Genomic DNA, 57,671 nt, shown 5'->3' on the forward strand with positions numbered 1-57,671 from the left:
GAATATGCCGTAGTTTCTGCCCCTGTACCAGATGTAGTAGGAACGGCTACTATAGGAAGTCCTTTTTGAGGAAACGCTGCATTTGGTAGGTAGTCATTAACTTCACCACCTAAAGCTATTAGTTGGGCAATTACTTTAGCAGAGTCAATAACACTTCCTCCACCAAAAGCTACAACCGCTTCTGGCTTTGATTTACTTCCTTCAGAAGCACCTTTTTCCATAGATTCGCGAGTTGGTTCGGGTTCACAACCATCCCAAATTTCAAAATCTATATTTGCTTCTTCTAATGGATTAGTAACATTTTCAATCAATCCAGTATCTTCCATCCCTTTATCCGTAACCACAAGAACCTTATTTTTAACTCCTAATGATTTTACTACATCACCAGTCATACTTACTGTACCAACCCCAAAATGCGTAACTCCAGCAATTTTCCAAGCAAACTGTTCTGTTAAATTAAGATAACTCAAATTAATAACCTCCTATGATTTAATTTTATATACGTTCTAACATTTTTTCTTTTATAATAGGCCAAACATTTGTAATAGTTTGATAAGCAGGGCTTTTATCTGAAAGCTCATTAATAGTTTGACCGCTCAAATTAACTATCTGAAGTTGAGGATCTAAAGGTATATTACCTAAATAATTATACCCACTTTTGTTTGCAAATTCTTCAACCATAGACAATGCTTCATCAGCAAACCTGTTTCCAATAATAAATTTCGACGAATAGTTGTGGCTTAATTCTCTTGTTAAATTTTCTATCCGCCTTGCCGTTTCAAAACTCATACTACTAGGCTCAGCTACTACAATAAGTTGATCTGCATTAAAATCAGTTTTTCTACTAAAATGCTCTAGGCCAGCATCAAAATCTATTAAAACAAGATCGTAAAGTTTTACTGCACTATCTAGAACACGCGATAAGACTGTATTTAAAAGACAGTAGCAACCTTCGCCCGTTGTCCTCCCCATCACTAAATAATCAAATCCGTCCCCATGCTCAATGGCTTCCTGCACCTCATCTTTTAAAAGTTCAGCCTTATCTTGTTTACCTTCCTCTAAAACCATTTTTTTCTTGTCTAGTATTTCGCCAACAGTCTGACTTACTTGTAAACCCATAATATCGGGTATATTACTTGCAGGGTCAGCATCAACTAATAAAATCTCTTGAAACTCATTTTGCTTAAGAATATGTTTCATTAACAAGCCTACAAAAGAAGTCTTCCCAGCACCTCCTTTACCAGCCACTGAAACTACAAAAGGTGTGTGTCTCATTGTTTCCCCTCCAAACTCAAACTATATCTTCCATTCGTAACACGTAATTTTCAAATAGTACTCGTTCACAAAGAACTAACTGGGAACGTTTATCATGTATATCTTGATATTCGGATGGCAATATTTCTCGAAAATATCCGTTTCTAGGATAAAACAACAGAATACCAATTCCAGCATAAAAACATTCCTGAACGAAATCGTTATCCACTTCGTAGCTCAGTATTAAATATGATCTATTGCAGGTTTGACGAGTCTTTTTTAAAGTTTTAAGTGAAGTTATAGGCTCCTTATCTCCTGAAAGTGCCAGAAAAACTTCTCTTGCTGGAATGTTATAATCTTTTAGCCGCCAATAAACTACGTCTTCTGCTTCAATATGTTTTTCTACCCAACCTTTTCCTTCGCATTCCATGAGTACCCCCTTTGAAAAGGCAGGCTCCCCGCCTACAGCCTCAATTATATCTTCAGTTAAAACCCACTTATCTGTAGATAAAAGGTGTAAAACACCCGCAGGGGCAGGTCCTTTTTTTGACCTAGCCTTTATTTCTTTAAGTATAGGTTTCATCCCCACTACATCAATTTCAACGTCAAAACCTGCGGGCATTTCCATATTAGTTACAGTGTAGAAACCTGAAGCAGAAAAAAATGCTGCAGTTGACATCGTAAGGATTTTCCTGCTTAACATTTAACTTTCGCTCTCTTTGCCCCGAGTCGTTATTTTTGTGCCATCTTTTAATGTATAACAAAAGATTATATCCGATCTCTGGACTCTAGCAGCAGGTTCGCGGGACTCTGGCATCTCTAGTCTTAATGCATCATTAGGGCAGGCTTCTACACATTTATTACATCCCCAACAATTAGTCATAAAGCCCGTAACTATTTTCCAATCAATATCCTCGTATTTTTGCGGTTTACCACGCTCAGGAGTCTCAGTGTTCATCCAAGCAATACATAGACACCCCACTCTATTACTGGTTTCTACACACTTAAGACAGTGGTAAGCGTTACCACATTTTTCTTTATCATAAATAAGTTTTGGCCTGGGAGTGTGATATTCATAAGCCATTAAAATAATCCCCTTTCCTTTGATTTCAAAATATTTATATAATAAAAATGTACTCACATTTTTACCAGTTATCAACTAATGAAGGAATTGAGAGGCGCTCAAAAAATTCAACCGCACCATGAGGGCAGAAGTTTCGACAGTTACCACAGCCAAAACAGTCTTCTATTGCAACAAATACACATTCATGAGTAGGACTGTATCTTAAAGCACCAAAGTGACACTTAGAAAGACACTTTACGGTACTATTCCCGCAGCCTTGTTGGCATTTTTCTTTATTTATTTTAGCAACATATTCTCCTTTTCTCATACCATTCATCGCACCGTAAACTTGTCGTGCCCTAACTCCCATACAGTCGGGATATCCGCAAGTACAAATTGCAAGTACCGGAATGCCATCGGGATGGACTCCTCCATGCCAGATAGAATGAACATAGCCCTTTTTAGACATTTCACGAATATGCTTTTTAGTTTCTTCGGTTTCCAACAGTTCATGTTCCTTTTCCCACGGCCTTGCTTCAGAAGCCCCTTCAGAAACTGGTGCTGGATACAGACAAACATTCATATCCTTTTGCCCAAAATATTTTCGACAAGCACAGTGCATTCTTAAAAAAGGCTTATGAGAAAGGTCTACAACTTTCAGTGCATCCTCTACCGGAACCACCTGTCCTCCATGATTAAGCTGATTTTCCAGTACCTCGTTAACCTTATCCGGATAGTTGAGGTCTGGACAGACTTCATCCGCATTAGCAGCAATACTTAACTCAAAAGTGTTTTTTCCTTCACCTGCAAGATCAAGCACTGCAGAGGCATGAGGCTCCTCATCTAATACATCTTTACTGTAGTTCTTAGGATTTAAATACCACTTAGTTCCATCGCCATACTCAACACAGTATCGGCACATAAATTAATTCCTCCTATTCTTAATTTGATTATTTTAAAGTAACAAGTTATTACTTGCTACTTTACAACTTGATAAGTTTAAGAAGATAACTCTCTTCTCATTATCTTACCTGTGCTTGTCTTTGGAACATCGTCTACAAATGCAACAGATCTAGGAATTTTATAAGGTGCTAAATATTCACGACAATACGAAATTACTTCATCTTCTTCCATTTTTTCTCCCTGCTTTAGAACTATAAAAGCTTTTGGCAGCTCACCTTTTAATTCATCAGTCATTTTCCCAATAGCAGCTATTGCAACTTTAGGATGCTGACTTAATACTCTCTCAATCTCAGAAGGGTAAATATTATATCCTCCAGCTATAATCATATCTTTTTTTCTATCTACAATAAAAATATAACCTTCTTCATCAATGTAACCAACATCTCCGGTATGAAGCCACCCATCTTGATTTATAGTTTCACTAGTAGCTTTATTATTGCCCCAATACTCTTTCATGAGAATTGGACCTTTTATCATAAGTTCTCCAACTTCGCCACTAGAAAGAGTTTTCTGAGGGTTTTCAGCTGATACGATTTTACATTCACAATAAGGAAGAGGTATGCCTATAGAACCATGTTTATTATAGCCGTAGAGAGGATGAGTTGTACCAAGACCAGATATTTCAGTCATCCCCCATAATTCTAAAAGGGGACAATCAAATTTTTCTTCAACTTCTTTAGCTTTACTTTCGCCCATTATCTGACCACCCACTGTACATTTTTCTAATGAGCTAACATCATATTTATTAAACTCAGGATAGTTTAATAAATATAAATACATAGTGGGCACCCCTTCAAACATAGTAGCTTTATGTTTTTCAATATTCTCTAAAGCTCTTCTTTCTTCAAAACGATCTAACAATACTAATGTTCCTCCAACCATAAATGTACTGTTCATAACTACATTTCCATATACATGTGCCGTTGGTAAAGCACTCACTATACAGTCATGTTCTGTACGAACATGCATATTAGCTGTCATAGCAGAATTTAAAATAACACCTTTATGTGTTAAAGATGCGCCTTTAGGATGTCCGGTAGTCCCAGAAGTATAGCAAATAGTTGAAATATCTTCAGGGGCTATTTCCTCATATTGAAAATTTACATCTCCTTCTTCAAGAAGTTTGCTAAATGACAAAACATCACTATAAGAAGGATTGCCAGTAGATATAATTATCTCAACACTCCTGAACTGATTTTTAACGTTTAAAATCGACTCTTCTTTTTCCTCAGAAATAATCAAAACCTTTGCCTGATTATCATTTACTACAAATGCTACTTCTTCAGGTGTTAACATTACATTTATAGGATTAATAATAGCCCCAATTTTTGCAGCAGCATAGTAAGATATAATCCATTCAACACTATTTCCAAAGTAAATAGATACCCTATCACCTTTACTAATCCCTAAATCGACCAATTTGCTAGCCATACTATTAGATAACCGATCCAAGTCATTATAAGTATAAGCGGAATTATTAATGTAAAGAGCTGTTTTGTTTTCAAAATATTCAGAAGATTTAGGTAGTATTTCAGCTAGAGTTTTTACTGACTGTACTTTGTACACATTTATACCTCCCAATTACAATTTGTTATATCTGGTGTATGTTATATCTATGATAGGTATAAAAATATAATAACTGTTTTTTGAATTTTTATTGGAAAAAATTTTTGCTTGTATACTTCAAGGAAAGTAGGGATCACGGATTATTTGAAGCAAGAAATTTGTATCCAGAGGAGAGTGGGTATTTATTGATAGACGGAATACCTTGGCAGTATGCGGCAGCTGAAAGGATGCCAAATTATATCAACTATACTGGTCTCCGTTGATAACTTTTCAAATAAACATATAACCCTCTACTAAAGCCTTTATAATAGAATTTGTTGACTGTTGAGTAAAAAGTGAATGTAAAAGTAGAAGGTTATACAAACAACAATAAAAGCCAAGGAAGTCCCGGCAGCACTCATTTAAGAGTGCTGCCAAATAAACTTTCGCCAGTTAGAACTTACAGCATTTTTGCCTACTTAACAAAGCTATTAAAATGTTCAGCATTAACTATCCTCTTCCTGTATAATTTCGTTCAGTTTATCTATCACAGGTAGTATCACCTGGCTAAAACCTTTGGCCACATCATCAACATCTAATTCTGTATCAAGGTTTTTTAACCGATAGTAAGTGGATATACCTAAAAGCCCTATGCCTAGCTTAAACTTTTCTTTAATGACTTTTGCTTGAACCTCGTCATACTCTTTTTGTCTTAAATAGCTCTGTAAATAAACATTATCTTCGTTTACCAACACCATAAATTCGCTATCGTCTTCATGATGGATCTTTACTGCACTTTGATCTTCATAATCATCCGGCCACTCTTCGCTGTTAATAAGTCTAATTGGCGGGAGTTTAAAACCTGTTTGCTTTCTTGGTGTACCGGGATTATTTTTTCTTTTCTTTTGCGGTTTTGTCACCTTTAATTTAAATGTCTGAACAAGTTCACCTTCCACTACTGCAGGTGTGGTTACAGCTACTCGTATTTCTTTACTGTCGCCTTCTTTTAACCCCATAAGTGCAGGTTCTAAAGTTATAATCAACCTACCATCTACCAGCTCATTGCTTTTTTTAAGATCATCAGGGTTAACTTTTAATTCTCCTGGATAATCGGGTCTACCAAAATAGTTATTTACTGCGTTTAGCTTAAAAGTAACTTTACAGTAAGAATTTTGAGGGCATTTTTTCTTTCCGGAATCTAGATCTATAGGTTCAAGAAACGTAGGAAATCTTTTTAACTCAATATCATCATCATCGACTTTATCTCCTTTGCCACCTTTTATATGAGGTATAGTTACCCCGGGTTTAAATAAGCTTGTAATCTCAGGGTTTTCGTTTACCATTTTCTTTAATAAATCTTTTGCAATCTCTTCGTTTTCCGTTCGTTCCTGTAGTGCATTTTCTTTTCTGCTTTGATTCCATTTTTTAAGTGTTTCGTCTTTTTTAAGTTGTTTTTCTAGCTCTTTTTCAATCTTTTCTCTTAAATCTTTTCGCATACGATCACGCGATCCCATAAAAAGCGTATTTTGCACTTCTGGTGGTAGGTGTGAACAGTCTACATGTACTAACAAAGTTTTTGCCAACCAGGGTTTTCTTACTTCTTTTCTAGTAAAAAACCTCCGGTCAAAACTGCTGTGCATTACACCATTTACCGTAAGTATGATTGCTTCTGAAGGTTTCAAGAAGTGTCTTTCTTTATCTTTTTTAAAAAGCCACATCTTTAACTTTAGCTCACCTATATCTGGGACTTTAAAGCTACTAACTTGAGGGAAATCCCCTTTACCTTCAATATATTCTTCTCTATTTGTAAGTGATTCAAGCCTTGCGTTCATGCCAGTAAGTGTAGTCTCTTTTGTTTTACCACCATAGTCCCTGTTTTCTATTATCCTTATAGGCATAGGTATTTCAAACATAGCCCTGTTTAAACTGTAATACAAGTTTAAGGTTGCCACTGTAGTATCCGCTATGTCGTATTCATAGAGTTTTATAAAAGTCCCGTAATTTATTTCACGGTCGTAGCTACCAGCTTCAGTGCCGGGTAAGATTTTTAAATCTTCTTTGTAAAGCACGGGTATTTCCCCCTCAGGAGCAAAATATTCATAAGTGGGCTGTTCCCACCGATTTGGCGAAGGCTTTTTTCTTACCAGAGTAAAACCCCAGGGGTTATCTGTAGGCGAAGAAACAAGCTCCGGTGCTTTCTTGGAAAGTACCAGTTGATAGTTCTTTTTACCGCAAAACGGTAGTGCCCCTGTGGCCCCCATGTTAAATTTGCCCATTGTAAAGCGGATTTTCTTTTTATTATCTTTAAACAGGCTAAGAAGTGTATCAGAAAAATCTTCAGGTCTTTGGCCTTCGCCTTTGTCGTATATAATATAACACGGCTTACTTTTTTTACCCGTAGCTATTAGTTGGATATTATGTGCCAGTTTGTTCTGTGTTTTTATGTCCAGCATAGCTGGGTCCCCATTTGGGATATTAAAATAGTTTTCTGTCACATCTGTCATTTCTATTGGTGCGGTATCGCTTTTTGGATCTATACCGTCTTTTTTTACTTCTTTTAGCATTACTGCATCAATACTGTTTGTCAGTTTTTCTACAAGTGCCCTTGTAGAATCTTCCTGCTGGTTATTAAACCCGCCAGCATTATTAGGTAAATCGCCATAATAACGCCAGTTATCAGGATTTTGGAATATTTCATGTTCGTTTAAAACTTTATCTACCTCTTTCTCAGTTTCTGCTGTCACGAGTTGTTCTAAAATCTTTTCATACTTGATAAAAGATCACACCCCTCTCCCTTTTGTTACTAAAAATTATTAACTTTATTAGTTTTTAATGAATTATAGTTTTTTTTAATGGGTGCACCCTTGCTCTTGGCTAATGGTTGGTGACTACAAACCCCCATAGCGGACTTTCACCGCCTAGCTAATCGCCATGCATGGCGCACAACACAAAGATTGGTGCTTGTCACAGCACCAATCTTAAGCCTTTTTGTGAGAGTTCCAAATTTAGTTTTTGTAATTTGCCCTAAATAATCTTTAATATTTTTCATTTATTATTTTCATTTATTTTTATAACTTTATTATTATACCTTATTCTGTTAGAATATTTTAAAAGAGTTACAATTTTCCCTTCGAAATAACCTTAATATATTTTATCATAAAACTTTATTGTTTATGTAAAAATTAGACAAGCCTTTACTGTGGATAAACGAATAATTGCTATAGAGTTACTAAACTGGTTCAATTTGAAAAGAGGCGATAATTTGGAAATGACGCTGCCTGTTTTATTTTTTCTTTCTATACCTGAAATGATAGCTTTATCTTTGTTTGTTCTAGCCTTAAACAAAAGTTTAAATTATTGGAAAAAAGGGGTAATAGTCGGTGTTTTTCTTGCGTTAACCGTTTATTGCTTACGTCTCATTCCTATCACATTTGGTGTTCATACTTTAATCTTGATTTCATTATCGGTAACTATATTTTTCATTGTTTTTAATTTAAACCTTATTAAAACTATCCTCTCAGTATTATTAGGACAGCTAATTATTATTATAGGAGAGTTTTTTTCTATAGTAATTATTCCAAATAGACTTGGGATTTCTAATGAAGACATCTTTGAAAATTCTGTTTTATGGATAACATTTGGCTGGTTTTCAGTTATTCTAGTTATAATTGTTACTTTTATTATCTATAAATTTACATTGAGGTGAGGAGATAAATAGTCCGATAATTTGTATTTTAGCTTCAACAATTAGTTTTCCTCTTCTTGGTAAGCTTGCCTATTTTATTTCATCCACATTAGAAGAAGTTATTTTACCTTTATTATTACCAGCCCAAAATGCCTGAATCTCTAAGAGAAGTATAATATTACAACTTTTTTGGGGGGGGTATATTTCCCTTCTCTCTTTTTGTTGAAGGAGTGAATCTTCATGGGATGGAAAAAAAATCGACTTGAAAAAATAAAAGAAATTATTATTTTGACTCAGTTTTTTGCTATTACTCTCATTTCAATTTCGCTAATTCATTACTTGAATCCAAGTGATTTTAAAGAAGCTGTTATGCTTCATAGAACTTTTATACCTTTTTTTATTTTATTACTTATATTTGGAATAACATATTTTAAAGAAACTTTTTTAAATAAAAGTGAAGATAGAATCTACAAATATAGTTTTTTGTTAAATATTTTTTTGTTAATAATAGTCACTTTTGTTGTAAATATAATAGGTCAGGATAGAACTTTAATAAAAGCCCTATATATACTTCCTTTGCTTACAATGTCCATAACTCACGGGCTTTATCCTGGCCTTGTTTTTGCAAGTTTGACAAGTATAAACATTATTTTTTTTCATTCTGAGTTTTTAGGTATACAAACCTTCCTTGATTTTAATTTTGATATTAATGTTATTTTTGTAGGAATTTTGTTCTTAATTGCCTGGTTAGCAGGTCGCTTCACCAATCTCGAAAACAAAATCAGGAATGATTTGATAAATTCAAATTATGCATTAAAGGAAAGCGAGAGAAAATATGATCTCCTTTTAAATGGCACATCAGATATAACCATACTCTGCAAAGTTGAAAATAATTTAAAGCTCAAAATTGTCAAAGCAAATAACTACTTCATTGATGCTGTGAAATCAACTTGTGAAAACACAACCGGAAAATTTCTTCATGAAATTCTCTCCGAGAGAACATTTGACATTTGGAATGATAAAATATATCAAGCTTTGAAAAAAAGAAAAGAAATCCGTTTTGAGGATTATTATTTTGACAATCATTTTGATACCAAAATAATACCTACCATAGATGATAAAGGAAAATGTACACATGTTATTATAACTGCTTCTAATATAACCTACAAAAAAGAAATAGAAAAATACAGACTAAAGATGGAGAAAATGGAGTCAATCGGTCTCCTTGCAGCAGGTATTTCCCATGATTTTAATAATCTCCTCATGGTCTCCATGGGAAATATCTCTTTAGTCAAGCAAAAACTTAATCTAGCAAAAGAACATGATGAAAACGTTATAGACCTATTAGAAAACGCAGAAAAGGGGCTTGAAAAATCAAAAAATCTTACAAGTCAATTGCTAACCTTCACAAAAGGTGGAACTCCCATCAAAAATGCAACTTCTATTAAATCGGTAATTGAGGAGGCCTGTTTCTTTGCTTTAACAGGTTCTAACGTTAACTGTCAACTAAATATTCCTAAAAACATCCCCGCTGTTGAAGCCGATGAGGGACAGATTTATCAAGTTTTTAATAATATCATAATTAATGCTGATCAGGCTATGCCTGAAGGCGGCACCGTGAATGTTTCTGCAGAGAAGATTATTATTGATGAAGAAAAAACTTCCTTCCCATTAGAAAGTGGAGAATATGTCAAAATTTCAATAGAAGATAAGGGGATAGGCATCCCACAAAAATATATTGACAAAATTTTTGACCCTTATTTTTCTACCAAAAACCAGGGTAGTGGACTTGGGCTTGCTACATGCCATTCTATAATACTTAAACACGGTGGATATATAACAGTAGATTCTGAAGTAGGTATTGGATCTACTTTTACAATCTATCTTAAAGCAGCAAAAACCGAGGAGGTAGAAAAACCAAATACTAAAACAATAGCCGAGGAAAAAGATAAGTTTAAAGAAAAAGGCAGAGTACTTATTATGGATGATGAGGAGATGATTAGAGAAGTATTATATCAAACCCTTGAAACTATTGGCTATGAAGTAGCTTGTGCTAAAGATGGTAATGAAGCAGTTGGGTTAGTTGAGAATTCAAAAGAATCCTTTGACATAGCCATGTTAGATTTAACAATCCCCGGTGGTAAAGGTGGAAAAGAAACTATTAAAGAACTAAAAGAACTTGATCCAAATATTAAAGCATTTGTTATGAGCGGTTATATCGAAGATAAAATTATTGCTAATCTTAAAGATTACGGTTTTGAAGGCGTAATAACTAAACCTTTTACTGTTGAGAAAATAAAAGAAGTGCTTAAAGCTCAACAATGAAATAAAAAATAGTTAACAAAGAAGGCCTCAGTAGATTTAAAAAACAGCATATATTGACAAGTCAACCTTTGTATAATAAGATAATAGTTATAATTATCAGAAAATAAGATTAGTTATTAATATGAGATGGGTCAAGTAAACAGAAATATATCCCTCTCAAAGTTACTTAATCAGCTTCAAGGCTATATTAAAACGTATATTAAAAAGGTGTTTGTACAAAATACCTTTTTAATATAAATTACAAGGATGAAAAGGGGCGAAATTTATGAGTGAAGAAAGCAAATGCCCAGTAACGGGTAGAACTAAAAAAAATCCCACTGTAGTAGGTGGCTCTTCTATTAGAGATTGGTGGCCTCATCTGTTGAACCTAAATTTGCTCCATCAGAACTCAGAATTAAGTGATCCTATGGATAAAGACTTCAACTATGCTGAAGAATTTAAAAAGCTTGATTTAGAGGCCGTAAAAAAGGATCTATATGATCTGATGACTGATTCTCAGGATTGGTGGCCTGCCGATTACGGTCACTACGGGGGCCTTATCATCAGGATGGCCTGGCACAGTGCAGGTACTTACCGCCAAGCTGACGGACGCGGAGGTTCAGGGGCTGGGAACCTACGTTTTCCACCTTTAAGCAGCTGGCCAGACAATGCTAACTTAGATAAGGCACGCCGTCTACTATGGCCAATTAAGCAAAAATATGGCAAAAAAATCTCCTGGGCTGACCTTATGATCCTTGCTGGCAACTGCGCTCTAGAATCGATGGGATTAAAGACCTTTGGTTTTGCTGGCGGACGCGAAGATACGTGGGAACCAGAAGAAGATGTCTACTGGGGACCAGAGAGCGAGTGGCTCGGAGATGAGCGTCGTACCAGTGATGGCAAGCTAGAAGGTCCCCTAGCTGCTGTACAGATGGGGCTTATATATGTAAATCCAGAAGGACCCGGTGGTGAGCCCGATGCTGTCGCTTCAGGGCGTAATATTCGAGAAGCCTTCGCCAACATGGGTATGAACACTGAAGAGACGGTTGCACTAATTGCCGGTGGTCATACATTCGGAAAATGTCACGGTGCCGCCGACGATTCATATTTGGGTCCTGAACCTGAGGCAGCAAGTATTGAAGAGCAAGGCCTTGGCTGGAAAAATAGTTACGGCAGCGGCAAAGGCCGTGATACAATCACCAGTGGCATTGAAGGTGCCTGGACACCAACTCCTACAAAATGGGATAACAGCTATTTTGACACCCTATTTAAATATGACTGGAATCTTGTTAAGAGTCCTGCCGGTGCCTACCAGTGGGTCCCTACAGATCCAGAAGCCAAAGAAAAGGTGCCGGATGCCGAAGATCCATCCATAAGGCACGCACCGATGATGACAACAGCAGATCTAGCTTTAAGGATGGATCCCATCCTTAAGCCAATTGCAAAGAGATTCCATGAGAATCCAAAAGAATTTGAGGACGCCTTTGCCCGTGCATGGTTCAAATTGACCCACCGTGACATGGGGCCACGTTCTCGCTATCTTGGACCGGAGGTACCTGAAGAAGAACTGATATGGCAAGACCCTGTACCAGAAGTAGATCATGAATTGATTGACGAAAAAGATATCCAGGACCTTAAGGATAAAATCATGGCTTCTGATTTGTCAATCTCCCAGTTAGTTAAGACTGCTTGGGCTTCAGCATCTACTTTTAGAGGTTCTGACAAACGCGGAGGGGCAAACGGTGCACGCATACGTCTTGAACCACAGAAGGATTGGGAAGTCAATGAACCAAATCAGTTAAATTCTGTGCTTAAAACACTTGAAAAAATCCAAAAAGAGTTCAACGATGCACAGTCAGGCCAAAAGAAAGTGTCGCTTGCTGACTTGATTGTCTTAGGTGGATGTGGGGCTATAGAGCAAGCTGCTAAGAAGGCCGGTCACAAAGTGTCCGTTCCTTTTACACCTGGACGCACGGATGCATCACAGGAACAGACCGACGTGGAGTCATTCAAAGTATTAGAACCTACTGCAGATGGTTTTCGTAACTACCTCAAAACCGAGCCTTCTATTACACCAGAGGAATTTCTAATAGATCGGGCACAACTTTTAACATTGACCGCCCCTGAAATGACGGTTTTAATCGGCGGCATGCGCGTCTTAAACGCTAACTACAAAGAATCACAGCACGGTGTATTCACAAAGAATAAAGAAACACTCACTAATGACTTCTTCGTGAACCTTCTAGATAATAACACAACATGGAAAGCAAAATCTGAAGACAAAGACTTGTTCGAGGGTCGTGACTACACAACAGGCGAGCTCAAATGGACCGGTACCCGTGTAGACCTCATTTTTGGATCAAACGCCCAACTTCGGGCCATCGCAGAAATTTATGCATGTGATGACTCACAGGATAAGTTCATAAGTGACTTCATATCTGCCTGGAACAAGGTAATGAACGCAGACCGTTTCGACCTTGCATAGCATAGATTAGTAACATAAATAAGGCCAGAAGAATAACACTCCTGGCCTTGCAAAAACGCTGGCCTTTAAAATCAAATTAAGGCCAGCGTTTATTAGTTAATTTGGTTATTGGAGAGCTACAAATATTCCTTTAAGAATGAAACTAAATTTAGAGGTTTACAACTTATTTTGTAGAAGCTATCAATAGAGATAATATGATTAACACAAACCAACAAACTTGGTGCAAAGGTGGAGTTTTATATGAAAGACATAAAAATAGAACTAAGAGAAAAACTTAAAAGTTTACCAGATATTTCATATGCTGCAGCCGCAGATTATGAAAAAAATAAAGAGGCAATTGTAGCAGAAGTAAATGAAATTATGAATAGTCAAGATGATGTCAATCAACTCACTGGTAATAATCCTATTAATTTGATGGAAGAAAATCATCAAAACCACGCCGAATTTATGACTAACTTATTCAAAATGAATAAGTTAGAGCTATTATTAACTGTAGTTCCATGGGTCTATCGTACTTACCATAATCAAGGATTTAATTTTGAGTATTTTCTCCGGACTTTTAAAGCTTGGAAAGAAGCAGTAAATAAATATTTGGAGCCTGAAAATACCTACTCTATTTTAGAGATCTATCAGTGGTATGAAGAAAGCCATGAGAAAATGATAGAACTTGCTAGGTTGGATGAAAAGCCTCCCATTGAGATATCTCCTAATTGGAAAAAGACAAATCAAGACTTTTATTTAGCCCTTATGGAAGGAGATCATAAAAAGTGTATGGACATAGGTGATAAAGCTGTAAATTCCCCTGAAGACTTACAAAACTTTTATCTCCAGGTAGTACAACCCAGCATGTACAACATCGGCTTCAGATGGGAAAAGGGAGAGATATCAGCTGCCCACGAGCATTTGGCTACTGCCATTGTTTCTAGAGTTATGGCAAATCTATACCCTAAATTTATACTCATTGAGCACACAAAGGAAAAAGCAGTGATTACAGCTAGCCCTAATGAATACCACGAACTTGGAGCCAGAATGATAGCAGACCTTTTAGAAGTAGAAGGATGGGATGTAGATTATTTAGGTGCTAATGTCCCCGGCGAGGAATTAATTGAACTACTACTTGAAGAACCTCCTTTCCTACTAGGAATTTCTGTAGCTATGCCCTTTAATATCGATAAAACATCAGAATTAATACAAAAAATCAAAACCAATGAAAAATTAAAGGACATCAAAGTCATGGTAGGAGGAAAAATCTTTGCAGAACATACTGAACTTTGGAAAGCAACAGGTGCCGACGGTTATGCAACAAATGGCAAAGAAGCCATCGCTCTAGCAGCAAAATGGTGGGAAGATTGGAGGTAAAATACAGTGATAGTGGACTTTTTAATAAATCAATACACTGAAAGTTTAAGAAAATATCTGCAGGAAATTAGTACTACTTTTATAGTTACCACGGATAAAGACTTTAATATTTTGGACTGCAATGAAGAATTTTTACGGCTGTTAAACCTAAAAGAAAAACCTACCTCCATCCCTTTAAGTAACTATCTTAAAAAAGAAAAGGGAAATATTCTAAAAGAATTAAAGGAAGAAATTCAGGAAAGTCCACATAAAACTAGACTTAACTTTTACGATGAACAGGAAAACATTTATCTGATAGACTGCGCTATATTTGAAGATAAGAAATATTATATAATATTTGGTGAAAAACACTTCTTTACAGGAGAGGAAATCATAGCTAAAATGTCGACATTAAATTACGAGCTCTCCAACATGACCAGGGATTTGAATAAAAAGAATATTGAACTAAAAAAAGCTAATAACACTATTAATAATTTATTAAGAACTGACCCTCTTACTAACATTTCCAACAGAAGATGTTTCATAGAAGCATTAGAAAAATCTTTATCCTCTCTACGCCGTCACAAGACGCCGTGTTCCCTTGTAATGATAGACATCGACAAATTCAAGTATATCAATGACCACTGGGGACACAGCATAGGAGATCAGGTTCTCATTGATCTTGGTAAAATATTAGAAGAGCATTCCAGAAAAGAAGATCTCCCAGCCAGGCTGGGTGGGGAAGAATTTGTAATTCTTTTACCCCATACCGGCTGTAAAGATGGGATAGCCTATGCTGAAAAAATCAGGCAGGCCCTAGAGAAGCACAAATTTAGTTCACTAGATAAGACCATAACCGCCAGTTTTGGAGTCACAGAACTCAAAGAAAATGATTCATCAGACTCCGCACTTAATAGAGCTGATACTGCCATGTACATAGCAAAAGAAAAAGGACGCAATAGAGTAGAAAAAAACTGCTAAGTTTAATTTTCTAAATACAGGATACATACAGATCGAAACGCTGTACAATATCCAACTTTGACACTCCACACGCATAAATGCGTGGGATTCTTGGGTAGCTTTCCGTCCTCAATCCATTTCTGCTTTGGACAGCTCCCAAGCTAAGGGTATGCCAGTACCCTTCCCATACCAGTGCATATAGCAGTATGGGCTGATAGACTGCAGCTTAAGCTGCTCCATCTATCACAGGTGCATGGATGATATTCATCCCTGCTACCCGGTCTCGGTGCGAACTAAAACCGCAGGTGCATTGATATTTTCTATCTTTTGCTTGGTTTAGTATTTTACATACAGGACATGTTTGACTGGTGTATTTAGGGTTTACAAATTCTACTGCTATGCCTGCTAATTTTGCTTTGTACTCAATGTATGATGCTAGACGATAGAATGACCATGCATGAAGGTTCTTTTCGTTTTTACGGCTTGTTCTTGCCGTGGTTCTGATATTAGATAGTTTTTCTAATCTAATGGTGGAAACTTTATTATCTATTGCAAAGTCAACCACTTTACGGCTGATTTTATGGTCCTGGTCTTTCATCCAGCGCTGTTCTTTGTCGTTGAGGTTTTTGATGGCATTTAATTTTTTTGCTTTTCCTAATTTACGTCGTTTTGTTTTGAATTTTCTGCGGATATATTTGTTTTGTCTGCCGTTACCGGTGAATTTTGTTTTGCCGGTACTTGTTACTGCGACTGCTGGAGATTTTAGGCCTAAGTCTACGCCCATTATTATATCTGTTTCTTTAGGTTTAGGGTCTGGTAGTGTTACACATATTTGGGCTATCCACTTGTTTGATTTCTTTGTGATGCGCAGTGTGCCCAGTTTGTTTTTAAGTAGCTCTTTTTGATATTCGGTTAATACGGCTTTTATGGCTATACGCTTTGATTTAGTATTGATACATACTGGAAATTCAATGATGTTGTCTTTGATTTTGTAGTTTTGATTGTTCCATATACAGATTGGTTTTTTAAGGATAGGCACTCTTTTTATCTTCTTTGATCTACGATAAACACTTTTTGCATCACGGATTGCTTGATTTTTGACGGCACTTGGCATTGATACATTAACATCTTTTGATGATAGTTTTAATGATTTTTTAGCTTGGACCATTTCAGAAACTAGTGTGTTAATGGTTTTTATGTATTCTTTTGATATATCTATCAGGTGTTTTTCTTGTTCTTTTGTTGGTAGTAGTTTGATCTTCGCTGTTTTTTCCATGAGTTCACCCTCTTGTTTTTTGTTCTTCGACATACTTTTTGATAGTATCGCTTGATACATTACCTGCTGTTGATACGAAGAAAGAACGTGTCCATAAGCTTGGTAGATGTTTTAAATGTTTGAACTCTTGACGAAGTTTTCTTGAACTCACCCCTTTTATTTTCGCCATAATTTGAGATGGACTTATTTGTGGTAGAGCATTTAGAAATAAATGCGTATGGTCTTTGTCACACTCAATTGCCAGTACTTCTATTTCCTGTTCGATACATACTTCATGGACAATTTCTTTAAATCGCTCTTCTACCTTTTGATTTGAAAATATCTTTCTTCGATATCTTGGGCAGAAAACAAAATGATAGTTGATTAATGATACGGTTGTTTTAGTTCTTCTATATTCTTGTTTCATAACTCTAGTGTATATGTTTTTTATTTGTGCTGCAACGATAATTTATAAAAAAATGGGCTTTCATCCCACGATTTAAAACCGTGGGCTTTTCGCCCTTGTACTGTAATAATGGATATAGGGAGTTTTCGTATATGGGATATTAATTCCGGCAAGTGATATCCCAAAAAAATTACTACAGCTAATAGAAAAGTACTTTTTACGTTTTATTTTTTTACTACATATTTAGCAATTTTAAAGCAGGAATAAAGTGAATAAGCTAGAATTATTTATAAACACATAAATTTTTTAATCCTTTTAGGTCTTTTATAAATTTAATATCGAAGAGTTAGGTGCCTTTATTAATAAGGTTAAAAGGGAATCAGGTGAGAATCCTGAGCGGTCCCGCCACTGTAAGGGTAAGGTTATTTTCAGTATGCCACTGGAGTATCACTCTGGGAAGGCCGAATCTAACCAATGATCCCAAGCCAGGAGACCTGCCTAACTAGCGTTCACCGCAGAACTACGAAGGATGGGGAGGTGACTATATTCTATTTTACTTGCTATATTATAAAATAGATAATACTAACTCCCTGTCAGGGGAGTTTTTTTCTTGACAAATTCTTTTAAGATAGAATACAATTGAAATAGTAACTGTTTGAGAACGATTTTCAATCTCATGTGGTTTTTAGCATATATACATCTCTAATAGTTTAAATTCATTAGTTATTTACTTAACAATTATTGTATATAAAAAGAAATACATATTAAATATTTTGGTGGGTGATTAAAATTAAAAAGCTAACACTACACGATGCGAAAAATATTATAGTAAGAAATATCCCCTCGGTTATTACTTTAAGCAATCTAGTATTAGGCTTTTTCTCTATAATATTTACAATAAATTCTCAATATAAAGTTACATTGACATTAATTATTATATGTATGTTCTTAGACTTTCTAGATGGCAAAGTAGCAAGGATTCTTGGAGTATCTAGCTCTTTTGGCAAAGAATTAGACTCTTTAAGTGATGTTGTTTCATTTGGTGTAGCACCAGCTGTATTTACATACACTATCCTCCCTTATAATGCGTATTGGGTTTCTTTAATACTAGCGATTTATTTAATATGTGGCGTATGTAGATTAGCTAGATTTAATGTAAGCAGCAACAACAATTCTAATTTTAGTGGTTTTCCAATCACCACAGCCGGAGGATTATTAGCTTTATTAAGTTTTTATTATGCGGTTTTCCCTCCATCTATTTTCTTTATGATAGTAATAGCCTTGTCTATATCAATGGTAAGCAGAATACCTTTTTTTAGTGTAAAAAAAAGTAAAAGTCATAATGCAAACTTAAGATATTCAAAATGGTTTAGCTTGCTTTTAGTGAGTTTATTTGGAGTTATTGTACTAATCTATCCTTTTGTTATGGCAATAACTTTAATCTTATACTACTTAAGCGGTCTAACATTGATATTAAATCATTTTCAACCTACAAATCTAAACTCTCAAATTAAATTTAAGCGGTAAATAACAGGTATATTAATAGCCATCTAATAGCCTTTATTACTAAAAAATAGGCCTCCCTTTAACTAACAAAGAGAGGCCTTAACTTAATTGAAATCCCTATTTTGCAATATTTAATCTCTACCAGTTGTAATCTCTCATCTCAAAGAACTTTTGTGGGTGATCACAAGCAGGGCATACTTGTGGAGCCTTCTTCCCTGTAATGTTAAAACCACAATTTCTACATCTCCATGTTACTTCTTCAGGCTTTTCATACACTTTATTCTCTTTCAAGTTATTAAGCAAACCTAAAAACCTTTCTTCATGGTACTTTTCAGCAATTGCTATATTTTCAAACACTGAAGCAATCTCTTTAAACCCTTCTTCTTTGGCAACTTCTGCAAATTCAGGGTACATTTCGGCGTGCTCGTGGTTTTCACCATTAGCTGATTCTTTCAAGTTCTCTTCTGTAGTGCCAATAATTCCGGCAGGGAAGTAAGCTTGTATCTCTGCTTCGCCACCTTCTAAAAACTTAAATAATCGCTTAGCATGTGCTCTTTCATGTTTTGCTGTTTCTTCAAAAACAGCTGCAATCTGCTCGTATCCTTCTTTACTTGCTTGACTGGCATAATAATCATAACGATTTCTCGCTTGAGATTCTCCAGCAAAAGCGGTTAACAAATTCTTTTCTGTTTTTGTACCTTTAATAGACATAAGTTTTCACCTCTCCCTTTCACGTACTAGTATTTTCACTTAATATATATTTGATATTTTTAATATAAAATCCTTGTTCACTCCATCACTTTTTTGAATTAAATTTTAAAATTTTGTTTTAATTTATTAAATCTTAATTTTCTCTTAACATTTTTGTGAGATAATAAATAAAAACCGGTATTTCAAATTAAATAACTAATTTTAAGAAAGAGTGATAAAAATTGTCAGAAAAAATTCTTTTAGTCGAAGATGATAAGCACATAGCAAGGCTAGTCACCTATAATTTAGAAAAAGAAGGCTATCAAGTAACTCATGAGATCCGTGGAGACAAAGCTATAGAACTATTATATCAAAATGACTTTGATCTTGTAGTTTTAGATATAATGCTCCCCGGGATAAGTGGTCTTGACTTTTGCCGTAAGGCAAGAGAGTATAAAAAAGAACCATACCTGCCAATTATTATGCTTACAGCCAAAAATGAAGAAACTGATAAAATAGTCGGGCTTGAGATGGGTGCAAATGATTATGTCACAAAACCCTTTAGTCCAAAAGAATTAACAGCACGCGTCAAAGCTCAACTAAGAAGCAAATTTCATATTAATGCTATAGAAAACGAGACATCATCCAAGGCAAAAACAGGCAAAGAAAAAAGTGAAAATGAATCTAGTTCAGAAATCAATAATGATGAAATAATCGTTGGCTCACTAATATTAAACCCCAAAAAATACAGGGCCAAAATTGCTAATATCCTTTTAAACTTAACTCCAAAAGAATTTGAGCTGCTAATGTTGTTAGCAACTAGCCCTGGACAGGTATTCACAAGAGATCTATTGTTAGAAAAAATATGGGGTTTTGATTATGAAGGTGATACTAGAACAGTCGATGTTCATATACGACATATACGTCAAAAGATACAAGAAACCGGATATAATAAGGTGATCATTGAAACAGTAAGAGGTGTGGGATATAGACTAAAAGAACCAGAATAATGAAATGGAGTTTCAATGAATTGGAGTTTTTATAATGAAGATATTTAATTCGATTAAAGGTAAAATAAACACTGCATTTATTTTTTTACTTGTACTTTCTTTAGTTTTTGTTGCAGCTTATTTGTTTTATTATTTTAATAATTTTTATATGGACAATCTAGAGCACCAGTTGACACAAAAAGCTCGTATGATAACTGTAAGTATTAAAGATGATTTGGAAAATAAAGAAGGTTTGCAGCAGTACGTGCTTGACTTAAAAGATAAAACTGATGATTTTAGGTTTACTATAATTAGAAATGATGGTTTGGTACTTGCCGAATCCGAAACTGCCCCAGAATTAACTGACAACCATATAGATAGACCAGAAGTAAAAGACGTCTTAGATGGTAAAATTGGTGTTAATATAAGATATTCTAATACATTAAATAAAGATTTGTTGTATGTGGCCCATCCTGTCTCCTCCCCTGATAGTGACGAGATAGACGCTATATCTAGAGTCGCAATTCCTCTAGAACAGATCCAAGAAGCAAGGTTTAACATGGCTTTGTTTATTACATCTTCAGTTCTTTTCACATTATTTGTCGCCTGGATCTTTGGAACTCTTATTTCCCGTAATATAACACATCCTCTTGATAGCTTGACCAAATGGAGCAAACAGCTTGCAAAAGGTGATTTTTCCCATGAGTTCCCTGTCAAATCTAAGGATGAAGTGGGACAACTAGCACATCATTTTCATGAAATGAAAGTTAATCTTTCAGAATTAATGGACTCTTTGACAGAAGAAAAAAATAAATTAGCAGTATTGTTAAATTACATGCCAGATGGTGTTATAGGTGTAGATACTGACAAAAATATAACTTTGATTAATCCGGCTGCTAAAAATCTTTTTAGAATTAAAGGTGATTTGTTAAATAGACCTTTGATATCTGTAACTAGAAACTACACTTTATATAATAACCTTCAAAAAGTCTTAACAGAAAACATTCAAGTTAGTCAGAAAATCATTTTAGATAATAAAGTGTTAAGAGTATACATTACTCCTTTTCATCCAAAAAGTAATACACCTGGCGGTGCAGTAATTATACTACAAAACATCACTGATCTTACAAAATTAGAACAGGTCAGAAAAGAGTTTATAAGTAATATCAGCCATGAATTGAAAACTCCACTTACTTCAGTTCAGGGATTTATAGAAACACTGCATGAAGAATTCCCAGAAGATAACCATCAGCATAAGGAGTTTTTGGATATTATTAAAGAAGAAACCAGAAGAATGAAGAGACTAATAGATGACTTGACAATTTTGTCAAAATTAGAAACCAAACCAGGCTTTGTTCAGCCTGCCAAAGAAGAACTAAATTCTTTGATTAAACGCATAATCTCTCTAGCAAAAGAAAGATGGACAAAACACAATTACAAAATCAAAAGCACTTTGCCATCTAAAGAAGTAACTGTATTAATGGATAAGGATAAAATCCAACAAGCATTGACTAATTTGATTGATAATGCAGCCAAGCATAACCCTTCAGACACTACCGTTACTTTAAAAACTGAGTTAAATAAAAACCGAACTCATGTAAAAATCTCTGTTGAAGATGATGGAATGGGCATTCCAGAAGAAGAACTTCCTAGGATCTTCGAACGTTTTTACAGATTGGAAAAATCCCGTTATAAAGATGACCTATTTGGAGATATAGAAAGAAGTCACAGCGGGACTGGTCTTGGGTTATCAATTGCAAAACATATAATTGAAGCACACAATTCTTCTTTGGAAGTTAAAAGCCAGATTGGCAAAGGGACAGAGTTTTATTTTTATTTGGAAATTAGTTAATAAAAAACATTGATTCTGGAGCAATAAGTCATATGAACAAAGTTTTGTTTTTAATTGCAATACATCTTGATGAAAAAGCAGGAGAAATAAGGCCTAATGACAGGAAGTCATTAGCTAATTGAACTCAGGATGAGTTCCTTAATTAGGGAGCCTTATTTCGACTGTTGACGAATCTTAGATGTATCAATTAAAAACACTTTTCTTATGTGAATAGACTTTTTGCTCCAGAATCAATATTTTGTTCTTAACACAAACTTAACAAAAGCTTAATTCTTCCATAACAACCCTCCTTTATTATATAGACAAACAATAAAGAGGAGGGTTTTTTGATGAAAAAAATTTTAGCAGCGCTTATAGGTGTTTTCATTTTAGTTATTGGTGGAGTTACAGCCGGATGTGGTGGTAGCGGCGATGCAGGTAGTGGTGACAAAAGAGATACTATGGTCGAAATCCAGGGTTCAGACACAATGGTTAACCTAAATCAAAACTGGGCAGAAAATTACATGGACGAAAATCCAGAAAAATATATCTCAGTTACAGGAGGAGGCTCAGGAACTGGGATAGCTTCTCTAATAAACGATGATGTTGATATCGCTGGTTCTTCAAGAGATATGACAGAAGAAGAGATTGGTGATGCAAGAGAAAATGATGTAGATGTATATGAATTTTTGGTAGCACAGGACGGCCTTGCCGTAGGAGTACATGAAGATAATCCTGTAGAAGACTTAACCTTTGCAGAGTTAAAAGAAATATTTACCGGTACAGTAACTGACTGGTCAGATTTTGGATGGGATGAAGGTGGAGAGATTACTGTTTATAGTCGTCAGAGCAATTCAGGTACCTACGTTTATTTTAACGAAAACGTTATGGACGGGGAAGACTGGGCAGATGATGCACAATTCATGTCAGGTTCCTCAGCCATAAATGATGCTCTAAATGAGGATAAATCTGGTATTGGTTATTATGGGGTAGGTTATGTAGATGGTGTAAAAGCAATTAACGTAGCTTATGATGAGGACTCTGATTACTACACACCTTTAGATGCAGAAAACATAAATGAAGGTAATTATCCAATAGCAAGACCCCTCTACTTCTACACCAATGGAGTTCCTGAAGGTAGTGTGAAAGAATTTCTTGATTTTGTATTATCAGATAGAGGCCAGGAGTTAGTTGTTGATGCTGGTTTTTATCAGATGACTCCAGAGATGCATGAGGTTAACGAAGAACTTTTCGATGAAATATATTAGGCTGCTCAATATTAACTAACAATAACGGCTATTGTATTAAAGCTACTATTGTATTAACAAAACCATATTACATTAATTTCAACAGAGCAATAATTTATTTTAATATTGCTCTGTTGAAGCTGTGTGATCTCTTATGGAGGTGAAAGTGTTTGAAAAGCACAAAAACATTAAGGATTAAAAATTCATTGATAAGATTATATTTTACAATAAATGGTGCGCTGGCAATCATTATACTCTTAATGATATTTTTCTTTCTGCTAAACGAAGGATACCCAGCAATTAAAGAAATAGGTCTTGGAGAATTTTTGTTCAAATCTAGGTGGATGCCAAGTTCAGGGGACCCCGGGTATGGAACCCTTGCTTTAATATTAAGTACATTAATTGTTGCATTTGGAGCAATGGTTATAAGTATCCCCTGGGGGATAGTAACTGCAGGATATATCTCTGAAATAGCCCCCAAAAAAATACAGGAAATTCTAAAAACCACTATTGAGACATTAGCTGTTTTTCCTTCAGTTGTTCTAGGTTTTATCGCTTTGACTACCGTTGCGCCTTTAGTTGCCAGGATATTTGGTCTATCAAATGGTTTGACTGCTCTTACTGGCTCTATAATGTTAAGCGTTATGGCCCTTCCCACAATAATTAGTATCTCTGAAGATGCACTAAACTCAGTCCCTAAAGAGTATAAAGAAGCAGCAATAGCAATGGGGGCAACAAGATGGGAAGTTCTAAAAAAAGTAACTTATCCTTCTGCATCATCAGGGATACTTGCAGCAGTAATGCTCGGTTTTGGCAGGGCTATTGGGGAAACCATGACCGTACTAATGGCAACAGGTAACTCTTTAGCTATGCCTATGACAGATATTCATGGCATACCATTTCCTGACTTTTTGACTTCTGTACGAACTCTGACAGCTACAATAGCTATAGAAGGTTCCGATGTTCCCTGGGGAAGCATTCATTACCACTCACTTTTTGTTGTAGGGGCAATTTTATTTGTTTTAACATTTATAATCAACCTGATAGCTGATTTAGCTATAAATAGATTCAAAGGAGGGAATGGCTAAATGGCTAATCTATCAAAAAAGAAATATTCAAAAAATATTTCACAAATCACCCATTCCCTTGAGACTCACAGGCAATTTGCCAAAAAAAATATCAAAGAAAAAATAAACTTTGGCATTTTTGCTTTTGTTGCCTCTTCGGCTGTATTAACAGTTTTAGTTTTGCTTGGCATCCTCGTTAAAGGTGGCTCCGGAGTTATATCTATCGAATTTATAACACAAATGCCTATGTCACAAATGACTGAGGGTGGAATCTACTCAGCAATAATGGGCACTGTTTATCTATCTTTGTTGACATTATTATTTTCACTTCCTCTAGGTGTTGGTGCTGCAATTTATCTACATGAATGGGCTGGCAAAGGTTTTTTTGTTAGACTTATCAGGCTTAGCATTAGAAACTTAGCCGGAGTTCCTTCTATTGTATACGGACTTTTTGGCCTTGGAATTTTTGCTGCAACTATTGGCTTTGGCACTTCACTATTATCAGCTTCTTTAACTCTTGCTTTGATGTCCCTTCCAATAATCATAACTGCAAGTGAAGAAGCCTTAAAAGCCGTACCTCAAGAATTCAGAGAGGCATCTATAGCTCTTGGAGCTACCAGATGGGAAACTATTAGATATCAGGTTTTGCCTTATGCACTACCAGGGATAGCTACAGGCAGTATTTTGAGCATTGCAAGGGCTGCAGGCGAAACAGCTCCTATTATTTTGACAGGTGCCGCTTATTTTCTGCCATATTTGCCGGGTAGTTTGTTTGATCGGTTTATGGCGCTTCCCTATCATTTGTATATTCTTTCGACCCAGCACAGTCAAACAGCTGTTGTAAGACCTCTTGCATATGGCACAGCACTGGTTCTAATAGCTATAGTACTTTTAGTTAACGCTGTCGCAATATACATCAGATACAGATCAAGAAAAAATAAACTCTGGTAAGGAGTGAAATGTAATGACTAAACAAAATATAAAACAAAATGAAAAAAAAGTTTTTGAAATAGAAAATTTAAACTTATGGTATGGAAACACCCAGGCCCTAGAAGATATTAACCTAAATGTGTACCAAAACGAAGTCTTAGCATTAATAGGCCCATCAGGATGTGGGAAGTCAAGTTTTCTAAAAATATTAAATAGAATGATTGATTTAGTAGAAATCTCAAAAACACAAGGGAAGGTAACTTACCTTGGTAAAAATATTTTTCACGATGAGATAAATTTGATTGAACTTAGAAAACAAGTAGGTATGGTCTTTCAAAAACCTAATCCCTTCCCTATATCTATCTACGACAACATCGCCTTTGGTCCAAGACTTCACGATTCTAATAAAAATTTAGACGAACTAATAAAAAAATGTCTTCAGGAAGCATACCTGTGGGATGAAGTTAAGGACAGGCTTAAAAGCCCTGCCATGTCATTATCCGGAGGACAGCAGCAGAGATTATGTATCGCAAGAGCCCTCGCATGTAAGCCGGAAGTTATTTTGATGGATGAACCATGTTCTGCTCTTGACCCGGTCTCTACTACCAGGATTGAAGGGCTTATATCTGAGCTAAAGAAACATTACACTGTAATTATTGTAACCCATAATATGCAGCAGGCCGCTAGAATTTCCGATAGAACAGCATTTTTGTTGGAGGGGAAGTTGGTAGAAGTAGGAGACACCGGAAATATTTTTACTCATCCACAGGATAGCAAAACCGAAGATTATATTACCGGCCGTTTTGGCTAAAAGGGGGAAATAAAATGGCAAGAGCTAACTTTGATAAGGAATTAAACGAAATGAAATCAAAAGTTTTGTCCATGGGAGGTGCTGTAGAAGAAGCTATAGACGATTCAATCAAAGCATTAAAAAACCAGGACAAAGAACTAGCCCAAAAAGTAATAGAAAAAGATGATATTATCGATGATTTAGAGCTAGAGATTGAACAAATGTGTCTACGAATTATAGCACAGCACCAGCCAATGGCAAATGATTTAAGAAGAATAGGAACTGCCCTAAAAATAATCACCGAATTAGAGAGAATGGGAGATCATGCTTCTTCAATCTGTAAGAAAACACTGTATATGCTAAACGAGCCTTTAATAAAGCCTTTAATAGACCTACCAAGAATGGCCGGACTTACACAGCAAATGGTTGAAAAAGCACTTGATGCATATGTTAATGAAAATGTAGACGCTGCTTATCAAATCCCAGAAGACGATGATGAGATTGATTCCCTTCACCGTCAGATATTTTCTGAATTGATAACATATATGATATCTGATCCGAAAACCATCAATCAAGCCACCCAATTGCTATTTATCAGCAGTGGCCTTGAACGTATAGGAGATCATTCTACCAACCTTGCAGAATGGATAATTTTTATGGTATCAGGAGAGAGGAAAAAGTTTTGACCATTACTTTTCAAGCATTTCACATTCTTCAAGCACTTCACAATTTTGAAGTGCTTTTTTTACTAATATAGGGCCGACTAATTCAAAGAATATAACAGTGGATAAGATAATTGTAATTATTACACCATCCTCAACAGGCAGCTTATCTTCTGCAAGTACAGCCAACCCAATTGCGACCCCAGCCTGAGGAGTCAAAGCAATACCTATATTTTTGCGATATGAAGGTTCCATATCTTTACTAAAAATTGCCCCTATCCTAGAGCCAAATATTTTTCCTATTAATCTAGCAATAATATAACCAAGAGCCATTACACCAACTTGATCAATAATTCCTAAATTTAGCTTTGCCCCGGCCAAAGTCAAAAAGACAATCAAAATAGGTATCTCAACTCTTTGAAATAGTTTAAAAAATAACTGAGGGTTTGGTAAAAAATTCGTAACAGTAATACCCATAAGCATAGCAATTAATAAAGATGGTAGATCAAAAACCTCTGCAAATCCAACAGCCAGAAGAACTGTCCCCAAATTAACACTTAATAATTTATCTTCGGTAAAAGAAAATCTGTTTACAAAAACCAACATAAAGCCAAGACCAACACCTATTAGCAGCGAAAGTAAAAACTCCCCAAATATCGCTATTAATACGTGACTTTCAGGTTCTATTGATTGATAAAAAAGTACCCTAAGCATTGAAACCACTATACCAAAGCCCACTATACATAATAAATTATCCAGGGCAACAAGAGAGATTAGTAATCTAGAAAACTCTCCTTTTGCTTTGTACTCTTTAAGAATTGACATAATAGCAGCAGGAGCAGTAGCTAGTGAGAGAACACCCAATACTATAGCCAAAGGAACAGACCCAGATAACACATACATTACAATAGTTACTAGAGCAAAAGTTATAAAAATTTCAGCAAAGAAAATTGGAGGAATTTTCTTTTTTATCATCCTGAATCTATCTACTGTCAACTCCCCACCAATAGTGATGGCAATAACACCCAAGGCCATAGTATTTACTGGTTCTAGACTATTTAACAAATCCTCTGAGAGAATATTAAAAACTGATGGTCCAACAATCAAACCCGCTACTATGTAGCCGGTAACAGAGGGAAGTTTTATATAATTTACTAACCTCCCTCCAATAATTCCCACTATTAGTACAATACCTGCTGCAAGGACAGTACTTTCCCCAATCATACTAACTCCCCTCACCTAAATATTTAATTCATTATATATCAAAATTCATCATTTTAAGCTTATGATTTAAACTTTTCTATAACAGAAATCGTTTCTCCTTTATTTTATGTATAACTTACTTTCAATTTTACTTTATTACATTTAGTATACCCTCTTTTGGATACACTAAAAATGGAGGTGAAATCATGACAACATCTACAACACAAAAAGTAGCTACAATGAAAACATTCGTCATGAAACAGATCGGTGAAACAGCTTGGATAGACAAAGAAAAGCCAGAAGCAGGACCAAGAGATGCCATTCTTCGCCCCATAGCTATAGCTCCATGCACCTCAGACATTCATACCGTCTATGAAGGTGGTATAGGCGAAAGACAAAACTTAGTATTAGGACATGAAGCAGTGGGAGAAGTCATAGAAGTCGGAAGCAAAGTTGAAGATTTTAGATCAGGAGACAGAGTTATAGTTCCGGCCATCACACCGGATTGGTACAATACTGATATTCAGGATAACTATCATCAACACTCCAATGGCATGCTATTTGGCTTTCAATTTGCCAACTTGAAGGATGGTGTTTTTTCTGAGTATTTTCACGTTAACGATGCAGATCTTAACCTGGCTCACCTTCCAGATGAGATCAGTCCTGAAGCCGCTGTAATGTTAACAGATATGGTTACCACAGGCTTACACGGTGCAGAGTTGGCTGATATAGAATTTGGTGACAGTGTTGCAGTAATAGGAATTGGTCCAGTAGGACTAATGGCAATAGCTGGAGCCAAATTACGTGGTGCATCTAGACTATTTGGAGCTGGCAGTAGAGAGGTTTGTGCTGAGGTTGCTAGCGATTTTGGGATGACTGACCAAATTAATTACAAAGAAGTCCCAATAAGCGAACAAATTGACAGTTTAACTTATGGTAAAGGCGTTGATGCTACTATCATTGCCGGTGGCGACAGCGATGTACTAACAACTGCAGTTGAAATAACAAAACCCGGAGGCAATATTTCAAATATTAATTACTTCAGCATTGGAGAATCACTTCCCATACCACGTTTAGCATGGGGAAATGGAATGGCCCACAAAACAATCAAGGGCGGACTATGTCCCGGGGGACGCATTAGAATGGAAAGATTAGCAAATCTAGTTACAACAGGCAGGTTAAATCCAGAAAAGCTTATCACTCATCATTACAATAAGTTTGAAGATATTGAAGAAGCATTTAAGTTAATGAAAGATAAACCACGAGACTTAATCAAACCAGTAGTAACTATAGACTAGTTAATTGTCAAATGTCAAATTTCAGAATTATAATGTTAAGGGTGCTGGTAACTCCAGCACCTGCTTAGCTTACCACCACCGATTGATTATTATTATTGCTTACAAAAGTTACTTTACCTTCATAAGCTTTTTCAAGATAGTCAGGTTTAAAAACTTCCTCACTACTTCCATATTTGATAACACATTTGTTCAATAAAACAACACTATCGAAAAAATTATCCGCTTTACTTAAGTCATGATGTACTACCAAAATAGTCTTTCCGCTATTTCGTAATTCTTTTAATAGCCCAGTTATAATCTCTTCAGAAGTAATATCAATACCTACAAATGGCTCATCAAGAAATAATAAGTTAGAATCCTGAGCAAGAGCTCTCGCAAGAAAGACCCTCTGCGTCTGTCCTCCTGATAGCTCACCTATCTGTTTGTCTTTTATGTTAACTAACCCTACCATTTCTAAGGATTTGTTAACAGCTTCATAATCCTTTTTATCAGGTCTTTTCATCAGCGACAGATAAGGATACCTTCCCATCATAACAACATTTTGAACTGTCACCGGAAAACTATGATCAATATCACTATGCTGAGGAACATAAGCAACTCTTTTGTAACTTTTACTAGCCGGCTGCCCAAAAAACCTGACTTTTCCTTCTTCTATAGGTATAAGACCCATCGCTGCCTTAATTAGTGTTGATTTTCCCGCTCCATTAGGGCCAACTATTCCTACAATTTGTTTTAACGGTATATCTAAATTTATTTTATCTAATACTCTATTTCCATAATAAGAAACACACAAGTCCTGAACTTCTACTGCAGTTTGAACTGTCATTTCAACTCCACCCCCAAGAAAAGTTGCTCGCGATTAAATTTCACTTCAATACATCTTATTAGAATAAATATCCTTAAGTGCTTGTCCAGGTTTAAAAGAAACTTATACCCAATCGTATATTTAATAATTACACCATAGTTAAAACTTTAATCATTCCCCTTGTTTTTTTTGTATCTTTCAAACCTCTCCAAAACATCGTGATTGTCTTCTAAAAACTTTAAAAAAAGAGACAAAACTTCAAAGTTATCCGGATCTATGTGGTGTTCAATCCTTTCAACCTGTCTTTGCAGGTCATTGTTTGCGCCAAGAGTTTCTAATAGCTTTTCTAATTCACTATGTCTTTTAAGAAGATATTCTCCTAGCGCTTTTCCTTTTTCAGTAAGTTCTATGATTCCGTATTTTTCATAGTTCAGTAGATCCTTTTCATATAATCTTTGCATCATTCTAGTAACAGACGATGGTTTAACATTTAGATTATCTGCAACAATATTCACCCTTGTAAAACCATCTTCCTTGCTCAGTCGAAAAACCATTTCCAGGTAATCTTCCATACTAGGTGATAGACTATCTTTCCCCTTCAAACTCTCATATCCACGATCTGTAAAAAATTCATTATACTCACTCATCTAACAATTTTCCTCCATGCTTTTTTACTACTTTATGCTCTTAAAACAATTGCAATTCTTATCTTTTAAAATTTGCTCTTGTTTTATTGGTTCATCTATGTATTCATTTTGAACTTCTTCACCCTGGGCAAGATTTTCATCTAAAGGTGAATTATGATTATATCCTCTCTTGGACATTTCCAAAACAAGGGTTTCGTGTCGTTTATATAAGGCAGATAATTTTCCCACCCATCTGCAGGTTTCAGGGTGATTCCTATACCCTTTCTTATCTTGAGTTAATATATTCCAGAGTGCATGAAGCTCTCTGTGTTCACCCAATAGATGTTTTCTACAAAGTTTATCTGGCTCAATATCCCATATCCTCATTTTAACCACCTCTCATTAAAATTCACCTATTACCTAGCTTATAAATTAAACAAATCAAATCCCCACAAGGTCAACAGCCCTACAAGAGTACCATAAAAATAAATACTGCAAAGAGAAAAAACTATTAGATTAGATTTAGAATACCCGACGGATTTAGCAATTACAGCAGTAACCCATATCCCAACTAAAGGAGTCATAACCAGAACAAATAAGTTTCCGTATTTTTCTATCTTTTTTTTATGTTTGTTGTCAGATAGTTTGTTAAGCCAGTTCCTAACCTTAGGAAAACCACTCAAAAAATTATAAAAAAATACAATCAAAGGTACAGCCATAAAATTGCCAAAGCCCGCCCAAATTACAGCCGATACAATATCTAGACCCATTGCCATTGCTGCCGGTACAGCTACATAAATTTCAAAATATGGTACAAAACCCATTAAAAATGCAGTTATTGCATATAACAAATAATCTAGCATTTTCTTTTATCCTCTTTTTCTAATTCTTGGGCTTTGGCTTTAAGAACAGATTTTACTTTTTCCTTTTCCTCTTCTTTCATATAATTTATTCCAAGTAACTCACTCAACCAAAAACCATCTACTGCCAATCTGATAATTTCGGCTTCAATATAATCAGTGCTATTTTTTTCGTCATTATTATTAAATCCATCATTGTTGTCATATTCGTCATCATTTTGTTTTTCATCTGTATTATCATTTATCATGTCTTTCATTTGTTTTACTAACCTTTTTGACCTATCTTTGATTGGCTCTAATAGGTCAGGATTTAGCAATACAGCTGCCAAAAGTCCTTTGCTTGTTTCATTAAACAAATTCTCAGAATCAAAAGTTACATCTACATATGATTCGAGGATATTTTTTTCTGAATTTACTTTATTTGATTTTGCTTTTTCTGAGTTTAAATTTTTTGAACTTTTCATCTGGTTTTCAAAAGTAATCTCATTATATTCTACAAGGGCTTTAATAAGTTCGTCCTTACTTGGAAAATGATACAACAATCCCCCTTTGCTTATTTTGGCCCTTTTGCAAACTTCATTTAACGTTAAATTATTAACACCTTTTTCTGAAATAGTATCTGTTGCAGCTTTAAAAATTTTCTCTTTAGTCTCCATTACCTTCACCTCTGTTTTTATTTTTGTACACCGTCCAGACGGTATAGTCTTGTCAAAAAAAAGAGAACCCTTTTATTTTATTCTACTTCATCTACTGCAAAAAGACAATATGAACAAGTTTTTTGCTTATATATAAATTGACTTTTTGCAGTAGGTCAATTTCATTTACTAAATCTCTTTCGCTTTGAAGACGAAGGAATATTAAGTTCTTTTCGATATTTTGCTACTGTTCTCCTGGACACTTCTACACTCTCATTTTCTTTAAGGATCGAGGCAATCTTTTCATCACTCAAAGGATTGTTTTGGTCCTCGTTCTCAATTAGCTGCTTTATGATGTGTTTAACTTTGGTAGAGGAGGATGAATCAAAGAAGAACCTCAATGAATAAATTCCCCTTGGCGTTTGTACATACTTATTAGCAGTAGCTCTGCTAACAGTAGACTCGTGCACATCAATTCTCTCTGCTACATCATTCAATGTTAACATCTTAAGCCCTGATACCCCTTCTTCAAAAAAAGCCCTCTGTATATCAACAATACACTCTATAACTCTATAGATAGTCCTTCTGCGCTGCTCTATTGCTTTTATAAGCCACATGGCCGAGTCCATCCTAGAACTAATAAATTCTTTCGTCTCAGAGCATCTATTATTATTCATTATACTCCTGTAGGAGGGACTTATTCTAAGATTAGGAGCTAGGTTATCATTCATAATAATTATATACTCGTCATCCACCTTTTCAATAAATGCTTCTGGAACTACATAGGCTGTCTTTTCTCCCGTAAAGTAAGAAGCAGCGGGTTTTGGGTTTAGAGTTTTGATAAAATCCACCATAGATTGAACTTCATCGGTTGATATCTCAAGGCTAGATGCAATATTCTTTATTTTGTTTTCTGCAATATCTGAAAGATGGTTTTCAATAAGAGGAATAACTTTCTTGGATATATTTTCTGATTCAATTTTGTCATAGACCTGTATAAGCAAACATTCTTTAAGATCTCTTGCCGCAACTCCAGGAGGATCAAGGGTTTGTACCAGCTCTAATGCTTCCTGCAGCTTATCTATGGAATATTCAGTAAACTTTGATAGTTCAGTAAGATATATAGAAAGATAACCGTTTGAATCAAGGCTGCCAACTATAAATTCACAAACTTCTCTAATTTCAGTATCGATATCCAATAAACTAAGCTGAAAATTCAAATACTCAATAAAAGTAGTCTCACTTGAGGTAAACACTTCAAAACTATCCTGATTTTGAGGAGTATAGCTACTATTTTGAAATGCACCTCCAGTCACATCACTTGAATCGGCAAAATAATCCTGCCAGTCTAGATCATACTTATCATTATTATCAATGCCTTCATTCTCTGAGGCTTCATTTTCGGTTCTATCAGCTGTATCCTTAGTTTGTGCTTCTTCATTAGAGCTTTCTTTCTCCAAAACTGGATTAGATTTTAACTCCTGTTCAACATAAGTTTCAAGCTCGGTTTTTGACATTTGTAAAAGTTTAATCGCCTGCTTTAGTTCTGGAGTAATTATTAATTTTTGCGATTGTTCTAACTTAAGATTATGATCAATCTTCATATCTTTTTCAACTCCCGAAACAATTTTGTTTCTTTAATATATATTCAACAAAAAGTTTTAAAGACCTCCCCCGTAAACTAGCAAGTTTTATGCCAATTATTCTTAAATTTTATAGTTTATGTGAATAGACTTTTTGACAGGAAATCAACTTTCTAAGAGGAAAAAAATAAATCGAAATAGAAAATAATAGCCGGAGGTGACAATATTGAAAAAAGTAAAGCTAGGTAATAGTAACCTTGAAGTATCAGAGTTTTGTCTAGGGGTGCTTCCTATGGGACCTCTTCAAGCTGATTTGCCTGAAGAGAAGTGTGTAGATATAATCAGAGCTGCACTTGATAGAGGGGTTAATTTTTTGGATACAGCAGAAATGTATAGCACTCAAACTTATGTCGCAAAAGCCGTTAAGGAAAGAAGAGATGAAGTGGTTATTGCAACAAAATCAAATGCCAAAACCTACGACAATATGGCCAAGTCTGTTAAAAAATCTTTGGAAGAGCTTAATACAGACTATATAGACATATATCATCTTCATGCAGCAAGAGCCACTGAAGAGGTCTTTGAAGAAAGAAAGGGAGCTCTAAAATACTTAACGGAAATGAAGGAAAAAGGGATAATTAAAGCTGTTGGAATCTCCACTCATGGGGTACGTGCTGTTGAGAAAGCTGCAGAAATAGATGAAATAGATATAGTCTATCCTTTGATTAACAAAAAAGGACTTGGCTTACTGCAGGGAAATGTAAGTAACATGATAGAGGCAATCAAAAAATGTCACAGTGCAGGCAAAGGCACTTATGCCATGAAAATACTTGGAGGCGGAAATCTTGTGCATGACATAGAAGATAGCATAAATTTTGTTAGAGATATAGAGGGAATGGACGCTGTTTCTATGGGAGTTACAAAGGTAGAGGAACTAGATTATAACCTTTATTTATTTGGGGCAGACAATATCAAGTTAGACAAACTGCCCGATACAACAAGCAGCAAAAAACTTTATATATTTAAAAAGATCTGCAAAAGTTGTGGAAAATGCATCGAAAACTGCCCTAACGAAGCACTTTCCTTTGATGAAAACGAAAAAGCTGTAGTGGACCATGACAAGTGCTTACTTTGTGGTTACTGTAGCCCGGAGTGTCCTGCTTTTGCAATAAGGCTAGTTTAAGACAGTAAAACATTATCATTTTAGACTTATTTTAGAAAGTGTCTAATAACAAAGCCGCAGTATTATGTGACCTATTATGGTCACTATAAACTGCGGCTAATGATTTATATTATTTTTTGCACCAAAATCCCAGAATCAAAGTTTATTCAACTTTCACTTTTATCTTCACTAGTTATATGCTCATGATTTTTCAGGTGGTCCATACAGTATTCATAATCACCCTCACATGTGGAACAATACCTAAAGTCCATATCAGGATCATCTTCTTCAGTTATACCACATACAGTACATCTGTGCATGGGCCCACTTCTAGCCATGTTTGTCTTTTTAACAAATTCTTTTCTTTTATCATTAGCCCATTTTCTAGTCCTAAAGCCTCTAACAGCATCTTCTCCAAAAAACAATAGATAGTTTAACAATGCTACTCCTATTGCTACTCTTGCCGCTAAAGTTCCAGTAACAAATGTCATTAATAAAAAGAAAACGTTTAAATATGCAAGATATTTGATCTTAATAGGAAGAAGTAAAAATAACCTCAACTGAAAATCGGGAAAGAGCGTAGCAAAAGCCAAAAACAACGAAAGATTAAGATAGGTTGAGTCTACTGCTGCTCCTGATACAAAGGCTGCAATAATAGTACCTATTACTCCAACAAAATAATACAAATTAAACTTAAAAGTTCCCCAGACAGATTCCAAAGTAGTACCTATCATATAATATAAATACAGTACAAAGACAAAAAATATAAGTGAAAACGTTGGAGGTATAAACAAAAAGGTCACAATTCTCCATACTTCCCCCTGCATAATACTAGCCGGGTGAAAGGTCAGGCTTCGCAAAAACTGGCCGGTAGGGTCCATCATTGAAAGCACAAAAACTAGAGCATGCCCTCCGACTATATACCCCATCAAATTCCTTATCCCAAATCTCCTGAATCTTCTCTCGAGTCCATTAATCCATTTATTAATCATAGTAATTCTCCTTTTAAAGTAAATACTATTATATATTTATAGCATGCGAAGTTATTTTAGCACGGTTTTGAAATTTAGGCAAAAGGCTTTAATTGTTCATTACTGATGGCTCACTTCGTTCACGCTTTAATGGTCTAGCTTTTCTTTGAACACATTCAATGTTTTTTCTTGTTTTGATTTATCTAATACTGCAAAAATAATATTCTTAAATGAGTTTTTATAATATTCATTGTTCAAAAGAATCTCACTAAAATACCCCGCTACATCTTCTGGACTATTCTTAAACACCCCACAGCCAAAAGCACCTAAAATCATGTTTTCATATCCTTTAAATATAGAAATAGCAATAATCTTTTCTATTCTTTTTTCCATTGTAGGCTTTATAAGTTCAATATTTTCTTTTTCTTTAGAATAAACCGCACCGGCATTAACTGCAGGAGCAGTTAAAAAAGAAACATAACACGGCTCATCCAAAAGCTCTTCATTACAATCTCTAAAAACAGGAACCTTTGGAGAATAAATCATATAATCCGTATAAAGAGCAGACTTTAGCTTTTTATTCACACTGTACATCTTTTTCATTTGAGAGATACAGGGATAAAGAGCAGACGCTCTAGCTAAGCTTTCTTCCTGTGCCCCGCTGCCTTTCATAAAGCCGCCTCCTGGATTTTTGGCAGAGGCAAAATTTAGGCATAATACATCTCTTTCTCCACAATCCAAAAGGTCTCTAGCCGCCTTAAAAGTTGTTTTATTTTTCACTTCAATATTTGTCTTATGTTTTTTAGCATTATGATGAGCATTACTAGAACTATTTCTAACTCTTTTTTTTATTTCCTCCCCATCTTCCGGAGAATATAGAACAGAATTATTCATGGAATAGATTATACTATTTTTAACATCTACTTTCTCTCCCCGGCTGTTTTCGTAATAGCCTTTTTCAATAATATCGAGGGTTTGTCTTGCAATACTAGCTCTTTTTTCACGAACAGTTTTAGCCATACTAACACCTCCAAAAAGCCTAAAACCTGAAATATTTTCCTGCTATAAAAAAACTTTTAATTAAAATATTAAATAATAAGGGTTAAATTAATTTTATATTGGATGAATTCTAGCTAAATTATATATTGTAACGGGGGTTAACCAATTGTCACTTAAAAAATCTTGGAACAAGTATAGATCTATTCCTTTAATATACCGTATGGGTGTAGCTTTTATATTAGGTGTTATGGCAGGTCTTTTCGTCGGTGAACCTATTATGATTATTGAACCTTTAGGCACTTTATTTTTGAACCTGCTGCAGATGATTGTAATTCCAATTATAATATTTACTCTTATCATGGCGATGAGAAAACTCGACCCATCTACACTGGGACAGGTAGGTATTCAGACAGTTCTGGTCTATATGATAACCACAACCATCGCCATTACAATCGGTCTAACCTCTGCAAATTTTCTAAATCCCGGAGTAGGTCTTAGCCTTCCTGAGGAAGCCGAGATTCAAACAGAAGAGGCTCCTGGACTTGTTGAAGTATTAATTGATATTGTCCCTACTAATATTTTTGAAGCTCTATCAGAGGCCGATATTTTATCTATTTTGTTTTTTGTTATTATTTTTGGCTTAGCTTTAACTTTTTTGCGTAGCTCCTCAAATAATGAGGTCAAAAAAGGCGTCGAAGTAATATTTAATTTTGCAGAAGCAGGAGCATACGCAATGTTTAAGATTGTCTGGGGTATTATGGAATACGGTGTGATTGGTGTCTTTGCACTTCTTGCAACAACCTTTGCTGAAACAGGTTTTGAAGCTTTAACTTCTTTTGCATTATTAGTTTTGACCCTGGCAATTGCTGTAATAGTCCATATAACTTTTATATATCTTTTTGTCATTACAAGAATTTTGGCTAACAAGTCCCCCCTTGCCTTTTTAAGGGGATCAAAGGATGCTATACTAACGGCCTTTGCGACAAGGTCAAGTGGCGGCACATTACCAATCTCCATGAAAAATGCCGGTGATGATCTAAAAATAGACGAAAGTATCTACGGTTTCACTCTTCCCCTTGGTTCAACTATTAACATGGATGGCTCGGCTATGTACTTAGGTGTTACAGCTATATTTGCCGCTAATCTAATCGGCCAAACTCTTTCTTTGTCAGAACAGCTTACAATAGTGATAACCACAGTCCTTGCAAGTATAGGTACTGCCGGTGTACCTGGTGCAGGAGTTATTATGTTAACAATGATACTTACTCAACTAGGGCTTCCTTTAGGGGTTGTAGCCTTTGTTGCTGGTGTAGATCCAATACTAGACGGGCTAAGAACTCTAAATAATGTTACGGGAGATCTTTCAGTCACCACTTTAATTGCCAAATGGCACGGCGGCATTGATTTTGATCAGGGTGTTTGGAAATATAAATAGTCACCAATCAACCAATAACAATCTTTTTAATTTTCTCCTGGCATTTCTGGTGGCTCTGGCTTTTCTGGCATTTCAATACCAGGTGCTACTTCACCATCATCAGTGTCTTCTTCTTTTGTGTTAGGCCAGTCAAATTCAATTCCCGGCTCAAACCCAGGTTCAGGCTGGGTCCTCTCCCCAAAGTCAAAGTCTGGTAGCATCTCTTCAACCCTTCTTTGAAACTCATCCTCATCTAATTCCTTTTCGGATCTTTCTTTCTCTGGCTCTTTGTCTTCATCTACTTCTTCTTTGTATATCTCTTTTTCGGACTCTTCTCCTACTGAATAACCTCCCCCTTGTCCACCTTCTGTGGAATTTTCTTTTTGCCCTGGTTCTTTTTGACCTGGTTCTTTTTGACCTGGTTCTTCGAAACCTTTCTCATCAATAAGCTCCTTATCGTCAATATCAATACTACTCTGGTTATTACTACCACCAAAAGAATATATACTCCAGCCAATAACTAACAAAATCAAAAAAACCACCGGAAATATTTTGTTGGCATTTATACCTTTATTTTTGTCATACAATAATGACCCCTCCGAAAGACAAACTTATATTTTATAATTTAGTGCACCGGAGCTTTTTTCTCACAAGGAACGCCTACCTGACAGAGTCCACACCCTGGCATTTTGACACCGTACTTTTCATTAACAGCAGCCATTACCTGTTCACGAATATAATCATGACATATATCCTTGTCATGTCCGTCTTTGGTAATTGCCCCGGCGGGACACTTTTTCATACATGCTCCGCATTTATCTTGACTGTGAAAAAGACAGTTCTCATAAGGACTTTCATAACCTCTAGTATTTGGCTCTAGTTTAAGCTCTGTTACAACACTTCCGCACCTGTGAGCTATCCCTTTTTCGGTAATAAATCCATCACTAAGCCCAAAAGTTCCAAGACCACAAGCATAAGCCCCGTGCCTTTCAGACCAGCTAGAAGCATATCCTACAGAGTCTGATTTAATCCTTTCCCATTTTTCACTTAACATAGGAGAAATAGTCTTATAACCTTTATCTCTCAAGAATTCCTGCATATGTTCTCTAAGACTTTTATTAAATTGTTCCCCAAAATTTCTCCCATGAGCCCATTCTTTTGAGGGCATCAAGTCCTGTGTTCTATTTGTGTCCCTAACACTTTCCTTAATGGGCAAAATCCACGATATAACGGTACCTTCCGTAAGATCCTCCCCCGGATAGCTTGTCCTAAAAAACTCCTCAGGTGTCAAATGAAAGTCTCCTATAATCTCTTTATACTTAGTAAACAAAGGGTCCTTGACATCGGCATAACCAACCAGGGGAGTATCAGCAAAAAACTTGTTCTCCTCATTTTCACTTAAAAACCTTTTAATCTCATTTTCGATAATATCTTTCATCTTTTAAAACCTCCCTTAATTAAATTCTGTCTCAGATTTAATTTTGATTTCTGGTGCGCACCCTTACCATTCATACTTAAAAAAATTAGCTTCATATTCATAATGCCCGGTTAACTCTTCTAACTCTTTAAGTTTTTCGTCTGATAGCTTTTCGAATTTTCTTGTAATTTGAACATTTTCTTCTAATTGGGTCAAGTTAGACACCCCAACAATTGCTGTGCTTATTGGAAAGGAGTAAACATAACTTAGGGCATCTTCAATAGATGTCACCCCATCTTCTCGAAGAAGCCTACCATACGCAACAACTTTCATAGCTATTATTCCCATTTCTTTTTCTAATGCTTTGTCAAGCAAATCTTGTTGAAAAGGTTTGGAATGAATATCCCCTGTATTAAGGGGCATAAGCAAAGTATCAAAGTCATATTTACTAATAGCTCTTAAAAGTACTTCTGGATCATTATGACCCGTAACACCAGTATATCTAATAACGCCCTGTTCTTTTAACTCTTCTAAAGCCCTAACAGCACCATCATTGACAAATAGCTCGGCCACATCATCATGGTTTGATAATCCATGAAGTTGATAGATGTCAATCACATCTGTATTTAATCTATCGAGACTTCCTTCCATATCCTGCATAACCCCATCATAGCTACGACTCATAGTTTTTGTCGCAAGGATGACCTCTTCTCTTCTACCCTTCATCACTTCACCTATATTTTCTTCACAGAGTCCATCTGCATAGCTTGGTGCTGTGTCAATATAATTAATACCTTCATCTATAGATTTGTTTATCACATCGTATGCATCTTCTCTTGTAGCACCATTTTCAAGAGCTATAGCGCCAGCACCGCTGCCAAGGCCAAATAGACTAACCTTTTCACCTGTTTTACCAAGATTTCTATATGGGATCCCATTTACCTTTTGCTCTTTTGCTTTTTCCTGTTCTTTTTTGTTTTTTTCACTATCCTTATCATCTTTGTTTTCGTCCTCTATTTTCTTTTCATCCTTTTCGTTTTTACTACCAATCTTATCATCTAGTTCGCCTTTTTTCATGCCATTATCTTCTTTTAGAAGTTCACTTATCCCAAAAATACTTAAACCACCCAGCGTTCCAATACCAAGCTTGATAAAGTTTCTCCTGTTTAAAAAGTTTTTCATAAATCATTAACCCTCCCGGGCAGTTAGAATCCATAGTCTAATTCTAACATTACTCTATCTAATATGCTATACCGTCCAAGTATAGAGTACATCGCACCAAAGAAGAACGCTGGCTACACTGCGCTCCTTACTCATTCGAAAATGCACTTAGGTTGGAATCTGTTCAAATCCATATGGCCCGAGCCTGTAAAATCAGATGTAGTTGAATTTTAGATAAATCATTCTAGAGGTAAAAAAATATTATATGAAGAAATATAATTTAGAGGTAATAGCAGTTAAACTTACTATGTTAACATTGCTTCTAAATTTTTTAATGAAAGGAGTATGAATAAATGACAAAAATATTTTTTCATGATGACTTCTTACAATCTTATACTTGGGACCCAGCAGCTTCATCTGATAGGCTTGATCATGCCATAAAGCAGGTCGAAGAAGAATTCCCAATAATCACTTCTTCTCCCACAATAGACGAAAACGTTTTGCTAGTACATACAGATTCTCACCTTCAAAATGTAAAAACAGAAAGAGCAGTATATGATATGGCACTCTTGTCTGCAGGTGCGACTATCGAAGCCTCGGACGAAGCTATGTCTGGTCAGCCTTCATTTGCACTATGTAGGCCCCCTGGTCACCATGCGAGTCCGTCTCACAGCTGGGGCTTTTGCTATTTTAATAACGTAGCAGTTGCAGTAAGTAGACTTTTAGAAAATGGTGAAATAGATAACGCAGTAATAGTGGATTTTGATTTGCACTTTGGTGACGGTACGGCCAATATATTCTCTGATGTCCCTGAGGTAGACTTTGTTTATCTAGAAGATACACTGGGAGATTCTGTAGAAGAAACATTAAAAGATCAACTTGAAGACATCAAAGTAAAACCTGATATAGTTGCAGTCTCGGCAGGTTTTGATCGCCATGCAAACTGCTGGGGAGGTATGCTTGAGACAGAGGATTACAACACTATAGGCAGGGTCCTTCGAGAATTTGCCAGCCAAAAATGTAACAACCGTATCTTTGCAGCTTTAGAAGGTGGGTACAATCCCCGGGCACTAGGAGATAGCGTCTTAGCATTTTGCCAAGGATTATCAGGTTAATTTCACTATTATCACGCTGCTTTATCTTTTTGCACAACTTTTTCTTAACTTGGTCGTCTAGAAGATATAGAAGTAAAGCTAGTTTATATGCACAATTATTTCAAGCACAACTATTTTTACCAGGGGGGTAAATAATGAATAAAAAGATTAAGCCCGACCTGTCCTATTTAACCTTAGTTTTGTCAGTAATATTAGTGATATCTATTAGTTTTAGCGCTATAGGGTGTCAAAACATAACAGGTGCCGGCGAAAGATACGATGACGAGTTAAGAAAAGAGCAGATTGATAACCTTGAAAGAGATTATCTGACCCACCAAAATGAATTTGCCTTTAATATTCTAAAAGAAATATTAAAGGAAGAAGACGAAGGTACCAACACTCTGGTATCACCACTTAGCATTAATATGGCGCTTTATATGACCTATAATGGCGCAGATTCTATTACTAAAGAAGAGATGGAAAAAGCATTAAACTTAGAAGGGCTTGAGTTAGAAAAACTAAATGAGCAGATGAAAAATCTAAAAGAATTCCTAGAGCACACAAAAGACGGCGTAGATTTTAGAGTGGCAAACTCCATCTGGGGCAGAGAAGGCGAGGTAAACTTCTTAGAAGAATTCGTAGAAAATAATAAAGAATACTACGACAGCGAAATAAATGAGCTTGACTTTAGTAAGCAAGAAGCATCAGATATAATTAACGATTGGGTAGCAGAAAACACAGAAGGAAAAATCGATGAAATCGTAGGCGAAAATATCCCAGCCCGGCTTCTTTTGTATCTGATTAACACCACATATTTTAATGGTGAATGGTTAGAGGAATTCCCAGAGGAAAATACCAAAGAAGAAAGCTTTTATACCAAAGACGATGAGGAAATCACACATCCAATGATGAAAGTAGAAGAAGAATTCCCATATAAAGAAAACGATTTATTTCAAGCCGTCTCTCTTCCATACAAAGACGATATCTTTCAGATGACGCTATTTTTACCAAAAGAAGACAAAAGCTTAGAAGAACTAACTGACAATCTAACCAAAAAAAACTGGGAAAAGTGGCAGGATGGTTTTCACACCGGCGAGGGAACAGTGAAGCTGCCGCGCTTTAGTTACGAATATGAAAAAAGCCTGGTAGATGTTCTAAAAAATCTAGGCATGGAAACTGCCTTTACAAGCGCAAATTTTAGTAAAATGTTAGAAAGCTCAGGGGACTTATTTATAGATGAAGTCTTACACAAATCCTTTATAGAAGTTGACGAAAAAGGTACAGAAGCTGCCGCAGCTACCAAAGTTGCCGTTGAAGAGGTAGCAGCACCTAAGCCTTTTGAAATTGAATTTAATCGTCCATTCTTTTATGTAATAGAGAACACTGAAGCTGATAGCATTTTGTTCATGGGTACCTTATATGAGCCTAAAGAATAGCGCGGACGAGATTTTCTTATAAGGGTGCTTTAAGAAAGTGATATAGTGATATAAGGGGCCAAACTCCAAAAACTTTCTTTTGGGCGGCCCCTTTATTTTTCTCCTTCTTACTTCTATCTCCTTCCCACAGGCATTATATATAGCGGCTCCTCTCTCTCCTCTAACTGCAAAATATCAGCTACATCTTCATCTTCAAAAGCCCCTATCGAAACTGTTCCAAGCTCAAGAGCTGTGCTAAGTAAAAATATATTTTGTGAAATATGACCTGCTTCAATCTTTGCATATCTTATACCACGCTCACCATAAGTGCTCATTACTCTCTCGTATATAGAGGTAATAACAATATTAATAGATGCTTCTCCTATAGGAGCCTGGCCAAGTGCCGCCCCCATCAAATCATCTCTAAAATCTCCTTCTAATACCAGTTGAAGTTCATGTTCCTCAGGCAAATAACGATATATCCCAGGTGACAGTTCTTCTACATCACCTACTACCACATAAACTTCCATAGGAAAGGTAGCCCCTGCAGACGGTGCAGCCCTATAACCAGTGTCAGAATCAGTAATTCCTTGAGCAGCCCACATCAGATAGGATATCTCTTCTAGGTCTAGCTTTTCATCCTGATAGCTTCTAATTGATCTTCTGTTCTCAATAGTTTCTTGTATACTAACATCCACTTCCGAGAGCTCTTCTATGTCTGAAAGTGAAACGTATTCTTCTCCACTATTTTTGCTGGCTTCTTCTACGTTATTTTTTGCATCGTCAAGACCTTCATCACTCTCACATCCAAGAATAAACAAACCAGATGTAATAAGCATGATAAACAAAAGAAAGAGTAAACCCTTGTTTTTTCTTTTCATAATCTCACCCCTTATAATGCTTCTTCTATTCACCCACATATCTATAAAAATTTAAAATTAGTTTTAGCAATTTTTGATGTATATTTTTCCCTACTTTTTTGGTATTCTAGTCAATACTTACTTTCACCTTGCAGGGAAAATTAAATTAACAAAAATTTGACTGTCTATAATCATAAAACACTAGATAAAACTCCTAGTTTTTTAAAATTCTGAAAATGCTTCGTAATTTTGTTGTATAATAGCATGTGTTCTGTTATAATATACACTATAAGGTAACAATGTTCATTAGAGATGATTGAGGTTTATAAAACTAAAATGGGAATGCCTTAAAATGTATTGGAGGTAAGGCAGCCATGATTAAAAAAATCTCTTTCAAGCAGGATTGTCGTAAATGTCCATATGGAACAAAATTAAGAAATTTTTATAATAAATTTAATTTTATCCCTAATGAAATATATAAAGAAATATTTGAAAGTAAGCCCTTTACTGAGGAGATTAATAAAAATAAATATAGGTTTAAATTTAAAAGTTGCCTAATGAAACTTGAAAAAGTCAAAGAAAAATTACAAAAATTAAATTTGGATTACGATAATAAATTTGTTGTTACCCAGGCATTCCATGAACTTATGATCAATGCAATAGAACATGGAAATAAAAATGATTCTGATAAAACAGTAACAGTTAATTTAGTAGTTGCAAATGAATATATTATCCTAACAGTAAAAGACAATGGAAATGGTTTCAATTGGACAAGACAGATTAATAAAAACTTAAGTTTAGAGTCAGCAAATGAAACCGGCAAAAACTTGGGACTAACTATTACCAAAATGTTATGTGATGATATATTTTTTAATAATACAGGAAATAAAGCAATATTATTTTTTTATAATAAAAACAAAGAGGTTTAAAGTTATTTAGATATTACAATTCTAGTCAACAAAAATCCCCCTGCCTGATACTCTTTTGGCAAGGGGTTAATAAATTTTATTTAATCGATTTAAAACTCAAATTCATGATTTATCACTGCGCGTACTTCTCCTTCTTCAGTCAAGATCATACCTACTATCATACCCTCTTCAAGTTCATCAAAACTAATCTCTGTTTCTTTGTCATCCTCAAGCTGTCTAATTAAGGCATCCTCCAAAATTTCAAACTCGGGGCCAACATCAGGAGTATGGGTGTCAAGGTGAATTTCTAGCTCTAGTCGACGATTTTCTACGTCAACTGCTATAACTTCCCCTTCAACAAAGGCTTCACCAATTGTAGGATCAGTATCTGGGATTTGCTTTAGCCCTTCTTCTCTTTCAATATTGGGGTCTTCTATTTCAACTTCCGCCAGATTCCTAAACTCCTCTCCAGCTTTATTAACAACTGCGTATTCATCGTAGCCTTCATCCAAAGCAAGAACTATATATGGATAAGTTAGAGCTTGGATAGTCATTTCGTCATCACCAGGTTCAGTTTCTTTTACAGTCACTTTAAGTACTCCTTCTTTTTCTTCTATCTCCTCCAAAACTATGTCATACCCACCGGTTCTTTTTTCACCAGATGATATTAGCAAGTAATTCTTCTCATTTTCTACTTCAAAAGCAGGCTCGCCAAAAACAAAATATCCTCTCTCTACTTTAAGATCCATTATAGCTTCAAAAATATCATCTTGTAATGCATCATTCTCTTCTATAACTTCATACTTAACCTCAGTTTTAACCTCTGCTGGTTCCTTAACGCTGTTCTCATCACCTTTTCCAATTCTTCCGATCGCAACTCCTGTTGCAATCATAAGTACAACTACTGCAATGGCTATTATAGTCCTAAATCTTTTCACTTCTGTCTCCTCCTTTGATTTTTCTTTTATTTTCTTATTTATCTTTCTATCTATAAAGACGCCATTAATCAAAAAATGTCACCCTAAATTGAGTGACATTTTAAAAATATTATTTTTGTTAGATTATTTGTTTAAAAACTTTTTTATTTCCTTTATGTAGTTGTCAGTTTCTACAAAGAATATATCATTGTGGCCTGCCCTTGGAATAGTGAATAATCTTTTATCCTCTGAATTTACAAGTTCATATATCTCTTCTCCCTGATCTAATGGAACAAGAACGTCCCTTTCACCGTGAATTACAAGAGTAGGAAGGGTAATTTGCTTTACTTTTTCTTTTGCTTCATTTTCTAACTGGGTGAGATCCCCGGGAGAAGGTAGATTAAGATGATTTATTAGCTTTACTATGCTGACAAAACCGCTTTCCACAATCAAGCCCTTTAGCTGATCTGAATACCTATTTGCAAGAAGCAGGGCAGGCATACTACCAAGAGATCTACCCATAACCCATAAACCTGAGTACTCCGGATCTATTTCTTCGATTTTATCTTTCACAGCTTCAAAGATAATAGGGGCATCGTTAGCCACATGATTAAAGTTAGGCTTACCAGTACTGCTTCCATAACCTCTGTAATCAGCCACAACCACATTTATTCCCTCGCGATTATAATAAGGTGCTAGATCATCATAATCACATACGACTTCACCGTTACCGTGAAAATACAATATCCACGGGCCACCCTTACGCTCACTTTGATAAAAACGCGAATGAATAACAACCCCTTGTTCAACAGATGTCATCATATCAAAAGCATTCTCCGGTGGTGATGTAAAGTAATCTCTAGGATAAAATAAATAAGATAATAGAGAAGAGTTATCGATAACTGAATAATCCATTATTAATCCTTACCCCCTAACAAAAAATGATATCTGGTTCTACCTAAATTTTACTTATTATTGCAATTATATCACAATTGCTTTTCGTTTATTAACTATTTCCACCAAAATTTGTGACAAAATTAAACCCCAGATTATTATCAATTGAAATTATTACTGTTATCTTTTATAATATAGAAAGAATATTTATGAAAGACTTCCCAAGTTCACCCTATTACAACAAAGGGGAGGGAGTTATAATGGAAGAAATCCTAGAAGGAATTAAGCAGGCTATCAAAGACGAGCAGCAGGCACAAGTACATTATCAAAAATTAGCCGATAAATCTGATGACCCAAAGGTTAAGGGAATGTTTGAACAGATGAGAAGAGATGAAGAAGAACACGAAAGAATCTTGAGATCAAGGTACGAGTCTCTATCTAAGCTATACAATAATAGTTAAAAGCGGTGACTAAAATTTTCTCCAGAAGTAATAGAAAAAAGATTGGGTATTTCAGACATCATCCAAATTATACCCAATCTATTTTGTACTAGTATCAATCTCATATCATCATATTTTTTCTTTCTATTCCAATTTATCTACATATTTAATTATTCTGCATGCCTTATTTCTTTCATTATCTCCTCTGCATATATCTCTGCACCTTTTCTATTGATATGCACTCCGTCCAGGGTTAGGTAAAAAGATCCTACCCCATCACCTACAAGGCCGGTCGATGGAGGGTTCAAAAAGGTATTAACAAGTTCTTTCTTAATAACGCTATCCTGTTTGTCCATCAATTCCTCATCAAAGGCACTTCCCACATCGGCAATGTAAAACCCATACTCTTTTGCTTTTCTATGTATTATTTCATTAAATTTTTTTCTTTGCTGATTAAGCTCAGATTCAAGATCCTCACCCAAACAGCTTAATGTGGTCATAATAACCTTCCCTCTGTGATTATCTTTTAATAATCTAAAAGTGTTATCCAGGTTTTCTTCAAACTTTGAAGCCTCATAAGCAGGTACAATACCTTCTTCTTTAAGCATCTGTACCCCTCTTTGCCAGGTAGGATCATTCTTTTCTAGATAGGGAAGGACTATATCATTATGTCCAACCTCTATTACGATAATATCAAAATCACCATCTCTAGATATTATATCTATTAACCTGTTTTTCACCCCTAATAGAGTATCTCCACCCATACCATGGTTATATATTTCATATTCTTCTTCTCCTAGCTTTTCCTTAATTATTTTTAGATAACTTTCACCCGTATTGCCTTCTGTAATACTATCGCCTATGAAGAGAATATGCTTTTTCACGGATTAAACACCACCTATCTATCTCTTAATTAAAACTTGGTTCTAGTGGATGAGAAAGCAGGAAAAATAAGTTAATAACAGGAGGTCATTAGCTAATCAAACTCAGGATGAGTTCATAGATTTGAAAGCCTAATTTCGACTGCTGACGCACCAGAACTAAACTTAAAATATCAATAAAACAGCATAAACAAAATCGGTATCGCAAGCTTAAGAGTTACAAGCCTGGACAAATGCAAAAGTGATACCTTAACAGGTTCGTATCCTTCCTTTAGAGCAAGGCCTGTCATAACAGTAAAACCTGCTGGTGCGCTGGCAAGAAAACACAAAATAAAATCCCAACCAGTAAGCCTAAAAATACCATACGCCACTGCAAAAGATGATAACATAGTAAAGAACAAAGAGAAAACAAGAGCCCAGATCAGCTCCCCAGAAAAAATCAACTTCAAAGTCTCAGGTTCAACCTGGTTAGCTACCATCAACCCAATCCCAACCAAAAACCAACTTAGAGCCTTATCAGGAGGAGGCTTTATCGGCATCCTAAAATATAAAGCGATAACTACAAACAACAAGCCACCCACTAATCCTCCTGCAGGAACACCTATGTATATAAGCAGCCCCCCAAAAACACCTGCTAGGACCAGAGTTAGAATAATCCAGAGAAACCCTAGTATTTTATTTTTCCCTACTTTTTCATTAAATTTATTTTTGGTGGTTTCTTTACTGGCATTATCATCATTATTATTATCATTATTATCATTATCATTAGAAACATAATAAGAATCAGGCTCTTTCACTTTATTATTAACACTATAAAATTTAAAAATCAAAGGAAAAATAATTATTGTCGAAAACATCCTAAGAACATGAAAGAGCACAACTGTCACCGAATCAGCCTCAGTATCATGGGCAAGTATAGTCATCTCTGGAAGTCCGCCAATACTTGAGCCAAGTATACCAGTAGTCAAATCCACAGGACTTATAAGGGTTATAACAAATCCAAACAAAAGAGCTATGGTCAAAGCCCATCCTGAGATAATCGCTGCAGGACCTGCTATGCTTTTTAGGTTACTAAGTGCATCCCGGTCTAGCTTCGCCCCTACCATAACCCCCAAAATCACCTGTAAAGCTATAATGATATAAGATGGAAGATAGGGCAGGTCTATCCCAAAAACCCTCATCCCACCAATCAAAACGATACCCCCAAGAACGGGGGCTGCAGGTAAGCGAAGCTTTTCACCTATAAACCAACCTAATAGCCCTAATGCATACAATAAGCCAATATCAACTAGTTCTTCAAAAAACCACATATCCATCTTCATCCTTACGTTTTAAAAAAGTTTAGTAACTGCTCCGGGGTACTTACTACATAATCAGGTTCTTTTTCTAACACTACTTCTTTTGAATCATATCCCCACTCTACCCATATTACTTTAATGCCGGTTCTTTTGCATGCTACAACATCCCTTTGTTCGTCTCCGACATAAATAACATCTGACTTATTTAACGAATGGTTTTTTAAATACTTTTTAATCACTTTGTCTTTACCAAACAAATTATTTGAAGATATCACTTCGTCAATAATAGTGACATTATTATTATTCAAAAAATCCCTGATATTTTTTTCTGAGTTAGAAGATATAATAGTTATTTTATACCCAAGGCTATTTAATTCATCTAGCACATCTTTTATCCCCTCAAAAAAATTTACGTTTTTAATCTTTTGACTATAAAGCAAATTAAACTCTGCAACAATAAAAGGAACTTTGTAAAGCGGAAAATTCACATATCGTGATCTTTCAAGATTAGACATTCTTCTTAAAGTCTCTATATCAGCATTTGTTATTTTGTTAAATTTGTACTTGTCAGCAAGCTCGTTAAACACAGACATTAATACTTCAGTTGAATCCACAAGGGTACCGTCAAAATCAAAAATAATCTGTTTAACCATATAATTAGTCCTCCAGGTATATAATATTATCGGGATATTTGGTCAGAGGCACAAGTCCATCTTCTCTAACAAGAAATGTATTTTCAACCCCTACTACCCCTTCACCAGGAAAAAACATTTTTGGCTCTAATGCAAATACCATACCTTCTTCCAAAGGTTTATCAAACCTACTCGCAAGTACTGGCAGTTCATCTAGTTCAAGTCCTACACCGTGACCCACAAAAGCTGCTTTTTCATCTTTGTAGCCCATAAAATATTCACCAAATCCTTCTGCCTCTGCAATTTCAAAGGCAAGATCATACAGTAAACTCCAGTGCACTCCAGACTCTGCAGTCTTTTGTACCTCCTGTGTGATTAATTTCGTGACTTCATAAGCTTTTTCTAATTTTTCTGGCAAAGTACCATGACAAAATATACGTGTCTGATCTGCTATATAACCTTTATTCACAGCAGCATGATCTACCATCACCGGCTCATTTCTTTTAATGGTTTTCCACCCGGCCCCTTGTGGGTATGCCGCAGAAAGACCACTCCCACCTGTTGGGCTATCTACAAAACTAGGTGTAGTCAAATTCTCTCCTGACATAAGATGCCCAAAAAATATCTGCTGATTAAAACCACGCATTGGAACAACACCTTGATGACCCTGTTTTCTAAAAACTGCCTCAAGCTCTGCTGATAGTTCTATCTCTGTTATTCCTTCCTTTATGAGTTCACTTGCCCTATCAAAAACCTTATTATGCATTTCCCCTGCCTCGCAAATAAGTCCTACCTCATAAGAGCTTTTCACAGCTCTTACAAAACTAATTTCCCTGGAAATATCAATCATTTTATTTTTATCAAATAGTTTTTCATAGCGAAAGTATAAACCTGCCGGGAGAATATCTAATTCCATGCCTATTATTTTATTAGACAAATCTTTGCCTGAAGCTAATTCTTTTATTATATCGGGTATATTCTTAAAGCTCTCCTGCTTCTGTATATTATCAAGCATTGATTCCTCTTTGGCTCTTTCAAAACTTTTTTTCACTAAATACAAAGGTTCTCCCTCGGCAGGGATTATTAAATGACCGCTCTGACAGCTTCCGGTAAAATAATATAAATTGATACTGCCAACAATTATAGCTATGTCAATTTCCTGTTTTCTCATTAATTTTTGAAACCTACTGGTTCTATCTAAAAGTTCTTCTTTAGGAACTATCTCCATTTGTTAACACCTCCCCTATTATATAGTACTATTTTAATACAAATTTGCCCTAAAAAAAATCACCTTTGTTAGGTGATTTAATTTAACTTCTAATCAAACCAAAATTATCATTTATATATTTAATTATGCAAGGGTTTTTTAACTTTACATAAGTTCCGTTTGTACCTAAAGAACATGACTCGACCACTCCTGCACTCTCAAGTTTTGTCAAAGCACCTGAAGTTCTTGAACGACTTATCCCCACTTCGCTAGCTATCCTACATATTTTTACTTTCCCTTGAGAATTTTGTATATTGTTCAAAACCTTTTTTACCACTTCAAATTCATTATAGGTAAGCGATTTAATGGCTTGTCTTGCGTTTTCATCCTGTCTTATTTCTTTTTTTAGCTGCTTATCCTTTGCTTTCATTAGCTTATTACCTGTAACTGCTGCTACCAATTCGGCAAGAATTATATCTTTCATACCAAAATTTTTATTTAAGCGTGCGATAAGCATTGTACCAACCCGGATATCTCCACCCAACATAGGTATTATTGAGGTTTTTATTCCAGATATCACTAAATTTGCTTTTGTTTTTGTTTCTTCAAACAAAAATTTACTTATTTTATCAGTAAAATTACACTCAAATTCTTGAGACAAAGCTTGTGCCAATAAACTCCCCTTTCCATCAAAAATGTAGACATTTGACCATACAATATCCTTCAGTATTTCTGCAAAATATTTGATATCATCATTAGTTAAGCACTGATATATAACTTTTCTCTTTAGTAAATCAATATCCCTCAAAAGAGTTAAATCACCCATATTTATAACCTTCTTTCTAAAAAGTTACAAAAACTATGCATAATAAGGATATTTTTAAATAATATTGATATACTCTAATAATTTGCTTCACATAGCGTTATGTTTTTAGTATTATAACAATTTTTTATTTGTTATGCAACAACTTAAAGAAAAAATTGTTAAAAAAAAGCCAGGATTAAACCTGACACTTATTACCTTATCCAATTTTTTAATTTACGACAAATTGCGACAAACACAATGAAAAACTTATTATACAATAACACTGTACACTATCACTAATTGAAATTTAGAGGAGATATTATAAATGAATAAAAAAACCTTTGTTAAACAAAATTGCTATACATGTCCTTATGGGGTAAAGTTAAAAAAATTCTACGATAATTTTAAGTTTATTCCTATTGAAATATATGAAGAAATATTCGGGAAAGAGCACTTTGTTGAGGAAAATTGTAAAAGCAGTTATACTTTTAAGTTTAAAAGTAGCCTAATGGAACTTGAACAGGCTAAAGAAAAGTTAAATAGTATAATTTTAGAATTTGATAATAAAACTATTGTTATCCAAGCATTTCATGAGCTTATGATTAATGCAATAGAACATGGAAATAAAAATGATCATAGTCAAACAATAATAGTAAAGTTAATAATTGCGAGAAAATATATTATTTTAACAGTAAAAGATAATGGAAATGGGTTTAATTGGGCAAAACAAATAAATAAAAACTTACGTTTAGAAACAGTAAATGAATCCGGTAGAAACCTAGGACTTACTATAATTAGGATGTTATGCGATGATATATTTTTTAATAACAAAGGAAATAAAGCAATTTTGTTTTTTTCTAATAATCTCGATAAAAAAGTATTTAAGTAAATTTAGAGTCCGGCTTTGATAGTTAACCCTTTTTCATAATTCTAAATGCTAACTAATGGAGATTTTAGCTCAGTATAAAAGGAGCTCACCTCAAATTTATCGAAAGTACAAAGTGAGAAGCATCTTGTTTTTTACAAACGACCCTGTTTCCCCTTGAAGAATTGCAAGAAGAGGAGTTAAAAAATCGATTAACCCTACTTTTTAGCTCATTAGACTTACAACATATGCAAAAGAAAGATTTCCTTCACCCTAGGGACACCAGAATACAATCGCGAAGCGATTTTTAAAGCGCTTTTAACATCACAATTAGAAGGAATAGATAAGTTTAGTGAATTGAGTACAAGGTTAAAACAAGATATTAGGTTTAGATATTGTTGTGATTTTGGTATTAGCGGCCAAACTAAGAAGCATCCAAAGTCAAAACAATCTAGTACTAACTCTAATTGGCATGCTAAATTAGATAGTTTCAAGAACAAGATCACTTGGTTTGGCTACAAACTAAACTTGGCAGTAGATGCTAAAAGTGAACTACCCAGATTTTAGAAATTACACCTGCGAGTGTTTACGATGGCGATATTGGGCCTAAACTAGAAAAAGTTGATTACATAACTGGTGATGGCGGCTATGATCAGTACAAGAACTATGAATTTGCTGCTGATCCTACAAAGCCAGTGCTATTGAATTTCGAAAAATGCTTATAACAAAAACTATTTGTTACGCAACAATTCTAAGAAGACTTTAGAATAAAAAGCCATAAATTCAAGTTTAAATAGTGAATAAATTTCAAATAAAATTACAATAAAATGAAATTTTGCTTTTTATGAAGGAAATAACAAAAATTAATATAAATAAAAATATATAACTCACTCAACTTTCGCACCTTAAGCAGCAAATAAATTCCTGATATAACTTGGAAAACCACTAATTAAGTCTTGGATTTGACATTTTATTGCAGATTCTTTTTCTGCAGATAAATCATTGGGGAGTAATGATTAAAAATTTGACACAATAGAGGAGTGACAAAAAATGGAATTTCCTTTGGTCAGGATGCGCAGATTCAGGAAAAACGAAACGCTAAGACGAATGTTAAGAGAAACATGTTTACAACCTAGTGATTTAATTTTTCCCATAATAGTTACTAATGGTACTAAGGTTAAAAATCCAGTGCCTTCTATGCCAGGAGTATATCAATATTCTGTTGATGAAGCATTAAAAGTATTAGAACATGTTAACAAATTGAGCATTCCAGCTATAATTTTATTTGGAATACCCGATTATAAAGATGATATTGGAAGTTCCGCAAAAGATAAAAATGAAGCAGTACAAAAAGCTTGTAGAGCAATAAAGGATAAATACCCTGGTTTAATAATTATCACCGATGTATGTTTATGCGAATACACTAACCACGGTCATTGTGGTTTGGTAGATAATGAGGAAGTACTAAATGATGCTACCTTAGAAGAGCTATGCGAAATTTCTCTTTCTCATGTAGAGGCGGGTGCTGATATGGTAGCACCTTCAAATATGATGGATGGATATGTAAGTGAAATTAGAAAAGGATTAGATGAAAAAGGGTATATCGATACTCCTATCATGGCATATTCTGCTAAGTTTTCTTCTGCTTTTTATGGACCTTTTCGAGAAGCAGCACAATCAAGTCCAACATTTGGAGATAGACAAAGTTATCAAATGGATCCTTCTAATAAAAGAGAAGCAGTAAGGGAAGTGGAATTAGATATAAGAGAAGGTGCCGACATAGTGATGGTAAAACCTGCTTTGAATTATTTAGATATTATTTATAGTGTGAAAGAAAAGTTCAGCCACCCTATAGCTGCTTATAGTGTTAGCGGCGAGTATGCCATGATAAAAGCTGCGGCAGAAAAAGGTTGGATTGATGAAAAGGAGGTAACCTTACAAACACTCCGGGGAATTAAAAGAGCTGGAGCTGAGATGATAATAACTTATTCGGCAATTGATGTTGCCAGCTGGATAGAACAAGGTTATTACTAGCTATATAGCTAAATTGAATTTTATAAAAAGACTTTAAAAAAGCTTTCCATTTTGATTTGTCCGGTATTTCTTTCTAACGCCGCAAAATTACATTACGGAACACAAAGAATAAGTAAAATACACAAGCCTTTAAAAATGATAAGATTAAGGACAAGGGAAATAAGATTAAATAAAGGTCGTTTAGCTGGCTCTTTCTATAATTTTAATAATTATTTTATATCACTAGCACTACAAAAATAATTTGTCAATTTTTACATAAAAGATTCAAACAAAGACCTGTATAGAAAAACCTCCTTTATAATTATAACCATTTATTGGGGTATACCTTGCCCAAATCTCTATTAAAAAGGAGAAAAACACTATGTGTGGCAAGGATACCTCGAGGTCCATATTTAAACAAATATAATTTGAGTTTTAATTATTAAGGCTTTTGGACCTCAAAGGGTTTTAAGAACATACTTTTGTGACGCTATAGAAAATTTGCAGCAACTTTATAGGCCGTGCCAAGTAGCTGTAAGAGTACAAAGGAACCCCGACAAAATTTCTTAGCCAAGCTTTTACCCTGAACTTCCTTTTCTGCTCTTTTGCAATAATGAGTAAATCAAGGAAATCAAAAGTATCAGGCTTCTGGCTTCTTCTTTTGTTGTTTTCTTTTGCATATCGACCATAGGCAATTATTTTTACTTCTATCCTAGTAACTTCTAAGCCAAATTTTACCATCCATTTATCTAGCTCCTAGTATTGGTTTTCTGCATCCCTTTTATCGATAAGCCTTCCAGGTTGCATTCAATCATTGTGTAGCATGCTGGTTCACACCCACTTAATTACACGACCTCTCTCTGGTCGCACCGAAAATTGAGTTAATTAAAAATTTTTGCAAATTTGATAATTTACAAAAATTTTCCTAGACAAAAAAATATATATTGTTGTAGAATGTAAAAAAAAATGAGCGGATGATTCTAGCGGGAGAGACTCGCAGAATCTTGCGGGCACCGAAGGAGCAAGTACTAGTATAATTACAGCTAAGCTAGTACGAAACTCTCAGGTAAAAGGACCGTTAGATGACGCATCTCTGGAGAGAGCCCTTTTGGGACACCAAAGGTGTAAATCTCTCAGGTATACCAGGACAGAGCGAAGCTGCTACAGGCTTCTTCTGTCCTTTTTATATTAATTAGGGCATTTAAGTAAAAGCTATCTTTTGAACTGTATAAATTTAGGTTCTTGCAAAACTGAATAGTTAAAAAACAAAAAAACTTCCCTGTACAGGAAGAATAGCTTTTTAAAAACTTTGGATTTTTTAGTAATTACAGATACTCACCTCTCAATATGGGATTTATTTAAACTAAGCAGCAAGCCACCTAACAGAACGAATTTTATCATTAATTTTAGATCTACAAGCAACTAATGCCACAACATTTTAAGCAAACGCTTTCTTTTGTCGCAGTAACCATCGAACTTAAAAGTAAGTGTATTATCTTTAGGGCAGACAGGGATACCATTTTCATTATAATCTTCAACCAGGTTTTTTGATCTTCTGGGATTTAGGCTGATAACAGGCTTTAAAAGACAATCTTTAACTAGATAGCGGTAATTTTCAGTACTATCGAAACCAGCATCAGCAGTAAAATATTTGTATTTACTAAGATCATGGTAGCTCTTAAAACTATTCATAATAGGTTTAAGAGTAGTAGAATCCTTTTGCCCTTCAAATAGTTCAATATCTTTAACAATGCCAAAACCATCAGTTAATACAGCACCAGTATAAGCATAAGCAAAATGACCATTGGTATAAGAAAGCTTGGCTTTTGGCTCTGCTTTAGCATATTTGGGCATTTTAGCAAGTGCCCTAGTATAAATTTCATGTTCAGGCTTGTTTGGAGTTCCCTTCTCGACCTCTCTTTTTAGAGAGTAAAAGTATTTAGGATTGTTTTCTTTAACTGGGACTTCCAAACCTGTAGTATCAAGGACGAGAAGGGATGAATCAAAAGGGTCAATTTCCTGTAGATAAGGCTCAGTTAGCTTAACTAGCTGATGTAAGATTTCCTTGAAATCTTCCTCGCCTAGTTTTTGCTTAAACCTTGTAAAAGTTGCTGCATCTGGAACAGAGTCAGTAAAGCCGCAAAAGTCTTTCATAGGTCTAGAAAGCTCAAGGAACTTTATTAAAAGTTCGGTAGAAGGGATAGAATAGATTTTCTGAATTACTAAAGCACTTAACATTGATTCAATGGAATAAGGCGGGCGTCCAGTTTGCTTGTAGTAACGATCTCTGACTTGTTTAGGGATAATTTCAGCAAAGTCTATGTAGTCGGAGAGTTTCTTA

The 57,671-nt window shown here is 35.2% G+C and carries 55 protein-coding genes, 1 pseudogene and 3 riboswitches (2 of these 59 cut by a window edge); of the genes and pseudogenes, 24 read left to right on the forward strand and 32 right to left on the reverse strand.

Annotated elements, in window-relative coordinates; genetic code table 11:
- From ACONDI_RS09145 to ACONDI_RS09175, 7 genes are all read right to left on the reverse strand, one after another.
- Positions 1–470, reverse strand: partial view of an iron-containing alcohol dehydrogenase gene (locus ACONDI_RS09145; protein ID WP_241078234.1) — the start only. 757 nt of this gene lie to the left of the window's left edge; only the first 470 of its 1,227 coding nucleotides appear in the window; it begins with the start codon at positions 468–470; its stop codon lies off the left edge, out of view.
- A gap of 25 nt (positions 471–495) precedes the next feature.
- Positions 496–1,275: an ATP-binding protein gene (locus tag ACONDI_RS09150; RefSeq protein WP_241078235.1), complete on the reverse strand. Its 780-nt coding sequence runs from the start codon at positions 1,273–1,275 to the stop codon at positions 496–498.
- A gap of 16 nt (positions 1,276–1,291) precedes the next feature.
- On the reverse strand, positions 1,292–1,933 hold the full coding sequence (locus tag ACONDI_RS09155) for a hypothetical protein (protein WP_241078236.1): 642 nt from the start codon (positions 1,931–1,933) through the stop codon (positions 1,292–1,294).
- Between the two features lie 24 nt (positions 1,934–1,957).
- Positions 1,958–2,338 (reverse strand): 4Fe-4S binding protein, encoded by a 381-nt coding sequence (locus ACONDI_RS09160; RefSeq protein WP_241078237.1) that lies wholly within the window; start codon positions 2,336–2,338, stop codon positions 1,958–1,960.
- A gap of 61 nt (positions 2,339–2,399) precedes the next feature.
- Complete coding sequence (locus ACONDI_RS09165; RefSeq protein ID WP_241078238.1) at positions 2,400–3,239, reverse strand: ATP-binding protein; 840 nt, start codon at positions 3,237–3,239, stop codon at positions 2,400–2,402.
- A gap of 77 nt (positions 3,240–3,316) precedes the next feature.
- Entirely contained in the window at positions 3,317–4,846 is a 1,530-nt protein-coding gene (locus tag ACONDI_RS09170) for a long-chain-fatty-acid--CoA ligase (RefSeq protein WP_241078239.1), read from the reverse strand.
- 485 nt (positions 4,847–5,331) lie between these two features.
- Positions 5,332–7,569 carry a hypothetical protein gene (locus ACONDI_RS09175; protein ID WP_241078240.1) on the reverse strand — a complete coding sequence of 746 codons (2,238 nt, stop codon included), beginning with the start codon at positions 7,567–7,569 and terminating at the stop codon, positions 5,332–5,334.
- A 518-nt stretch (positions 7,570–8,087) separates the two neighbouring features.
- Here ACONDI_RS09175 and ACONDI_RS09180 point away from each other — a divergent pair.
- The 6 genes and pseudogenes from ACONDI_RS09180 to ACONDI_RS09200 all read left to right on the forward strand — a co-directional run bounded on the left by ACONDI_RS09180 (position 8,088) and on the right by ACONDI_RS09200 (position 15,618).
- The gene (locus ACONDI_RS09180) at positions 8,088–8,531 is read left to right on the forward strand and encodes a hypothetical protein (protein ID WP_241078241.1); all 444 of its coding nucleotides are present in this window, start codon (positions 8,088–8,090) and stop codon (positions 8,529–8,531) included.
- Between the two features lie 107 nt (positions 8,532–8,638).
- A pseudogene (locus ACONDI_RS15825) lies at positions 8,639–8,686 on the forward strand (cyclic lactone autoinducer peptide); the annotation flags it as partial.
- A gap of 64 nt (positions 8,687–8,750) precedes the next feature.
- Entirely contained in the window at positions 8,751–10,835 is a 2,085-nt protein-coding gene (locus tag ACONDI_RS09185; protein WP_241078242.1) for a hybrid sensor histidine kinase/response regulator, read from the forward strand.
- A 265-nt stretch (positions 10,836–11,100) separates the two neighbouring features.
- Positions 11,101–13,299: a catalase/peroxidase HPI gene (gene katG / locus ACONDI_RS09190; protein WP_241078243.1), complete on the forward strand. Its 2,199-nt coding sequence runs from the start codon at positions 11,101–11,103 to the stop codon at positions 13,297–13,299.
- A gap of 240 nt (positions 13,300–13,539) precedes the next feature.
- On the forward strand, positions 13,540–14,658 hold the full coding sequence (locus ACONDI_RS09195) for a cobalamin B12-binding domain-containing protein (protein WP_241078244.1): 1,119 nt from the start codon (positions 13,540–13,542) through the stop codon (positions 14,656–14,658).
- A gap of 6 nt (positions 14,659–14,664) precedes the next feature.
- Entirely contained in the window at positions 14,665–15,618 is a 954-nt protein-coding gene (locus ACONDI_RS09200; protein WP_241078245.1) for a GGDEF domain-containing protein, read from the forward strand.
- Between the two features lie 205 nt (positions 15,619–15,823).
- Here the strand turns inward: ACONDI_RS09200 and ACONDI_RS09205 are convergent, their stop codons facing one another.
- Positions 15,824–16,873, reverse strand: coding sequence for an RNA-guided endonuclease InsQ/TnpB family protein (locus tag ACONDI_RS09205; RefSeq protein WP_241078246.1), 1,050 nt, complete (start codon positions 16,871–16,873; stop codon positions 15,824–15,826).
- A gap of 4 nt (positions 16,874–16,877) precedes the next feature.
- Entirely contained in the window at positions 16,878–17,279 is a 402-nt protein-coding gene (tnpA, locus tag ACONDI_RS09210; RefSeq protein ID WP_241078247.1) for an IS200/IS605 family transposase, read from the reverse strand.
- Between the two features lie 310 nt (positions 17,280–17,589).
- Positions 17,590–17,774: riboswitch (cobalamin riboswitch) on the forward strand.
- 264 nt (positions 17,775–18,038) lie between these two features.
- On the opposite strand from tnpA, the gene pssA reads away from it, so the two are divergent.
- A complete protein-coding gene (gene pssA, locus ACONDI_RS09215) occupies positions 18,039–18,785 on the forward strand; it encodes a CDP-diacylglycerol--serine O-phosphatidyltransferase (protein ID WP_241078248.1) in 747 nt (248 codons plus the stop codon).
- A 117-nt stretch (positions 18,786–18,902) separates the two neighbouring features.
- Here pssA and rbr read toward each other — a convergent pair whose 3' ends face one another.
- Positions 18,903–19,475: a rubrerythrin gene (gene rbr / locus ACONDI_RS09220; protein WP_241078249.1), complete on the reverse strand. Its 573-nt coding sequence runs from the start codon at positions 19,473–19,475 to the stop codon at positions 18,903–18,905.
- Positions 19,476–19,696: 221 nt separating this feature from the next.
- Here rbr and ACONDI_RS09225 point away from each other — a divergent pair, with 221 nt between their 5' ends.
- The 7 genes from ACONDI_RS09225 to phoU all read left to right on the forward strand — a co-directional run bounded on the left by ACONDI_RS09225 (position 19,697) and on the right by phoU (position 26,994).
- Positions 19,697–20,464 carry a response regulator gene (locus tag ACONDI_RS09225; RefSeq protein WP_241078250.1) on the forward strand — a complete coding sequence of 256 codons (768 nt, stop codon included), beginning with the start codon at positions 19,697–19,699 and terminating at the stop codon, positions 20,462–20,464.
- Positions 20,465–20,498: 34 nt separating this feature from the next.
- Positions 20,499–22,295, forward strand: a complete 1,797-nt coding sequence (locus tag ACONDI_RS09230; RefSeq protein ID WP_241078251.1) for a HAMP domain-containing sensor histidine kinase — start codon at positions 20,499–20,501, stop codon at positions 22,293–22,295.
- Between the two features lie 329 nt (positions 22,296–22,624).
- Positions 22,625–23,542 (forward strand): phosphate ABC transporter substrate-binding protein, encoded by a 918-nt coding sequence (locus tag ACONDI_RS09235; RefSeq protein WP_241078252.1) that lies wholly within the window; start codon positions 22,625–22,627, stop codon positions 23,540–23,542.
- A gap of 149 nt (positions 23,543–23,691) precedes the next feature.
- Positions 23,692–24,609 (forward strand): phosphate ABC transporter permease subunit PstC, encoded by a 918-nt coding sequence (gene pstC / locus ACONDI_RS09240; protein WP_241078253.1) that lies wholly within the window; start codon positions 23,692–23,694, stop codon positions 24,607–24,609.
- Positions 24,610–25,539 carry a phosphate ABC transporter permease PstA gene (pstA, locus tag ACONDI_RS09245; RefSeq protein WP_241078254.1) on the forward strand — a complete coding sequence of 310 codons (930 nt, stop codon included), beginning with the start codon at positions 24,610–24,612 and terminating at the stop codon, positions 25,537–25,539.
- 13 nt (positions 25,540–25,552) lie between these two features.
- Complete coding sequence (pstB, locus tag ACONDI_RS09250; RefSeq protein WP_241078255.1) at positions 25,553–26,329, forward strand: phosphate ABC transporter ATP-binding protein PstB; 777 nt, start codon at positions 25,553–25,555, stop codon at positions 26,327–26,329.
- Between the two features lie 14 nt (positions 26,330–26,343).
- Positions 26,344–26,994: a phosphate signaling complex protein PhoU gene (gene phoU / locus ACONDI_RS09255; protein WP_241078256.1), complete on the forward strand. Its 651-nt coding sequence runs from the start codon at positions 26,344–26,346 to the stop codon at positions 26,992–26,994.
- A 3-nt stretch (positions 26,995–26,997) separates the two neighbouring features.
- Here the strand turns inward: phoU and ACONDI_RS09260 are convergent, their stop codons facing one another.
- Positions 26,998–28,194 carry a cation:proton antiporter gene (locus tag ACONDI_RS09260; RefSeq protein ID WP_241078257.1) on the reverse strand — a complete coding sequence of 399 codons (1,197 nt, stop codon included), beginning with the start codon at positions 28,192–28,194 and terminating at the stop codon, positions 26,998–27,000.
- A 218-nt stretch (positions 28,195–28,412) separates the two neighbouring features.
- Here ACONDI_RS09260 and ACONDI_RS09265 point away from each other — a divergent pair, with 218 nt between their 5' ends.
- The gene (locus ACONDI_RS09265; RefSeq protein WP_241080947.1) at positions 28,413–29,471 is read left to right on the forward strand and encodes an NAD(P)-dependent alcohol dehydrogenase; all 1,059 of its coding nucleotides are present in this window, start codon (positions 28,413–28,415) and stop codon (positions 29,469–29,471) included.
- Positions 29,472–29,535: 64 nt separating this feature from the next.
- Here the strand turns inward: ACONDI_RS09265 and ACONDI_RS09270 are convergent, their stop codons facing one another.
- From ACONDI_RS09270 to rpoN, 6 genes are all read right to left on the reverse strand, one after another.
- Positions 29,536–30,297: a metal ABC transporter ATP-binding protein gene (locus ACONDI_RS09270; protein ID WP_241078258.1), complete on the reverse strand. Its 762-nt coding sequence runs from the start codon at positions 30,295–30,297 to the stop codon at positions 29,536–29,538.
- Between the two features lie 146 nt (positions 30,298–30,443).
- Positions 30,444–30,923 carry a metal-dependent transcriptional regulator gene (locus ACONDI_RS09275; RefSeq protein WP_241078259.1) on the reverse strand — a complete coding sequence of 160 codons (480 nt, stop codon included), beginning with the start codon at positions 30,921–30,923 and terminating at the stop codon, positions 30,444–30,446.
- 27 nt (positions 30,924–30,950) lie between these two features.
- Entirely contained in the window at positions 30,951–31,289 is a 339-nt protein-coding gene (locus ACONDI_RS09280; RefSeq protein ID WP_241078260.1) for a pyrimidine dimer DNA glycosylase/endonuclease V, read from the reverse strand.
- Positions 31,290–31,327: 38 nt separating this feature from the next.
- The gene (locus ACONDI_RS09285; protein WP_241078261.1) at positions 31,328–31,765 is read right to left on the reverse strand and encodes a small multi-drug export protein; all 438 of its coding nucleotides are present in this window, start codon (positions 31,763–31,765) and stop codon (positions 31,328–31,330) included.
- Complete coding sequence (locus tag ACONDI_RS09290; RefSeq protein WP_241078262.1) at positions 31,759–32,418, reverse strand: TetR/AcrR family transcriptional regulator; 660 nt, start codon at positions 32,416–32,418, stop codon at positions 31,759–31,761. The genes ACONDI_RS09285 and ACONDI_RS09290 overlap by 7 nt, the downstream gene beginning before the upstream one ends.
- A gap of 161 nt (positions 32,419–32,579) precedes the next feature.
- On the reverse strand, positions 32,580–34,001 hold the full coding sequence (gene rpoN, locus ACONDI_RS09295) for an RNA polymerase factor sigma-54 (protein ID WP_241078263.1): 1,422 nt from the start codon (positions 33,999–34,001) through the stop codon (positions 32,580–32,582).
- A 205-nt stretch (positions 34,002–34,206) separates the two neighbouring features.
- Here rpoN and ACONDI_RS09300 point away from each other — a divergent pair, with 205 nt between their 5' ends.
- Positions 34,207–35,160, forward strand: a complete 954-nt coding sequence (locus ACONDI_RS09300) for an aldo/keto reductase (RefSeq protein ID WP_241078264.1) — start codon at positions 34,207–34,209, stop codon at positions 35,158–35,160.
- 146 nt (positions 35,161–35,306) lie between these two features.
- On the opposite strand, the gene ACONDI_RS09305 is transcribed toward ACONDI_RS09300, so the two are convergent.
- A complete protein-coding gene (locus ACONDI_RS09305; protein ID WP_241078265.1) occupies positions 35,307–36,131 on the reverse strand; it encodes a rhomboid family intramembrane serine protease in 825 nt (274 codons plus the stop codon).
- A gap of 126 nt (positions 36,132–36,257) precedes the next feature.
- On the reverse strand, positions 36,258–37,130 hold the full coding sequence (locus ACONDI_RS09310) for a TIGR02452 family protein (RefSeq protein WP_241078266.1): 873 nt from the start codon (positions 37,128–37,130) through the stop codon (positions 36,258–36,260).
- A gap of 199 nt (positions 37,131–37,329) precedes the next feature.
- On the opposite strand from ACONDI_RS09310, the gene ACONDI_RS09315 reads away from it, so the two are divergent.
- A complete protein-coding gene (locus tag ACONDI_RS09315) occupies positions 37,330–38,544 on the forward strand; it encodes a dicarboxylate/amino acid:cation symporter (RefSeq protein WP_420848198.1) in 1,215 nt (404 codons plus the stop codon).
- A 26-nt stretch (positions 38,545–38,570) separates the two neighbouring features.
- On the opposite strand, the gene ACONDI_RS09320 is transcribed toward ACONDI_RS09315, so the two are convergent.
- The 3 genes from ACONDI_RS09320 to ACONDI_RS09330 form a co-directional block, all read right to left on the reverse strand.
- Positions 38,571–39,110 carry a hypothetical protein gene (locus ACONDI_RS09320; RefSeq protein ID WP_241078268.1) on the reverse strand — a complete coding sequence of 180 codons (540 nt, stop codon included), beginning with the start codon at positions 39,108–39,110 and terminating at the stop codon, positions 38,571–38,573.
- Positions 39,111–39,148: 38 nt separating this feature from the next.
- Positions 39,149–39,961 (reverse strand): hypothetical protein, encoded by an 813-nt coding sequence (locus tag ACONDI_RS09325; RefSeq protein ID WP_241078269.1) that lies wholly within the window; start codon positions 39,959–39,961, stop codon positions 39,149–39,151.
- 63 nt (positions 39,962–40,024) lie between these two features.
- Complete coding sequence (locus ACONDI_RS09330; RefSeq protein ID WP_241078270.1) at positions 40,025–41,122, reverse strand: aldo/keto reductase; 1,098 nt, start codon at positions 41,120–41,122, stop codon at positions 40,025–40,027.
- 332 nt (positions 41,123–41,454) lie between these two features.
- On the opposite strand from ACONDI_RS09330, the gene ACONDI_RS09335 reads away from it, so the two are divergent.
- Positions 41,455–42,216 carry a histone deacetylase family protein gene (locus tag ACONDI_RS09335; protein ID WP_241078271.1) on the forward strand — a complete coding sequence of 254 codons (762 nt, stop codon included), beginning with the start codon at positions 41,455–41,457 and terminating at the stop codon, positions 42,214–42,216.
- A gap of 134 nt (positions 42,217–42,350) precedes the next feature.
- On the forward strand, positions 42,351–43,631 hold the full coding sequence (locus ACONDI_RS09340; protein WP_241078272.1) for a serpin family protein: 1,281 nt from the start codon (positions 42,351–42,353) through the stop codon (positions 43,629–43,631).
- 113 nt (positions 43,632–43,744) lie between these two features.
- Here ACONDI_RS09340 and ACONDI_RS09345 read toward each other — a convergent pair whose 3' ends face one another.
- Positions 43,745–44,491: a SagB/ThcOx family dehydrogenase gene (locus ACONDI_RS09345; RefSeq protein WP_241078273.1), complete on the reverse strand. Its 747-nt coding sequence runs from the start codon at positions 44,489–44,491 to the stop codon at positions 43,745–43,747.
- Between the two features lie 353 nt (positions 44,492–44,844).
- Here ACONDI_RS09345 and ACONDI_RS09350 point away from each other — a divergent pair, with 353 nt between their 5' ends.
- Positions 44,845–45,399, forward strand: coding sequence for an ATP-binding protein (locus ACONDI_RS09350; RefSeq protein WP_241078274.1), 555 nt, complete (start codon positions 44,845–44,847; stop codon positions 45,397–45,399).
- Between the two features lie 89 nt (positions 45,400–45,488).
- Here ACONDI_RS09350 and ACONDI_RS09355 read toward each other — a convergent pair whose 3' ends face one another.
- Positions 45,489–46,388 carry a protease complex subunit PrcB family protein gene (locus tag ACONDI_RS09355; RefSeq protein WP_241078275.1) on the reverse strand — a complete coding sequence of 300 codons (900 nt, stop codon included), beginning with the start codon at positions 46,386–46,388 and terminating at the stop codon, positions 45,489–45,491.
- Between the two features lie 51 nt (positions 46,389–46,439).
- Positions 46,440–47,210 (reverse strand): alpha/beta hydrolase, encoded by a 771-nt coding sequence (locus tag ACONDI_RS09360; protein ID WP_241078276.1) that lies wholly within the window; start codon positions 47,208–47,210, stop codon positions 46,440–46,442.
- Between the two features lie 239 nt (positions 47,211–47,449).
- Here ACONDI_RS09360 and ACONDI_RS09365 point away from each other — a divergent pair, with 239 nt between their 5' ends.
- Complete coding sequence (locus ACONDI_RS09365) at positions 47,450–47,650, forward strand: ferritin family protein (RefSeq protein ID WP_241078277.1); 201 nt, start codon at positions 47,450–47,452, stop codon at positions 47,648–47,650.
- A gap of 149 nt (positions 47,651–47,799) precedes the next feature.
- On the opposite strand, the gene ACONDI_RS09370 is transcribed toward ACONDI_RS09365, so the two are convergent.
- The 5 genes from ACONDI_RS09370 to ACONDI_RS09390 form a co-directional block, all read right to left on the reverse strand.
- Entirely contained in the window at positions 47,800–48,513 is a 714-nt protein-coding gene (locus ACONDI_RS09370) for an SGNH/GDSL hydrolase family protein (protein ID WP_241078278.1), read from the reverse strand.
- A gap of 170 nt (positions 48,514–48,683) precedes the next feature.
- Positions 48,684–49,820 carry an AbrB family transcriptional regulator gene (locus ACONDI_RS09375; RefSeq protein WP_241078279.1) on the reverse strand — a complete coding sequence of 379 codons (1,137 nt, stop codon included), beginning with the start codon at positions 49,818–49,820 and terminating at the stop codon, positions 48,684–48,686.
- 14 nt (positions 49,821–49,834) lie between these two features.
- Positions 49,835–50,461, reverse strand: a complete 627-nt coding sequence (locus tag ACONDI_RS09380) for an HAD-IA family hydrolase (RefSeq protein WP_241078280.1) — start codon at positions 50,459–50,461, stop codon at positions 49,835–49,837.
- A gap of 4 nt (positions 50,462–50,465) precedes the next feature.
- Positions 50,466–51,668 (reverse strand): M24 family metallopeptidase, encoded by a 1,203-nt coding sequence (locus ACONDI_RS09385; protein ID WP_241078281.1) that lies wholly within the window; start codon positions 51,666–51,668, stop codon positions 50,466–50,468.
- Between the two features lie 82 nt (positions 51,669–51,750).
- Positions 51,751–52,473, reverse strand: coding sequence for a hypothetical protein (locus tag ACONDI_RS09390; RefSeq protein WP_241078282.1), 723 nt, complete (start codon positions 52,471–52,473; stop codon positions 51,751–51,753).
- A gap of 304 nt (positions 52,474–52,777) precedes the next feature.
- On the opposite strand from ACONDI_RS09390, the gene ACONDI_RS09395 reads away from it, so the two are divergent.
- The 3 genes from ACONDI_RS09395 (at position 52,778) to hemB (ending at position 55,351) form a co-directional block, all read left to right on the forward strand.
- The gene (locus ACONDI_RS09395) at positions 52,778–53,341 is read left to right on the forward strand and encodes an ATP-binding protein (protein ID WP_241078283.1); all 564 of its coding nucleotides are present in this window, start codon (positions 52,778–52,780) and stop codon (positions 53,339–53,341) included.
- Between the two features lie 237 nt (positions 53,342–53,578).
- Complete coding sequence (locus ACONDI_RS15830) at positions 53,579–53,884, forward strand: transposase (protein ID WP_420848199.1); 306 nt, start codon at positions 53,579–53,581, stop codon at positions 53,882–53,884.
- A 483-nt stretch (positions 53,885–54,367) separates the two neighbouring features.
- The gene (gene hemB / locus ACONDI_RS09400; protein ID WP_241078284.1) at positions 54,368–55,351 is read left to right on the forward strand and encodes a porphobilinogen synthase; all 984 of its coding nucleotides are present in this window, start codon (positions 54,368–54,370) and stop codon (positions 55,349–55,351) included.
- 447 nt (positions 55,352–55,798) lie between these two features.
- On the opposite strand, the gene ACONDI_RS09405 is transcribed toward hemB, so the two are convergent.
- Positions 55,799–56,071 carry a hypothetical protein gene (locus ACONDI_RS09405; protein ID WP_241078285.1) on the reverse strand — a complete coding sequence of 91 codons (273 nt, stop codon included), beginning with the start codon at positions 56,069–56,071 and terminating at the stop codon, positions 55,799–55,801.
- A 233-nt stretch (positions 56,072–56,304) separates the two neighbouring features.
- Positions 56,305–56,418: riboswitch (glycine riboswitch) on the forward strand.
- 3 nt (positions 56,419–56,421) lie between these two features.
- Positions 56,422–56,483: riboswitch (glycine riboswitch) on the forward strand.
- A 269-nt stretch (positions 56,484–56,752) separates the two neighbouring features.
- Positions 56,753–57,671, reverse strand: partial view of a transposase gene (locus tag ACONDI_RS09410; protein WP_241078286.1) — the 3' portion only. Its footprint extends 68 nt past the window's final position; only the last 919 of its 987 coding nucleotides appear in the window; its start codon lies beyond the right edge, outside the window — the gene reads right to left on this strand; it ends in the stop codon at positions 56,753–56,755.

It is taken from the genome of Natranaerofaba carboxydovora, assembly GCF_022539405.1.
GTDB classification, from domain to species: Bacteria; Bacillota; Natranaerobiia; order Natranaerobiales; family Natranaerofabaceae; genus Natranaerofaba; species Natranaerofaba carboxydovora.

Coding starts and splice junctions, on each gene's coding strand:
- ACONDI_RS09155 (WP_241078236.1), bottom strand. CDS start 1,933: ATGTCAACTGCAGCATTTTTTTCTGCTTCAGGTTTCTACACTGTAACT.
- ACONDI_RS09350 (WP_241078274.1), top strand. CDS start 44,845: ATGATTAAAAAAATCTCTTTCAAGCAGGATTGTCGTAAATGTCCATAT.
- ACONDI_RS09315 (WP_420848198.1), top strand. CDS start 37,330: ATGGGTGTAGCTTTTATATTAGGTGTTATGGCAGGTCTTTTCGTCGGT.
- ACONDI_RS09310 (WP_241078266.1), bottom strand. CDS start 37,130: ATGGCTAAAACTGTTCGTGAAAAAAGAGCTAGTATTGCAAGACAAACC.
- ACONDI_RS09185 (WP_241078242.1), top strand. CDS start 8,751: ATGGGATGGAAAAAAAATCGACTTGAAAAAATAAAAGAAATTATTATT.
- pstB (WP_241078255.1), top strand. CDS start 25,553: ATGACTAAACAAAATATAAAACAAAATGAAAAAAAAGTTTTTGAAATA.
- pstA (WP_241078254.1), top strand. CDS start 24,610: ATGGCTAATCTATCAAAAAAGAAATATTCAAAAAATATTTCACAAATC.
- ACONDI_RS09285 (WP_241078261.1), bottom strand. CDS start 31,765: ATGCTAGATTATTTGTTATATGCAATAACTGCATTTTTAATGGGTTTT.
- ACONDI_RS09325 (WP_241078269.1), bottom strand. CDS start 39,961: ATGAAAGATATTATCGAAAATGAGATTAAAAGGTTTTTAAGTGAAAAT.
- katG (WP_241078243.1), top strand. CDS start 11,101: ATGAGTGAAGAAAGCAAATGCCCAGTAACGGGTAGAACTAAAAAAAAT.
- ACONDI_RS09280 (WP_241078260.1), bottom strand. CDS start 31,289: ATGAGGATATGGGATATTGAGCCAGATAAACTTTGTAGAAAACATCTA.
- ACONDI_RS09205 (WP_241078246.1), bottom strand. CDS start 16,873: ATGGAAAAAACAGCGAAGATCAAACTACTACCAACAAAAGAACAAGAA.
- ACONDI_RS09260 (WP_241078257.1), bottom strand. CDS start 28,194: ATGATTGGGGAAAGTACTGTCCTTGCAGCAGGTATTGTACTAATAGTG.
- phoU (WP_241078256.1), top strand. CDS start 26,344: ATGGCAAGAGCTAACTTTGATAAGGAATTAAACGAAATGAAATCAAAA.
- ACONDI_RS09365 (WP_241078277.1), top strand. CDS start 47,450: ATGGAAGAAATCCTAGAAGGAATTAAGCAGGCTATCAAAGACGAGCAG.
- ACONDI_RS09290 (WP_241078262.1), bottom strand. CDS start 32,418: ATGGAGACTAAAGAGAAAATTTTTAAAGCTGCAACAGATACTATTTCA.
- hemB (WP_241078284.1), top strand. CDS start 54,368: ATGGAATTTCCTTTGGTCAGGATGCGCAGATTCAGGAAAAACGAAACG.
- ACONDI_RS09195 (WP_241078244.1), top strand. CDS start 13,540: ATGAAAGACATAAAAATAGAACTAAGAGAAAAACTTAAAAGTTTACCA.
- rpoN (WP_241078263.1), bottom strand. CDS start 34,001: ATGAAGATTGATCATAATCTTAAGTTAGAACAATCGCAAAAATTAATA.
- ACONDI_RS09265 (WP_241080947.1), top strand. CDS start 28,413: ATGAAAACATTCGTCATGAAACAGATCGGTGAAACAGCTTGGATAGAC.
- ACONDI_RS09275 (WP_241078259.1), bottom strand. CDS start 30,923: ATGAGTGAGTATAATGAATTTTTTACAGATCGTGGATATGAGAGTTTG.
- ACONDI_RS09385 (WP_241078281.1), bottom strand. CDS start 51,668: ATGGAGATAGTTCCTAAAGAAGAACTTTTAGATAGAACCAGTAGGTTT.
- ACONDI_RS09150 (WP_241078235.1), bottom strand. CDS start 1,275: ATGAGACACACACCTTTTGTAGTTTCAGTGGCTGGTAAAGGAGGTGCT.
- rbr (WP_241078249.1), bottom strand. CDS start 19,475: ATGTCTATTAAAGGTACAAAAACAGAAAAGAATTTGTTAACCGCTTTT.
- tnpA (WP_241078247.1), bottom strand. CDS start 17,279: ATGAAACAAGAATATAGAAGAACTAAAACAACCGTATCATTAATCAAC.
- ACONDI_RS09390 (WP_241078282.1), bottom strand. CDS start 52,473: ATGGGTGATTTAACTCTTTTGAGGGATATTGATTTACTAAAGAGAAAA.
- ACONDI_RS09380 (WP_241078280.1), bottom strand. CDS start 50,461: ATGGTTAAACAGATTATTTTTGATTTTGACGGTACCCTTGTGGATTCA.
- ACONDI_RS09270 (WP_241078258.1), bottom strand. CDS start 30,297: ATGACAGTTCAAACTGCAGTAGAAGTTCAGGACTTGTGTGTTTCTTAT.
- ACONDI_RS09395 (WP_241078283.1), top strand. CDS start 52,778: ATGAATAAAAAAACCTTTGTTAAACAAAATTGCTATACATGTCCTTAT.
- ACONDI_RS09405 (WP_241078285.1), bottom strand. CDS start 56,071: ATGGTAAAATTTGGCTTAGAAGTTACTAGGATAGAAGTAAAAATAATT.
- ACONDI_RS09165 (WP_241078238.1), bottom strand. CDS start 3,239: ATGTGCCGATACTGTGTTGAGTATGGCGATGGAACTAAGTGGTATTTA.
- ACONDI_RS09230 (WP_241078251.1), top strand. CDS start 20,499: ATGAAGATATTTAATTCGATTAAAGGTAAAATAAACACTGCATTTATT.
- ACONDI_RS09375 (WP_241078279.1), bottom strand. CDS start 49,820: ATGTGGTTTTTTGAAGAACTAGTTGATATTGGCTTATTGTATGCATTA.
- ACONDI_RS09305 (WP_241078265.1), bottom strand. CDS start 36,131: ATGATTAATAAATGGATTAATGGACTCGAGAGAAGATTCAGGAGATTT.
- ACONDI_RS09340 (WP_241078272.1), top strand. CDS start 42,351: ATGAATAAAAAGATTAAGCCCGACCTGTCCTATTTAACCTTAGTTTTG.
- ACONDI_RS09335 (WP_241078271.1), top strand. CDS start 41,455: ATGACAAAAATATTTTTTCATGATGACTTCTTACAATCTTATACTTGG.
- ACONDI_RS09235 (WP_241078252.1), top strand. CDS start 22,625: ATGAAAAAAATTTTAGCAGCGCTTATAGGTGTTTTCATTTTAGTTATT.
- ACONDI_RS09345 (WP_241078273.1), bottom strand. CDS start 44,491: ATGAAAAGAAAAAACAAGGGTTTACTCTTTCTTTTGTTTATCATGCTT.
- ACONDI_RS09160 (WP_241078237.1), bottom strand. CDS start 2,338: ATGGCTTATGAATATCACACTCCCAGGCCAAAACTTATTTATGATAAA.
- ACONDI_RS09360 (WP_241078276.1), bottom strand. CDS start 47,210: ATGGATTATTCAGTTATCGATAACTCTTCTCTATTATCTTATTTATTT.
- ACONDI_RS09330 (WP_241078270.1), bottom strand. CDS start 41,122: ATGAAAAACTTTTTAAACAGGAGAAACTTTATCAAGCTTGGTATTGGA.